Genomic DNA, 54,928 nt, shown 5'->3' with positions numbered 1-54,928 from the left:
CTTGTTGATGCAGCGCGATGGCCGCTGGGGCGACCGACAATTGGTGCCCAAAGACTGGATAGCATTCAATCGCGAGCCTTTCGCCGGATTCCAGGCGGGCCAGGACGAAGCCGTGCCTGGCGGGCATTGGTGGCTCAATCGCGGTGCCGACTCCACCCTCCGCCCATGGCCTGACGCACCGCCGGATACGTTCGCCGCGCTCGGCCACTGGGGCCAGGCGCTGTATATCATTCCCAGCGCCAGGCTGGTGATCGTGCGCTACGGCGATGACCGCGACGGCAGCTACCGCCACAACGAATTGCTCAAGCGCGCCATGGCGGCCTTCGCCGGGGCGGTACGACCATGAGACGCAACGTGTTGCTCAGCCTGGCGTCGGTGCTGCTCATTGCCCTGTTCGGTTGGGTCTGGCTGGAGCGGGTGGCCCTGCAGGCCTTCCCCGATATCATCAGCGCGTACACCGCCAAGGAGTATTGCTCGTGCCGCTATGTGATGCGGCAGCCAGCCGAGTATTGCCGGGGCTACGTGAAGCAGTCGGTTCCCGTCAGCGATTTTTTCGAGACCGTTGAAGCCAGGCGCGTCACCGTCAGCGGGTTGGGGCGCAGCCACAGTGCGCGCTGGATCGGCGAGCGGCAGGGGTGTCGGTTGGAACCCTGAATGCTGATTCAAGGATTGCCTTTGTGGCGAGCCAAGGCAGTTGTCGAAAACCGACAGTTTGCAATCGCCCCCGTCCCGGTTAAGGTTCGCCACAGGTTTCTCTGCCCTCCGAGTCTGTATGTTCAAGCGGTTTCTCCCCTACGCTGTCATCACGTTGCTGCTGGCCTGCGCCGCGTTGCCGGCCCAGGCCGACTGGTACCTGGACGGCGAATCGTCGCGGCTTTCGTTTATCAGCAGCAAAAACGGCAATGTGTCCGAGGTCCAGCGCTTTCTCGTGCTTCATGGCCAGGTCCAGCCCAAGGGCCTGGCGCGGCTGGAGGTCGAGCTGGAGTCCATCAACAGCGGCGTCCCGCTGCGAGACGAACGCATGCGCGCCGAGCTGTTCGAGATCAAGCAGTTTGCCGAAGCCACCATCACCGCGCAGCTTGACCTGATGCCGATCCAGGACCTGGCCAACGGCGCACAGTTGGAGCTGCGCCTGCCGGTAACGGTGGACCTGCATGGCAAGCAGCACGAATACAACGCCCAACTGCTGGCGACGCGCCTGGATGAGCGACGTTTCCAGGTCGTGACCCTGGAGCCGGTGGTGCTCAACGCGGCGGATTTCGGCCTGGCGCCGGGCCTGGAAAAGCTGCGCGCACTGGCCGGATTGTCGACCATCAGCCTATCGGTGCCGGTGAATGCGGTACTGATCTTCACGGCGCGCTGACATGAGCGGTCCGGTATTTCCCTGGCGCGAAGGCAATCGCTTCGAATTGTTGATCGACGGTCCGCAGTTCTTCCCGCGCATGCTGGTGGAAATCGCCCGCGCCCAGGAACAGGTGGAACTGGAGTTGTATCTGGTGGAGGCGGGCGCTTGCGCCGAGGCGATGGTCCAGGCGCTTGTCCAGGCCGCCGAGCGGGGTGTTCGCGTGCGCTGCCTGTTCGACGACTACGGCAGCCTGGCGTTTACCCTGGGCCTGCGCAATCGCCTGGTCGAGGCAGGTGTGGAGCTGCGGTTCTACAATCGCCTGAGCTGGCGTCGCTGGGTGCGCAATCTTTACCGCGACCATCGCAAGCTGCTGCTGGTCGATCAGCGCCTGGCGGTGGTCGGCGGCACCGGGGTCACCGACGAATTCTGGAACCCTTTGGAAGACCAAAGCGACTGGCACGAGGTGATGGTGGAAATTGTCGGCCCGCTGGTGCTCGACTGGCAGCTTCTGTTCGACCGCCAGTGGCTCGCCAACCGCCATCGTCGGGCCTGGAAACCGGCTTCCAATTTCGGCTTGCCGCGCTTGCCCCGTGTTCCGCCGGTGGGCGAGGGCATGGGCCGGGTGGCCTATGCCGACGCCCGCCAGCACCGCGACATACTGCAATCACTGTCCCGGGCGTTAAACAGCGGTCAGAAACGTATCTGGATGGCCACGCCGTATTTCCTGCCGACCTGGAACGTGCGCCGCTCCTTGCGCAAGGCCGCCGCCCGGGGCGTCGATGTGCGCCTGCTGCTGACCGGCCCGCGCACCGATCACCCCTCCGTGCGCTACGCCGGCCATCGTTATTACCCGCGCCTGCTCAAGGCCGGTGTGAAGATCTATGAATACCAGCCATGTTTCCTGCATTTGAAAATGGTGCTGGTGGACGATTGGGTCAGCATCGGCTCGTGCAATTTCGATCACTGGAACCTGCGCTTCAACCTGGAGGCCAATCTGGAAGCATTGGACTCAGGACTGAGCAAGGCCGTGGCGGCCAGTTTTGAGCGCGATTTCAACCAAAGCCTGCAAGTGAGCCTCGACGCCTGGCAGCGCCGGCCGCTGTGGAAGCGCGTCAAGCAACGGTTGTGGGGATGGGTGGACCGGCTGGTGGTGAATCTGCTGGATCGACGGGGGTAACCAGCCCACCGCAAAACCAATGTGGGAGCGAGCTTGCTCGCGATTGCGGCCTGACTGTCGATGATGCATTAACTGACAGGGCCTCATCGCGAGCAAGCTCGCTCCCACAGGGGGATTGCGGTGCGGCTGGCTCAGAGCAACTCGAAACTCTGCTGCTTCACGTCCTGGGAATCCAGGCCGATCTGCACGTTGAACTTGCCCGGTTCAGCGGCGTACTTGAGCTGGGCGTTGAAGAACTTCAGGTCGTCTTCGGTGATGGTGAAGTGGATGACTTTCTTCTCGCCGGCCTTGAGCATCACCTTGCGGAAGTTCTTCAGCTCTTTCACCGGACGGATGATCGACCCGGTCACATCCTGGATGTACAGCTGCACCACGGTTTCACCGTCACGCTCGCCGGTGTTTTCCAGGGTGATGCTGGCGTCGAGCTTGCCGGTCTTGTTCAGCGTGGTGGACGACAAGGCCATGTCCGACAGGTTGAACGTCGTGTAGCTCAAGCCATAGCCGAACGGGTAGAGCGGGCCGGTGGTGTCGTCGAAATATTGCGAGGTGTAGTTGCCCGGCTTGCCCGGCGTGAACGGCCGGCCGATGCTCAGGTGATTGTAGTAGGTAGGAATCTGCCCGACCGAGCGTGGGAAGGTGATCGGCAGCTTGCCCGACGGGTTGTAGTCGCCGAACAGCACGTCAGCAATGGCGTTGCCGCCTTCGGTGCCGCTGAACCAGGTTTCCAGGATCGCATCGGCTTGCTGTTGTTCTTCCAGCAGCGACAGCGGACGGCCGTTCATCAGCACCAGCACCAAGGGTTTGCCGGTGGCTTTCAGAGCTTTGATCAGCTCGCGCTGGCTGGCCGGGATGTTCAACTCGGTGCGGCTCGAGGACTCGTGGGACATGCCACGGGACTCGCCCACGGCGGCCACGACCACGTCGGCTTCCTTGGCGGCTTTCACCGCTTCATCGATCAGCACCTGGGCCGGGCGCGGGTCATCCACCACTTCCGGTGCGTCGAAATTGAGGAAGTTGAGGTAGTCGAGCACCTTCTTGTCGCCGGTGATATTGGCGCCACGGGCGTAGATCAGCTTCGACTCGCCGCCCAGCGCACGGGCCATGCCGTCGTACACGGTGACTGACATCGCCGGGCGACCGGCGGCGGCCCAGCTGCCCATCATGTCGATCGGCGCCTTGGCCAGCGGACCGACCAGGGCGACCTTCGCGGTCTTCTTCAGAGGCAGGGTCTGGTTGCGGTTTTCCAGCAGTACCAGGCTGCGGCGCGCCACGTCACGGGCATCGGCGCGATGCATGCGGCTGTCGGCATAGACGTCGGCCGGGTCATCCTCGGCCTTGCCGATGCGCAGGTACGGGTCCTTGAACAGGCCCATGTCGTACTTGGCGGCCAGCACTTCACGCACCGCGTTATCAAGGTCGCTCTGCTCGATTTCGCCAGCCTTGAGCAGTCCTGGCAGCTCTTTGCCGTAGAGCGAGTCGTTCATGCTCATGTCGATGCCGGCCTTGATCGCCAGTTTTGCCGCTTCGCGACCGTCCCGGGCGACGCCATGCTTGATCAACTCGAAAATCGCCCCGTGGTCGCTGACGGCCAGGCCCTTGAAGCCCCATTCCTTGCGCAACAGGTCGTGCATCAGCCAGGTGTTGGCGGTGGCCGGCACGCCGTTGATGGAGTTCAGCGCGACCATCACCCCGCCTGCACCGGCGTCGATGGCAGCGCGGTAGGGCGGCAGGTAGTCCTGGTACATTTTCACCGGGCTCATGTCCACGGTGTTGTAGTCCCGGCCGCCTTCCACCGCGCCATACAGGGCGAAGTGCTTGACACTGGCCATGATGCTGTCGGCGGCGTTGGCGCCGCTGCCCTGGAATGCCTTGACCATCACCCCGGCAATGCGCGACACCAGGTAAGTGTCCTCGCCGAAACCTTCGGAGGTGCGGCCCCAGCGCGGGTCGCGGGAAATATCCACCATCGGCGCGAAGGTGATGTCCAGGCTGTCGGCCGCCGCTTCCTTGGCCGCGATACGGCCGGAGCGGTAGATGGCGTCCATGTCCCAGCTCGAAGCCAGGGCCAGGGGAATCGGGAAAATGGTCCGGTGGCCATGGATCACGTCATAGGCGAAGAACATCGGGATCTTCAACCGGCTGCGCATGGCCGCGTCCTGCATCGGACGGTTTTCGTCGCGGGTGATGGAGTTGAACGTACCACCGATATTGCCCGCGGCAATTTCCTTGCGGATCATCTCCCGGGGCATTTCCGGGCCGATGCTGATCAGGCGCAGTTGGCCGATCTTTTCCTCGAGGGTCATCTGCTTCATCAGGTTGCTGATGAAAGCGTCCTTGTTCTCCATGGGGGCTGGCAGGTTGTCGGCTAATACGGATTGACTGGCCAGGGTGACAAACAGGCCCAGCAAACACAGCTTCTTCATGAATTGTTTTCTCGCAAGCCTAAAGGGCGGTGATCAGGACACGCCGGTCAGCCTAAATGTGAGGAGCGGCTATTGTTGTTCGGGTGTTTCCAGTTAAATGCAGCACACTTTCGAGCTTGTGCCGATGAACTTAGTTTCGCACCGGGCATCTTTTAGCCCATCAACCCGATTCGATCCAGTGCGGCGGCGATTATGCCCCAGACGCCGGTAAGATAGGTGGCGGTGTTTTTTTAATGCAATGCAAGGGAGCGCTTGACCTGATGAATCCACGACTGAACCACCTTCGCGGCCTGCAAATGCTGGCCCTGATGCTCTTCACAACATTGCTGGCCGGTTGTGGCATCAACAACATCCCGACGCTGGACGAGCAGGCCAAGGCGGCCTGGGGCCAGGTGCAGAACCAATACCAACGCCGCGCCGACCTCATCCCCAACCTGTTGGAAACCGTCAAGGGTTATGCCCGGCACGAGCAGGAAACCCTGACCGCAGTAATCGAAGCGCGGGCCAAGGCCACCTCGATCCAGGTCGATGCCAATACCTTGGACAATCCGGAAAAACTCAAGCAGTTCCAACAAGCCCAGGACCAGTTGAGCGGGGCGTTGAGCCGCTTGATGGTGGTGTCCGAGCGCTACCCGGACCTGAAGGCCAACCAGAACTTCCTGGCGTTGCAATCGCAACTCGAAGGCACCGAGAACCGCATTGCCGTGGCGCGTCGCGACTTCATCCTGGCGGTGCAGAAGTACAACACCGAAATCCGTACGTTCCCCGGCCGCCTGTGGCACAGCGTGATGTACAGCGACTTGCCGGTCCGCGAAACCTTCGAGGCGACCAGCCCGAATGCCGAAAAAGCGCCTGAAGTGAAGTTCTGAAAAAACTGTGGGAGCGAGCTTGCTCGCGATGGCGGCCAAACATCCAGCATTGATGCAAACTGATCCACCGCTATCGCGAGCAAGCTCGCTCCCACACAGGAGTTCTGATGCGAGTGTTGAAATTTGGCCTGGTGCTGTTGCTCTGGGTCTTTGCCATCACGGCCCAGGCCGAGTTGAAATTTCCGGCATTGACGGGGCGGGTGGTGGACTCCGCCCAACTACTCGACCCGTCGGTGCGCACGCAACTCGATGCGCAACTCAAGGCCCATGAGCAGGCGACCAGTGAGCAGGTGGTTGTCGTCACCCTGCCGGACCTGCAGGGCACCAGCATCGAAGACTTCGGTTACCAATTAGGCCGCCACTGGGGCATCGGGCAGAAGGATAAAAACAACGGCGCGCTGCTGATCGTCGCCCGCGATGACCGTAAACTGCGGATCGAAGTGGGGTATGGCCTGGAAGATCGGCTGACCGATGCCCAGAGCTCCGTCATCATCAATCAGGTCATCACTCCGGCATTCAAGACGGGAAATTTCAACAAGGGCATCAGCGACGGCGTCGCGGCGATGCTCGTGGTGTTGGGCGGCAGTCCGCTGGATGAGCCAGCCCCTGCGTATGACGCGGGAGCGCAGGGTGAGGGCGATTTCATCGACCGGCATGCGGGGCTGGTAATCTTCCTGGCGATGCTATTCATCCTGACGATAGGCGTTTGCCAGGTGCTTGGTATCCTGCCGAGCAGTGGCGGTTCCGGCGGTGGCGGCTCCAGAAGCGGCGGTGGTGGTTTCGGCGGCGGCGGTGGCGGAGGCTTCAGCGGTGGCGGAGGCAGTTTTGGTGGCGGCGGTTCGTCGGGCGGCTGGTGAGCATAATAATGAGCAGGCATTTTTGACATGGCATTACTGACTGAACACGAACAACGCAAGGTAGCCGAGGCCATTGCCCGGGTCGAGCGCGACACCGATGCCGAACTGGTAACGGTGCTTGCTGCTCGCGCCGACGACTATGCCTACATCCCGCTGCTCTGGGCCAGCTTGCTGGCCCTGGTAGCCCCCGGTGTGGTGCATTACCTGACGGGCTGGCTTACCACGCACAGCTTGCTGTTGGTGCAGTGGGGCAGTTTCATCGGGTTGTGCCTGCTGTTTCGCCTGCCTGCTATCACCACGTACCTGATCCCTCGCTCAGTACGTCACTGGCGAGCGTCGAACCTGGCGCGCCGGCAATTTCTCGAGCAGAACCTGCACCATACGGTGGACGGCACAGGCATGCTGATTTTCGTTTGCGAGGCGGAGCGGTATGTGGAAATCCTGGTGGACGAGGGCATTTCCAAGCGACTCGACAATAAGCATTGGGAGGCGATTGTCGCGGCATTTACCCAGCAGGTTCGCCAGGGCCAGACGTTGCAAGGCTTTGTGACGTGCATTGAAGCCTGCGGCGAACTGCTCAAGGCGCATGTGCCGGTGACCCATGCGCGCAATGAGTTGCCGAATCGGTTGGTGGTGCTCGGCTGACACTATTTTCTGTCGGACACCGTTGTGGCGGGAGCGCCTTTGTGGCGAGGGAGCTTGCTCCCGCTGGAGCGCGAAGCGCTTCCCATCGGTCTGAAGGGTTGAGTCAGGCCTCAAATCGGGCGACTGCTTCGCAGCCGAGCGGGAGCAAGCTCCCTCGCCACAGAAGCCTGTTGACCTATGAAGATGGACTATCACTTTTGCACCGTTGGGGAAATTCCCCGTGCCCTGGCTTCCCATCCCCCCTAAAATACCCGCCATTCCCGATCCGCCCGCCCCGAGGCCGCTTTTCCATGTCCGTCACTGCAACTTCCGCCCGTCCCGCGCCGGATCACCACGCCCAGTTCATCGAGCTGTTGCAGGCCAGCCTTGGGCAGAACGCCTTCATCAAGCTCGTGCTGGCCAAATACGTCGGTGACGAAGCCGATCTGCAGCGGCTGATCATCAAGCAACTGACGGTCAAGGATCAGCCGTGCCTGTCCTTTGTCTACCGCTACAAGACACGCGACATCACCAAGAACTTCCCGCTGGCCGAAGGCGTTGAGACGGTCGCCGCGCTGTTGCCGGCCTCGTTCAAGAACGCACATCTGCTGGCAATCACTGACGAGGCGCAGCTGGAATACAGCAAGAAGGGCAAGAGCTCGTTGTTCAAGAGCAAGCCCCAGCAACTGCGGGAAGTGCCGTCCGCGGGGCACAACCGTGAAAAAAACCGCTTCCTCGATCTGAGCCGGCCGTTCCTCGCCGACCTGGGCGTGACCAACCACAAGCACGAGCTGATTCCGGCGATGTCGCGCAAGTGGAAGCAGATCAACAAGTTCATCGAAGTCTTCAGCCACGCGTTGACGTCTTCGCCGCTGGCGCTGGACAAACCGGTGCGGGTCGCGGATTTCGGCTCGGGCAAGGGCTACCTGACGTTTGCCATCCATGATTACTTGCGCAACACCTTGCAGGCCGAGGGGCTGGTGACAGGCGTCGAATTGCGCGAGGACATGGTCAAGCTGTGCAACGAAGCCGCCGCGCGGCTTGAACATCCGGGCCTGGAGTTCCAGCACGGGGACGTGCGCAGCGTCGCGCCGCGTGAAGTGGACGTGATGATCGCCCTGCATGCCTGCGACATTGCCACCGACTACGCGATCCACATGGGCATCCGCTCGGGGGCCTCGATCATCATGTGTTCACCGTGCTGTCACAAGCAGATCCGCCTGCAGATCCAGAGCCCGGCGCTGCTCAAGCCGATGCTCCAATATGGCCTGCACCTGGGCCAACAGGCGGAAATGGTCACCGACAGTCTGCGGGCGCTGTACCTCGAAGCCTGTGGCTACGAGACCAAGGTATTCGAGTTCATCTCCCTGGACCACACCAACAAGAACAAGATGATCCTGGCGGTCAAGCGCCCGGAACCGGTGGATGCCATCGAACTCCTCGCCAGGATCGAAGAGCTGAAGGCGTTTTACCGCATCACCGAACATTGCCTGGAAACGCTGCTGCGGGCTGACGGCTACCTCGCCTGACAGTTCGCCTGCCCCGAACCCGTGGGAGCGAGCCTGCTCGCGAAAGCATTATTTCAGCCGGTAGTTACTGAGCTGACACACCGCCTTCGCGAGCAGGCTCGCTCCCACAGGTTCATTCGCCATTCCTGAAGGTGCAATCCGTCAGTTAATCTCGGGAGATCGCTACTGCGGACTACCTTTAATGCGTTCCCCCACGCATCCCAAAGGAGCCCATGCCATGGCCGCGAAGAAAATCCTCATGCTGGTCGGCGATTACGTCGAAGATTATGAAGTGATGGTGCCTTTTCAGGCCCTGCAGATGATCGGCCACACAGTGCATGCGGTGTGCCCGGACAAAACCACCGGACAGACGGTGCGCACCGCGATCCATGATTTCGAAGGCGACCAGACCTACAGCGAGAAGCCTGGGCATCTGTTTGCCCTCAACCATGATTTCGCCAGCGTCCAGGCCAGCGACTATGACGCGCTGCTGGTGCCGGGCGGTCGTGCGCCGGAATACTTGCGCCTGAATGAAAGCGTCCTGCAACTGGTGCGCGATTTCGATTTGGCGGGCAAGCCGATCGCCGCGGTGTGCCACGGTGCGCAATTGCTGGCGGCGGCAGGCATCCTGGAAGGGCGCGAATGCAGCGCCTATCCAGCATGTGCTCCGGAGGTGCGCCTGGCCGGCGGGACGTTCATCGATATTCCAGTGACCGAAGCCCATGTCCAAGGCAACCTGGCCACGGCACCGGCGTGGCCCGCCCATCCGAACTGGCTGGCGGGGTTCCTGACGCTGCTGGGCACGGCCATCACCTTGTAGAAGCCAGGGGCTACGCGCCGCACTCGTCCGATAGAGTGAGCTCTTGTGGCGAGGGAGCTTGCTCCCGCTGGAGCGCGAGCAAGCTCCCTCGCCACGGTTCTGCGCTGCCCGTCTGATCTAAACCTCCACCGGCACCGCCAGCTTCGGATCTCCCAGTGGGTGGGTCTTGGCATCGAAGAAGCGCAATTGCGTGTCCAGGCCCTCGAACAATTTGGCGTAATGCCGCTTCTGATGCTGGATGAACGCCTGGCTGCGCGGGTAAATCGAGATGGCCACGGTTCTCGGCGCCGCTTGGCGCAGGGCATGGACGATATGGCTGTCCTGCTCGCCCAAGGCGTGGCCGAACAGACACAGATTGTCGTCGTGGTGCAGTAACTGGTCGTAGCAGAACGACAGGTAATCGCTGCTGCGGATGGTCTTGAGTTTGTCCTGGCTCGGCCCTTCGCTGACAAAAAGCGGCACGTCGTCGAGGGTCTTGAGGGTGTTGTTGATGGCAAAACTGCCCAACAGCGTGCCTTCGGTGGAAGCGAGCTTGCGTGCCGTGCCGTCCTGGTTGCGCACCAAATGCAGGCCGCCGTGCAGATACAACAGGCGCGGCTTGTCTGTACTGGTCCGACTCGGATCGAAGCTGTGATCGGCACCCATGAACAGATCGGTCAGGGTCTCGGGCGTATGCTGGATCGCCCAATAGCTGAGCAGATCGTAGTTGGTGGTGAACACTGTGCGGTAGCGGCCCAGCTCCTGATTGAGACTTCCCAGGGTCGAGGGTTGCACCAGTCGCCAGGGGATATGCACCGCGTGCACGGTGTTGATCAAGGCTTCCTTGATCGCGTAATAGCGATTGCGCGGGGCGGCGGAGCTGACGGCCAGGGCCTTGTTGACCCGGCTGGTGGTTTTCAACGCGCCCAGTACCTGCTCGAAACTGCGGGTCTGCAGGGCGTCGAAGACGCTCAGTTCCGAAGGGCTCAGTGGTTTTTCCTCGACGGTGCGGGCGTTCTCGAACAACGAGTCATAGCCGAAATCGTCCCACACGGCGCGGCTCGCGCCATTGCCCACCAGCAGGCCGCTGAAAGCGGTGTCGGTGCGCAACGTCTCCCAATTTTCGAGCCGGGCGTCGTATTCCTGGAAATCGGTCATTGCGAAAGTCATCTCAAAACGTGGCAAAGGCAGGACGCGACTTTATCACGACCCGGTCCTGAGCCAGATCAAGATACGTCGTGACCGGCCGATAACCTTTCAGGCGTTCTGACCGAGCGGTTTACTGCGGCGGATCGGGCGCCTGGGCTATCCTCACCGGTATTCAGGGCGCGCGCTGGCCTGGCGATTTCCCGGTTCGTTCATTGCTGCATTCCCGGATGGCTTCTGTGCCATGGATATTCGAAACTCCACGCCGCTGGCCGGTTACCTTGATCTGCTGATGGATGCCGTGTGCGCCGTCGACGCCCTGGGGCGTTTCGTGTTTGTCAGTGCCGCCAGCGAGCGGATCTTCGGCTACACGCCGAAGGAGCTGATCGGCCGTTCGATGATCGATATGGTCCACCCTGCCGACCGCCAGCGGACCCTTGATGCGGCGCGCGAAGTCATGCGCGGAGAACCCAAGCTCAATTTCGAGAACCGCTATCTGCGCAAGGACGGTGGGGTCGTCCATATCCTCTGGTCGGCGCGCTGGTCCGAGCCTGACCAATTGCGGATCGCCGTGGCGCGGGACATCACCGAGCGCAAGCAGGCGGAGTCCCGGCAGGCCGCGTTGTACGCGATTTCCGAGGCCGCCCATGCTGCTGCCGACCTGCTGGCGTTGTTCAAACGTATCCATTCGATAATCGGCGAGTGGCTGCCGGCACTGAATTTTTCGGTGGCGTTGTATGACGAGCAATGTGCCCAGCTCAACTTTCCCTATCACGTCGACGACCGGGAGCGACAGCCGGAACTGCCGGGTACGACCATTGGGCGTTTGTGTGCCGAAGTCATACGCAGCGGTCAGCCGATCCTGCTGACGCCCGGCTCCAGCTCGTTGCCCGTGGAGCTGCACGACCTCGTGGCGAAACCGGACGCGCCGTGCTGGCTGGGTGTGCCACTGAATTCGCAGAGCGGCACGATTGGCGCGTTGATCGTCAAGAGCGCGGCGGATAACGAGCGCTACACCGAGCAGGACAAGGAATTGCTGCAGTATGTTTGCGCGCAGATTGCGATTGCCATCGAGCGCCAGCAACTGCATACCCGGTTGCAGCACATGGCCCAGTACGACCAGCTCACTCAGGTACCCAATCGTGAGTTGCTGCGTGACCGCTTCAAGGCCGCATTGACCACGGCCCGTGTTGCATCGGGGCGGATGGCATTGCTCTACATCGATCTGGATCGCTTCAAGCAGATCAACGACACCTACGGTCATGCCGTTGGCGACATGCTGCTGCAAGCGGTGGCCAGCCGACTCAAGGGTTGCATACGTGACACCGACACTGTCGCCCGCATCGGGGGCGATGAATTCGTGGTACTGCTCCATAGCATCCAGAGCGTGGCAGACGCCGACCGGGTGCAGGAGCAGATTCGTCACGCGCTGGCCCAGCCGCTGCGGCTGGACGGTCATTGCCTGAGCATCGAACCGAGCATTGGCGTGGCGTGTTTCCCCGAACACGGCACGGAAGATATCACCTTGTTCCGCCACGCCGACGAGGCGATGTACGCAGCCAAACGCCACAATCACCGGGCCTTCGGCATCTGACACCTCACCGTTCGTCGTCGCGCCAGCGCTTTTTCCAAACCTTGAATGCCGACTCATTTCAAATGAAATACGGGGCAGGCATGCCCATCATTCATGCAATACGGAGGGCTCGAGCATGCACGGGTCAAGCAACATTTATCCGGGAAACACTGCTCATGATCGAACGAAGGTGTCTGAAGCGGGTCGCAAAAGTGGGAGAACCACCACCGCGAGTGTCGATAAAAGTCCGCTGAAGGCTGAGATCGGCCGCAAGCCGGATCGCACGACTCGCTGAATATTCAACGGTGGTTCTGATTCAGCGGCGGGGGAAACCCTGTCGCAATTTTCTATCAGAGGAGGGCGTGACCATGAGCCGGATGGCCACCTTTTTACGCACCACCAGTGTTGTCGTGCTGATGGGCCTGGGTGCCAGCAGTGCCTGGGCCCAGTCACCTGCCGAATTCATCAACGATGCATCCGCCAAAGGCATGGCTGATATCGAAGCCAGCCGTGCCGCACATTCGAAGGCGGAATCAAGGGAGGTCAAGGACTACACCATCATGGTGATCAACGACCGCACCACCGCCAACCAACACCTGGCGAAAATCGCCAAGAAGCTCGACTTGCCCGTCGCGCCCCGGGAAGAAGTCGCGGACAAGGCCAAGACCTTGATGCCGCAAGTGGCCGAGGGCGAGTCGTTCGAGGCGGCATATGCCGCCAGCCAGGTCAAGGCCACTGAGGAAGCCATCGAGCAGATCCAGCAACAGGCCCAGACCACCAACGTGCCGGAGATCAAGGCGTTCGCCGACGAAACCCTGCCCAAATTGCAGACGCATCTTGAGATGGCCAGGGCGCTGCAGGCCAGTCGCTGATTTGCCGCACCTGTTTTTACCTCAGGACCGGGACGCCAGCGTCCCGGCTTGTTTTGCCCGCCGAAAAGGAGAACCTCGATGTCCACACGCCGAGAACCCAACCAATACGCGATGCAGAATCCACTGACCCAATACCCTCGTCCGGAATTCCCCGACCAGCCGCAATCACCCCCTGGCATTGACCAGGACATGGAACCACAGCCCGATCACGGCGAAAAAACCTATCAAGGCTTCGGGCGCCTGGAGGGGCGCAAGGCGCTGATCACGGGCGGCGATTCGGGGATCGGTCGCGCGGCGGCCATTGCCTATGCCCGCGAAGGCGCCGACGTAGCCATCAACTATCTGCCCAGCGAAGAACGCGACGCGCAGCAAGTCATCGAGCTGATCAAGGCCGAAGGCCGCAAGGCCATTGCGATTCCGGGAGATCTCAAGGACGAAGCGTTCTGCGTCCAGATGGTGAAGATGGCGCAGCAGGAGCTCGATGGCCTGGATATCCTGGTCAACGTCGCCGGTAAGCAGGAAGCGCAAAAGGACATTGCCGACATCACCACCGCGCAATTCGACGACACCATGAAAACCAACATCTACGCGATGTTCTGGATCTGCAAGGCCGCGGTACCGCTGATGCCGGCCGGGGCAACGATCATCAATACCGCGTCGATCCAATCCTACGATCCGTCCGCGACGCTGCTCGATTACGCCACCACCAAAGCGGCGATCGTGGCGTTTACCAAGGCGTTGGCCGGACAGGTCATCAGCAAGGGAATCCGGGTCAATGCCGTGGCCCCGGGGCCGATCTGGACGGTGCTGCAACCCAGCGGCGGACAGCCTAGGGAGAAGATCCCTACATTCGGCTCCCAGGTTCCGATGAAGCGTCCGGGGCAGCCAGCAGAATGTGCGCCGCTGTACGTGCTGCTGGCCTCGCAGGAGTCGAGTTATATCACCGGGGAAGTATTCGGCGTGACGGGAGGGAATCCGTTGCCCTGATGCGCGTCACTCGGATGCGCGAGCGTTGCAATAACGCTCGCGCATCGGCTTTCAGCACTGGTTCAGGTCGACTTTTTTCTCTTCTTCTACACCCTCAAGGCTCTTGGCCTCGTCTTTGCCCATGTCCTGGTAGCGCTTGCGCAACGCTTCCAGCTGCTTGAGGTCCAGCGACTCGAGACCGAGCATTGCATTCTGCGCGTCCTTGGTCGCGCGCAACAATTCATCGACTTTCAAGTGCAGGATATCGGTATCGCGGTTTTGCGTGTTCTGGATCAGGAAAACCATGAGGAAGGTGATGATCGTGGTCGAGGTATTGATGATCAGTTGCCAGGTGTCGTTGAAACCGAAGAACGGTCCGCTGGCGGCCCAGAGCGCCAACAACACAATAGCTCCGAGAAAGGTCTTGGGACTTCCTGCCCACAGGGCCAGTTTTTGAGCAATCTTTGCGAACGTCATTGCCGTGTTTCCTCAGTGGATGCACCTGTCTGGTGTGACACCAACGAAGCGGCGAAAATTCTACTTACATTTCAATCCGAACCTCCGTCGACGTTCATCGTCCGGGACGAAGACTGGCGCAACCATTTGCTCTGCCTGATGGTCACTCCTTAAAGCCTTCATCGACGGAGTACACCATGAACCTCACCCGCACCTTCTGCCTCGCCTGTTGCCTGTTCGCACTGCAGGGCTGCTTTGACAATTCGGATAACGAGACCAAGGACAACACCGACGGCACCAAGTCTTCGGTGCAGATGCAGGAATCCAAGTCAGAGAGCAAATAAATGACATAGCCCAGGCCGGGCTATGTACAAACCTGTGGGAGCGAGCCTGCTCGCTCCCACAGGTTCTTGTGTTTCGGCAGGTATTGCTCAGCGTCCTTGTTGCAAAACCTTGAGTGCCGCCGATGCCAGGAAGCCTGACCGGCTTTTTTCCTCCGGATGATGCAGCACATATTCATCGATACGGTTCAGCAGGTAGCCGGGCAGGGTGATGTTGAGTTTCTGCGCCTTGCCCAGATATCTGGTCACATCAATGTCCACCAATGCCCAAGCGCACCCGGCATATTTCGGATTGGCCGCGTGCAGCGTCACGGTGTTGGCCGGCGGAATGGGCGAACCATCTTCGGCAAGAATTTCAAAGTGCCCTTCGATGGCCTCGCGCGCCATGGCCATGGCATCGTCCAGATCATCGCCTGCGGAAAAACAACCAGGGATATCCGGCACTTCAACGCCCCAGGCGTGGTGCTCATCGCCCATGGAAATCGCAATCGGGTAAAGCATTCAATCGTCCTCCGGGGAAGCTGGGCAACTGGCCGTCTGGAGCAGGGCCTGTTGCAAGATACTGATGGCCGTTTTCTTGAGCAGGTCCTTCTTGGGATGGGGCACCGTGACCAGTCCCGGTTTGGTCGGGTGCTTGAAATGGTGGTGGCTGCCACGGATCCGTACCAGGTACCAACCATCCGCAACAATCTGGCTTATCAGGAATCGGCTGTTCACAACACCTCCGTGTGGTGCGTGTGGTAGGTACTATACCTACTGAAAATGGATTATCAACACTATAACCACCGTGAGCGACGACCGGGATCGAGTGGGATCTACGTCCGAAGTCTAGAAGCGGCGCCGGACAAGGGCGCGAGAGGAGCCGGGTGGGTTTATTTCTGGATGTGAAGCGGGAGGCAGACGCTCGCATGCGAGGGAGTTGCCCCGCAGCGCTGCGTCATTCGAGTGTTGTTTTGTATGGGTTGCCGGGAAAGAGGCAGAAAAAAACCGGTCACGTTGGGCCGGTCTTCTACTTCAAGTTATTGCTGCGGAGTCGCTATGTTAAGCAACGTCCGCTAAAAGGCTTTCGTAAGGAATTCGCAGTCCGTCGTGCAGGCGTTTAATCATTGCCAGGCTCAGTTTGCGTTTGCGGTTCAGCACTTCCGAGACGCGTCCGCTCGAACCAAGAAATGGTTCCAAATCGCGCGGGGTCAAGCCTTGTTGATCCATCCGGAATTTAATCGCCTCAATTGGATCGGAAGGCGGCATCGGGTAATGCTCCTCCTCATATTTTTCGATTAGCAGGGCAAGAATTTCCAACTCATCGCCTTCAGCCGAACCGACTTCCGCCCCCCACAGTTGTTCGATTCGCGCAAAGGCCGCATTCAGATCGTCCTGGTTGCGAATGGGTTTGATGTTCATCATACGGTCTCCGCATTGATTTGGTCATATTGGGCGTGGGTGCCGACGAACCTTACAAAGCCGAGCTGGCGCTGATAGTCGATTGCCAGAATTACTCGGTATTTGTTGCCGCCGATATTAAAAACGACCCTGGCGCTTTTGAGAATACTGGCTGTTCTGAGTTCAGCCTTAATCTCTTGAGGTGTTCGATAGGTCGCTTTCTCCATGTGTCGATACCTAGTGCGTCAGTCCTGGTAGCAATAGTCTACGACTGCTGCACAAACGTCAGCCGTACCGCAAACCCAATCAGCACGCTGCCAAACACCCACTGCTGCGCACGTTGGGCCGAGGGCGATCGCTGAAGCCAGCGTCCGAGCGCTACGCCCACCAGTGCGTAGGCGCTGTCAAACAGCAGGCCGACGCCGACCAGCACCAAACCGAGCATCGCGAATTGCCCCAGCACCGGCCCGCCCTGTGGGTCGATGAACTGCGGCAGCAACACTGAGCAAAACAGCAGCGCCTTGGGGTTGAGCAGGTTGGTCAGCAGACCGCGTTGTATCGCTTGGTACCACTGTCGCTTTCCGACTTCGGCGTCAGCTCCTCCAAAGCTTGGCAACAACGTGGTCCGCAAACACTGAAACCCGATCCACGCCAGATACGCAGCCCCGGCCAGGCGCACCACATCAAAGGTCCAGGGCGCTGCCTTGAACAACACCGATAGCCCCATTGCCGCCAGCGCGACATGACATGCCCGGGCAATCCCCAAGCCTACCGCCGTTGCCAGCGCCGCAGCCTTGCCCTGACGGGCACCGGTTTGCAGCACCAGGATCATGTCCGGCCCGGGCAACAGATACGCCACCGTCAACGCCATGAAAAACAACCAGAGCTCTGTCATTGCATGCCCTCCGCAATCAGTGGATTGGAGATGCCAGTCTATGGCCGAAGGGTAGGGCAGGTGCTTGCGTAATCAGCTTCTAAAGCTCTAAGAATTGGCATAACCTGCCAAGTGATCGATCCATTCAATCGAAAAGTGCCAAATCATGAAACTTGATGCCTTCGACCGCAAAATTCTCGCTGCACTGCAGCGGGACGGCCGGCTGAGCAACGTACAACTGGCCGAAGAAATCGGCCTGTCCCCCTCGCCATGCCTGCGCCGCGTGCGGATGCTCGAGGAAGCGGGAGTGATCCGCGGCTATCAAGCCATCCTGGATCGCGATGAAGTGGGCCTCGGTATGACGATCTTTGTCGGCATCAAGGTCGAACGGCACACCGATGAACGAGCCGAGGCATTTCGCCTGGCGGTGACCGCGCTACCCGAAGTGATCTCGGCATTCCTGGTGTCAGGCGAGTCGGATTTCCTGCTACAAGTGGTGGTGCCGGACTTGCGGGCCTATGACCGATTTGTCACGGGCAAGCTGTTGAAGCTGCCGGGGGTGAGTGACATTCGCAGTAATTTTGCGATCAACACGGTGAAGGCTCCGGGGCCGTTGCCCTTGGGGCATCTGGCGGGGGAGTGAGGCTGTTGCAGCAATGCCGAAAGCAGCCACTCTTGTGAGCGCTTCGCACTCAAGAGGGAGCAAGCTCCCTCGCCACGGGCATCACTCGTTCTTGAGATTATGACCTGTCTTTCTTGCAACGGTCCGGTGTCAAGGATGCGCAACGTCTCGCAACAGCCTTCGGATAAAGCCGCTGGCCTGTTCATTCCAGATCATCGCCAACCAAAAATCAGACCAAAAAAAACCGGCCACCAGGAGCCGGTTTTTTTGTCCCCCGTCAAAACCATCACGACGCGGGACCAGAATTCGATTGGAGCGGGTGAAGGGAATCGAACCCTCGTTATCAGCTTGGGAAGCTGGAGTAATGCCATTATACGACACCCGCTCAGAGCGGCTGACTTTGTACCAGATGTGGCCTGGGATTTGAAGTTTTTCTTTCCGGACGGCGAGGTCATCCGTCTACGCAAGCCTCAAACCAGAGCGGTCATTCGCGAGCAAGCGCCATTGCTGGAGGCTTGCCCGCGATGACTTTCTCAGATGGCCACTGCATGGTAGTCCTGTACATAGCTGTAGCGCGGTCGGCTGGTGTGGTGGGTTGGCTTGAGGAAACCCAGCAACGCCTCGCGGCTGTCGCGGCAGGCGGCCTTGTGTTCCATGTCGAGGAAGTGCCCGGTGGCTTGCAGCGTGGTGAAGCTGCTGTGCTGGACATGATTGGCGAAGAGCCTGGCGTCGGTGGCCGCGGTGTATTCGTCCCATTCGCCATTCAGGAACAGCACCGGCACGTTGATCTTTTTCGCCGCGTTGACATAGCACTGCTGGTCGCTGTGGAGCACATCGTTGATGTGAAAGTGCATCTGTCCGTATTCATGCTCGGCCAGGTTGCTGACGTGGCGATAGTTGAAGCGCTTGAACAGCGGTGGCAGGTGCTTGCCAATCGTACTGTTGACCAGGTGTCCGACACGATCGCCGTCCAGGCTGCTCAAGTAGTCCACGCCACGTTCCAGGTAGTCGCGCATCGGTGCGTTGAGCACCGGTGAGAAAGAACTGATCACGGCTTTTTCGATGCGCCGCGGGCGCTGGGCCAAGGCGGTCAGGGTGGCGGCTCCGCCCCAGGAAAACGACAACACGTGATCGGCGGCGAAGTGGTCGATCAGCTCCAGCAGGATCTGGCCTTCGATTTCCTTCGTCAGCATTTTCTCATGGCGGTTGTGAGCCTTGGACTTGCCCGCATAGGGCTGGTCGTACAGCACGACATTAAATTGCGGGTAGAGGTTTTTGGTGGTCTGTGCAAACGACGCGGTGGTGGCCATCGAGCCGTTGACCAGGATGATGGTCTTTTGCGCGGCGTCTGCGCGATAGAACTCCGTGTAAACCCGATACTGACCCTGTATATCCAGCACAGCGATTTCTGGCCTCATGTCATAAGACTCCTGGCAAGCGGGTATGCGCGCAATGAGATTGCACGGGCAATGTGACAGGTAGGCATACGCCTGGAAGATAAGGCCCATGTCGATCCGCGCAAACCGGTCGACGGGTATTGTTATGGCGGGCAATTTGCCGACGAACGAGGCGGAACCTGAGGGTTCCAGCCGGCAAAAAGTTTCTTAGAGGTATGGGGTGACTCGTCGGTCACATTTCGGCCGACGGTTTGATTCAAGCAGGGGGAAAGCCGTTGCGCAAGTGCTCTTTGAAAATTGTCCGACACTTCTGCCCAGCGGTCATTTGGCTCAGATCAGGCCAACTTCTTCAGGGCTCAAGGCGCGGTATTGGCCCTGTGCGAGATCAGCGTCCAGCTGCAGCGGACCCATGCTTTCACGGTGCAGGCGCAGCACCTTGTTATTGAAGTGACCAAACATGCGCTTGACCTGATGATAACGGCCTTCAACGATGCTCAAGCGCGCCGATGTCGGCCCCAGTTGGGTCAATTGCGCCGGTTGGGTGGTGAGGTCTTCGAACGCAAAGTACAGGCCTTGGGCAAACGTGAAGGCGTACTCGGCGGTAATGGTTTGCTCGGTCTCGACGTAGTAGACCTTCGGTAGTTTGGTCTGCGGCTGGGTCAGGCGCCGCGACCAGCTGCCGTCGTTGGTGATCAGCATCAGCCCGGTGGTGTTGAAGTCCAGGCGACCGGCGATGTGCAAGTCGTCCTTGTCCGGTTCGTCCAGCAGATCGAGGACGGTGCGGTGCTGCGGATCGCGGGTGGCACTCACGCAGCCGGGCGGCTTGTGCAGCATGAAGTAGCGCGCTGGTCGGCCCGCTTGCAAAACTTCGCCGTCGACTTCGACGCGGCTGAATTCACGCACCTGTGCCTGTGGATCGATGACGGTCTGGTCGTCGATCCGTACGCGCCGTTCCACCAGCAGCAGACGGACCTGTTGGCGGTTGAAACGCGGCAGGTTACTGAGGAAACGGTCAACGCGCATGGGCAGTTCGGGCAGGGGAGCTGGGGGCGGGCATCTTACGCGATCGGTTGGTGTTTGGCGCGCAACTGCTCATCGACCCGGGCGCATCGCGGGCACAGGCAGGATTGGTTGCGCAGCTCGGCCGGCAAATTTTCCAGCACCGCCGGGTCGATGCTCACGCCATAGCACCAGCAGGCACGATCAGCGGTTTTCGGATTGGCCAGGGTGCAGTCGTTGGTGGCGCCGCAGGCCGGGCAGAGGTCGGGTTTATTCATAACTGGAATGAGGCATTTCCACGCAGGTTCGGTTGCTTCCGGTCTGTCGGGCGCGTTGCAGCGCATGATCGGCCCGGGACAGCAGGCTGTGCAAGGTGTCTTTGTCCTGCAAGGTGGTCAGGCCGATGCTGATGGTGATCCGCAATTGCTTGCCGCTGCAAAAGTAACGCTGTTGCTCGATGCGCTGGCGAATTTTCTCGGCGATTTTCAGAGCGTTCTGTCCATCGGTGTCCTTGAGCAGCAGGACGAAGGCATCGGCGCTCCAGCGGCAGACAATGTCTGAATGGCGCAGTGTATCGGTCAGGTCGCGAGCGAAACCCGTCAGCAACTGATCACTGGCGATGTGGCCGTGGTTGGCGTCCAGTCGCTTGAAGTCATCCACCTCCAGCAACAGCGCGCTCAGTGGCCTGGGCTCGCGTTGGGCTTCGTGCAGGGCCTGTACCGCCAGGAGGTCGAAGCCCCGCCGATTGGGTAGCTCGGTGAGGCCGTCAAGAATCGCTTGGGCATCGATCCGCCGCTGGTAGCTGACCATCAGCCGATGCAGCACCACGAGCGCGGCCACCGTCACCAGCAGGCCGATCAGCAGATTGAAATACAGCGTCTTGAGCACGTTGTCCCGCAGCGATGTGTTGGCGGCGTAGTAACCCAGCAGCGAGGTCACCAGGAAGCCGGCGCCGAGCAAAATGGCCAGGATGAGCACCGGCGAGCGCTGGGAATACAACGGCGAACGAAGCGACATGGCGATTCCCTTGGAGTGATCCGATGGAATCAGTTTAGTGGCCCTGTAAGAAAAGACATTCGGATTTACAGCTTTGCAAGATCGTGGCGAGGGGATTTAGCGAAACGTCGCGCCGCCCAGCGGGGATAAATCCCCTCGCCACAGGGTGCTGTTTACTGACGGGTACTCAGATAAGCCCGCCATCCGCCCAGATGACTGATGTCCTGCGCGCCGTCCAGACCATACGGCTCGCAAATGAAGCCGCTTTCCCAGCGTCCGTCGGCCAGTTGCACCTTACCCAGCCCCAGCGGTGCGGGGATACCGGTGAGGAACGAACCCAGCTCGCTGCTTGGCAATTCCCAGACTTCCACTTCGATCGCCACGCCTCCCTCGCCGACCCGAAGCATGCCAGGGCGCAGTGGCGGGCCGCCGGCCAAGGCGTAGAGGCGATAATCCGCTGAGCTTCGGGTGGCCTCGATCAGGCGGGCGCCACGTTGCTTGAGCTGCCAGTTCAACGCCAGCCCATCCAGGTGCGCGCCGCACACGACCAACCGTGCCCGATCATGGCGCGCCGGGTTGGCAGGCACTGGCAGATCAGGCGCTTGCTGACGCTGCAAGGCGTCGGCCACGCTCAGCAGGTACTGATCGGTGAAGGCGCGGCCGAACAGCGTCACGCCCCAAGGCAAACCGTTGGCCATGAATGCGCTGGGAACGGCCACGGCGGCGTAGTCCAGCAGGTTCATGAAGTTGGTGTAGTAACCCAGTTGCGAATTGCGCAGGAGCGGTTCGGCGGCGAGTTCGGCGAGCGTCACCGGGCGCCCGATGGTCGGGGTGAGGACGCAATCGAGCGCTTCCATCGCGCGATCGCATTGGGCCTTGAGCGCCTGCAAACGGTACTGGGCACGGAAGGTTTCCACACCGGTCACCGTCGGCGCTTGCGCCAGCACGGCGCGGATCACCGGCAGTACCGCGTCGGGTTCGCGTTCCATCAGTTCCCCGGCCACGCTGTAGCGCTCGGCAACCCACGGCCCCTCATAGAGCAGGCGTGCCGCTTCGAGGAAGGGTGACAAGTCCAACTCGACAGCTTCGCCGCCCAGGTGTTCGAGGCGCTCGATGGCATCGGCGAACAGCCGTGGGCCTTCGTCGCAGTCGAAAAACTCCAGGTCTTGCCGGCGGGGCACGCCGAAGCGAAAACGTCGTGGCGCGCCGAACGCCGCGCCGTCGTTCCATTGCGGGTTGGGGCGGCTGTATTCGTCGCGCGGGTCGAGACGCGCAGTCAATGCCAACAGCTGGCTGGCTTCGCGTGCCGTCGCGGTGAATGTGGTCACGCAGTCCAGCGTACGGCAGGCCGGCACCACGCCAGCGGTGGAGATCAGGCCCTTGGTGGCTTTCAACCCCACCAGGTTGTTCAGCGCCGCAGGCACGCGGCCGGAGCCGGCGGTGTCGGTGCCCAGGGCAAAGCTGGCCACGCCCAGGGCCACCGCCAGCGGCGAGCCCGCGCTGGAGCCGCCCGCCGGGTAGTCGGCCAGCACGCTGTTGCGGCAAGCCCCGTAGGGCGTGCGCGTACCGTTGAGGCCAGTGGCGAACTGGTCGAGGTTGGTCTTGCCAACAGGAACCGCACCCAGCGCCAGCAATTGCTCGACGATGCTTGCCGAACGTTGCGGCACGTAGGCAAACGCCGGGCAGGCGGCGGTGGTGGGAATGCCAGCCAGGTCGATGTTGTCCTTGATCGCGAATGGCACGCCATACAACGGCAGGCTTTCCAGGTCGCGGTTTTCCAGTGCCGAAACGTAAGGTTCGAGTTCCTCGGGCGAGAGCAGGTGGATGAACAGGTGATAGTCCGGGTTGAGCGCAGCGGCTTTTTCCCGCAGGGCCAACAGCAGCTGACGCGGTGTGGTTTCACCCTTGCGGTAGGCGTCGCGCAGGTTGTCCAGGCGCAGAGAGAGGGTCATGGCGTTAATCCTTTGATTGAGTTCAGTCACGTTCCAGCACCACCACGCGTTGCCCGGCGCGCACCGCTGAACCGGGCTGGACGCGTACTTCTCGGACCACGCCGGCGATGGGCGCAAGCACCGGGATTTCCATTTTCATGGACTCCAGAATCACCAGCACGTCACCCGCGGCGACCCGGGCACCCACCTCCACCTGGACCTGCCAGAGGTTGCCGGCGATGTGGCTGTCGACGCTCAGTTGGCCCTCGTCCAGCACTGAATCTTCGCTCGGCGCGGTTGCCGGTTCCTCGCTGTCGAAATGCGCCTGGCCACTGGCGATCCAGCGCTCGCGCTCGGCACGGAAGGCGCCTTGTTGCTGCTCGCGGAACGCGTCGATGCTGTCCGCTTCCCGGGCCAGGAAGCGCTGGTAATCAGCGAGGTTGAGTTGGCTGTGTTCGATCGCCAGGTCGAAGCGGCCCAACGGGAAATCCCGACGGATGCGCAGCAGTTCATCGGCGCTGACCGGGTAGAAGCGGATCTGGTCGAAGAAGCGCAGCAGCCAGGGCTTGCCGTCAAATGCGGCGACGTCCCGATAACGATTCCACATCTGCAACGTGCGGCCGACGAACTGATAGCCGCCGGGGCCCTCCATGCCGTACACGCACAGATAGGCGCCGCCGATGCCCACCGAATTTTCCGCGGTCCAGGTGCGGGCCGGGTTGTATTTGGTGGTCACCAGCCGGTGCCGCGGATCCAACGGCGTGGCGACCGGTGCGCCGAGGTAGACATCGCCGAGGCCCATCACCAGATAGCTGGCATCGAACACCGTGCGTTGTACTTCGTCGAGGTTGGGCAGGTCGTTGATGCGCCGGATGAACTCCAGGTTGCTCGGGCACCAGGGCGCGTCCTTGCGCACGGTGGTCATGTACTTTTCGATCGCCAGCTGGCAGGCCGGATCGTCCCAGGACAGCGGCAGATGGACGATGCGCGACGGCACCTGCAAGTCTTGCGCGGCGCACACGGCGTCCCACTCGCCGGCGACGATGGCCAGCAGATCGGCCAGGGGTAATTGTTCGGGCTGGTAATGCACTTGCAGCGAGCGAATACCCGGCGTCAGGTCGATGACCCCTCGCAGGTGTTTTTGCTCCAGGGCCTGCATCAAGGCGTGGGCGCGAAAACGCAGCACCAGATCCAGTTCGGGAGCGCCGATTTCAAGCAGCAGATGGGTGTCGCCGGACAGCCGCGCGACCAGGCGGGTGTCGTCCTGGCCGATGTCCAAAACCACAGGCGACATCAATGTCTGTGTAATTCCCAAACCTGTGGCGAGCGAGCTTGCTCGCGCTGGGTCGCGCAGCGGCCCCAAATTTTCAGCACCAGGAATATTGTCTGGCGAGCGCTGCGCACTCGAGCGGGAGCAAGCTCCCTCGCCACGGGGGAAATCCATTGCCAATGCGCGGGCAGTCTTCAGGTCCACCGGCACAAACCGCACCTTGTCCCCCGCCTTGAGCTGTCCCAGTTGCCACAGGTCCGCCTCGATCACCGTCACGGGGCAGACGAAGCCCCCCAGGCTCGGGCCGTCGGGGCCGAGGATGACCGGCATGTCGCCGGTGAAGTCCACCGCGCCGATGGCGTACGGGTTGTCATGGATATTGGACGGATGCAGGCCCGCTTCGCCGCCGTCGGCACGTACCCATTCCGGCTTCGGCCCGATCAGCCGCACGCCGGTTCGGCTGGAGTTGAAATGCACTTCCCACGCGGTGTCGAAGAACGTCTGGATGTAACGCTCGGTGAAATATTCCGGCGCGCCGTGGGGACCGTAGATCACACGGATCTGCCGCACGGCTGGCAACACCAGGGGCGGCTCTTCGATCGACGGCATCACGACGTGCTCATCCAACGCAGCCAGGTGCAGCACGTCGCCGGTGCACAGTGCTCGCCCGCCGTGGCCGCCGAACTGGCCGAGGGTGAAGGTGCTTTTGCTGCCCAGGTAATCCGGTACCTGCAAGCCGCCATGTACACACAGATAACTCCGCGCCCCGGCGCCAGTAATCGTGCCGATGGCGAGGGTGGACCCTGCACCGATCGACAGCGGGGTGTCCATCGGCACCGTTTCGCCGTCCAGCGTCAGGGCGATTTCTGCGCCGGTCACCGCCACTCGCGCAGCGCAGTTGAAGCGCAGCAGCGGCCCGCTCATGGTGATTTCCAAGGCCGCCGCACCTTCCTCGTTGCCCAGCAGGCGATTGCCCAGGCGCAACGAACGGCTGTCCATCGGTCCCGACGGCGGCACGCCCACCGCCCAATAACCGAGGCGACCGGGGTAATCCTGAACGCTGGTCTGAGTGCCGGGGCTGAGCACTTCGACGGTGTTGGCGCGGTAGGCCAGGGTCTCCAGGCAGCGGGTCCAGGGCTGGCCATCGGCGAAGGGCGCGTCGAGCAGGATCTGTTGCAGGTAGACACGGTTGGTTTCCACGCCATAGAGCAGGCTTTCGTCCAGCGCTTGATGCAGGCCCAGGCGTGCCTGCTCGCGGGTCGGCGCCCAGCGAATGACTTTGGCGATCATCGGATCGAAGTACGGCGGGATCTGGCAACCGGCCTCGACCCAGGTGTCGATGCGCAGTTCCTTGCCGTTGGCTTGCGCAAATTCCACCGCAGTCAGCAGCCCTGGGCTCGGCTGGAAATCCCGGCCTGGGTCCTCGGCATACAGGCGCGCCTGGATCGCGTGGCCCTCGGCTTTCAGCCCTTGGCTCAGTTCGCTCAGTGGCGGCAGTTCGCCGGCGGCCAATTGCACCATCCAGCGCACCAGGTCCACGCCCCACACCTGCTCGGTGACGCCATGCTCCACTTGCAGGCGTGTGTTCACTTCCAGGAAATAGAAGCGTCCTGCCTCGCTGTCATAGACAAACTCCACGGTGCCGGCGCTGCGGTAGTCGACCGCCCGGGCCAGCTTGATCGCGGCAGCGCAAAGCGCGTCGGCCATGCCCTCGGGCAGGTTGGGCGCCGGGGTTTCTTCGATGACTTTCTGGTTGCGCCGCTGCACCGAGCAGTCGCGCACGCCCAAGGCGATCACCTGGCCCTGGCCGTCGCCGAACACCTGAACCTCAAGATGCCGCGCCCGTTCGATGTATTTCTCGATGAACACGCCGGCGTCGCTGAAATTGTTCTGCCCGAGGCGCTTGACCGCTTCGAAGGACTCGCTCAATTCAGCGGCGCTGCGGCATACGCGCATGCCGATTCCGCCGCCGCCCGCCGTGCTTTTCAGCATGACCGGGTAGCCGACCTGCGCCCCGGCCAGTAGCGCGGCATCCAGGCTGTCGAGCAGCTCCGTGCCTTCGAGCAGGGGCACGCCGTGCTGGCGAGCCAGGGCGCGTGCGGTGTGCTTTAGGCCGAACACTCGCAACTGCTCCGGTGTCGGGCCGATGAAGGCAATGTTGGCGACCTCGCAAGCTTGTGCGAAAGCGGCGTTTTCCGAGAGAAAACCGTAGCCGGGATGGATCGCGGTCGCGCCGCTGTCCTGGGCGATAGCCAAGAGCTTGTCCACGGCCAGGTAGGTGCCCGCCGCCGCGCCTTGGCCCAGGCAGTGGGCTTCGTCGGCCTGGAGGATGTGCAGGCTGGCTTCGTCGGCCTGGGAGTAAACCGCGACGCCTTTGACGTCCAGCTCGCGCAGGGTCCGCAGGATGCGGCAGGCGATGGCGCCACGGTTGGCAATCAGGATTTTTTCGAACATGGCATTTACCCCTCAGGCCGCAATGTCAGCCTGAATCGGGATGCGGGCCGTCCCGCAGTTTTCGATGGCCGACGGGGTCGTCCCCGTGGGCGGATACCTTCGAACACCACACAACCTCTGTGGGAGCGAGCCTGCTCGCGAAAACGGTACATCAGCTGCATGAAGGCTGACTGATCCGACTCCTTCGCGAGCAGGCTCGCTCCCACAGGGAATCAGGGCGTTATTTGATGCATTGCCCCGACCGGCTCTGGCACAGCGCGAACAGCCAGCGGCGCAGGCGCACGAGTTTCAGTTCCATATCAGCAGCTCCGCAGGGGTAGGGTTGTAGGCGTTGCACGGGTTGTTCAGTTGCGGGCAGTTGGAGATCAACACGATCACATCGATCTCGGCCCGCAGGTCGACGTATTTGCCCGGCGCCGAGATCCCGTCTTCGAAAGTCAGGCCGCCGTCGGCGGTCACCGGCACGTTCATGAAGAAATTGATGTTCGGTCCGATGTCGCCCTTGCCCAGTCGACCGTCGTGGGCGCAGGCCCGAAGGTAATTGTCGCGGCAGCTGTGCATGTAGCGTTTTTCCAGGGCGTAGCGCACGGTGTTGCTTTCCTGCGCGCAGGCGCCGCCGAGGGTGTCGTGGCGCCCGCAGGTGTCCTCGACGATGGTCAGCATCGGGCGGCCAAGGTTGGAATACAGCACGCTGCCGGTGCCCAGGTAGACGCTGTTCTGCCGGCGCAGTGTGCGTTGCACGTCGTAGCGTTCCTTGGGGTTGGCCAAGCTGTAGAACAACGTATCGACCGCCTGGTTGCCTTCCAGGTCGAGGATGCGCAGGGTCTGGCCGGCCTTGACCTCGGTCAGCCAGGGTTCGCCGGCGGGAATCGTGGAACGGTATACGGCGGTCTCGGGTTGCTTGTGTGCAGTGGCGATGGCGAGTGACATGGCGACGATCCTCAGGCGAACAGGCGGTCGGTGTTGATGAAGCCGCGCTGGTTTTCCGGGCGCGATTGGCGGCAGTGTTCGGCGACGCTGGGGTTGGCGTTCATCCAGCTGAGTTTGAGCGGCTGCGGCGCGTATAGCGGGTTCGGGTCCATCGGATGTTGCAGCGCGGTCAGCACCACCAGGGTGTCCATCGGTGCGTACAGCTCGATGTAGTCACCGGCCTTGGAGTTGCCCTCCACGAAGTGGAAGTGGCCGGCCTCGTCGACATCGACCCGGCTGAACAGGTTGAGGGTCATCAGCAGGTCGGACAGACCCAACCCCCATTTGCCCAGTTCTACCAACAGGTTGTCGGTGCCGTTGCGGAAGAAGCCGTTGCGCAGTTCCTGGTAACGGCCCTGACCATACTTTTCAGCGGCTTCCTCGGCGCAGAGCACGCCGCCAAAACTATCGCTCCAGCCACAGGTATCCGCAGTGATTGCCGCCAGTACCCGGCCCATGTCCGAGTACAGGCAATGACCGGCGGTGAGCTTGGCGGTGTGTTGGCATTTCAGACTGTCCGGCAGGTTCAGGCGCTCGGTTTTTTCGTTGGCATTAAGCAAGGTAAGGCTCACGTTGGCACCGCCACGCACATCGGTCAGGCGCAGCAACTGACCGCGCTTGAGGACGAACGAGCGATGGCCGCCACCGGGCAGCAACTCTTCGGCGAAGGGGGGGAACAGCTGGATCGAATCGGTCATGGAATTTCTCCTTTCAAGCGATACGCAACGTGCCGGCCAGTTCGGCAGGCAGGGCGTCGACGGCGGCACGGGCGGTGCGGCGGTCGCTGTTCAGTGGGATGTCGTAGGTGATGCGTGCGCCATAGGCGCCAGGGGCATGGGGATCGACACGAACCTTGTCGAACACCAGCAGGCGGGTGCCAAGGCTGAAGCCTTCGGACAGGTCATGGGTCACCATGAACACCGTCAGCCGGGTTTCCCGCCAGAGCTCCAGCAGCAGGGCATGCATGTCTTTGCGAATGCCGGGGTCGAGGGCGCCGAAGGGTTCGTCCAGCAACAACACCCGCGGCTTCATGATCAGCGCCTGGGCGATGGCCAGCCGTTGCTGCATGCCGCCGGAGAGCTGCGCGGGGTATTTGTCCAGCGCGTGGCCGAGGCCGACTTTGTCCAGCAGTTGTGCGGCGTCTTCGCGGGCCTGGCGTTTGGCGCCGCCGAACAGACGCCCCAGCAGCGGCGAGCGCGGCAATTCCAGGCCGAGGGCGACATTGTCCAGTACCGTCAGGTGCGGGAATACCGAGTAACGCTGGAACACCACTCCACGGCTGGCATCCGGCTCGCCCGCCAAAGGTTCGCCGTCCAGCAGGATCTGTCCGCGGCTGGCGCGTTCCTGGCCTAGCAGCAGCCGCAGGAAAGTCGACTTGCCGCAACCCGAGGCACCCACCAGGGTGCAGAACTCACCCTCGGCAACGCTCAGGTTCAAGCGCTCGAGCACCACTTGATCGGCATACTGCTGCCAGACGTTGTTCACGGTAATGAAGCTCATGCCTTCGCCCCCTCGTACCAGGGAAATGCTCGGCGGGTCAGGCGCTTGAGGCCCCAATCCATCAGCCAGGCGAGCAGGGTGATCCACACCACATAGGGCAGGATCACATCCATCGCCAAGTAACGACGCACGAGGAAAATCCGATAGCCCAGGCCATCGGTGGAAGCGATGGCTTCGGCAGCGATCAGGAACAGCCAGGCCGAACCCAGCATCAGCCGCAGGGAAATCAACAGGCGCGGCAGCAATTGCGGCAGCACCACGCGCAACATCAGGGTCCAGGTCGAGGCACCCAGCGTCTGGGCCTTGATCAATAGCTCAGGCGGAATTTCCCGGGCACGCTGCTCCAGGTCGCGGGCCAGGCACGGGGTGATGCCGATGACGATCAGCATCACCTTGGACAACTCCCCCAGGCCGAAGACGATGAACAGGATCGGCAGGATCGCCAATGGCGGCACCATCGACACCACGGTGAGTAGCGGCGACAACGGCGCGCCGAACAGCGGCAGCGTGCCGGCGGCGATGCCCAGGCACAGCCCGGCCAGGGCGCTGATGCCCAGGCCGATCGCCAACCGGCGCAGACTCGAAGCGGTGTCCTGCCAGAGCAGGTAATCGCCGCTGCGAGCGTCGGCGGTAAAGGCCAGGCGTTTGACTGCATCGACCATCTGCACAGCGCTGGGCAGCAGCTTGTCGTTGGGGTTGTCTGTCAGCCGTTCCGCCGAGCCCATGAAGTAGGCAAACAGCACCAGCGCAAATGGCAGGATCACCAGCAACAAGCGGCTGGGGCGATCGGGGTAGCGGTTGATCACGCGCATGCCAGTCCTCCGGTCCTACAACTTGGCGTCGGCGGCCAGTTGCACGTAGGTGGGGTCGAAGCGCAGCTTGAGGTTGGTTTTGTCGCCCAGGGTCACGCCATTGGCGAACGCCATGCCCACTGCGTCGGCATCCTTGGCGCCTTCACCCAGCAGACCGTGGCGGAACGAGAACTCGGCGACCTTGCGCAGGGTGGCGGGCAGTTGTTCGCTGGTGGCGAAGGCGAGGGCTTCCTTGGGGGTGGCGAACAGCTTGGTAGTGTCCAGTTGCGCCTGGAAACCTTTGAGATCAGTACCCGACGCCTTGGCCATGTGTTCCAGCGCGGCATTGGCGGCTGCGTTCCTGGCGTTCATCAGCGCCACCACTTCGAACCAGGCGCCGGTCAGTGCCTTGCCCAGGGCCGGGTTGTCTTTGAGGGTCTGAGTGTTGACCACCATCATGTCCATGATTTCGCCGGGAATCTGGCTGGAGTTGAATACTTCGCTGACACCCGGCTGGGCCTTGATGCCCGAGAGCATCGGGTTCCATGTCGTGACGGCCTTGACCTGGTCGGTGTTGAAGGCGGCAGAAATATCGGCGTCGGAGGTGTTGACGACTTTCAGGTCTTTCTCGGCGAGGCCGACCGAGTCCAGGGCCCGAGCCAAGAGGTAGTGGGACACCGACAATTCCACCAGATTGACGTCCATGCCCTTGAGGTCGGCGACTTTCTTGCCCTCGCCCTTGAGGACGATGCCGTCGTTGCCGTTGGAGAAGTCACTGACGATCAGTGCGGTGCTGTCCACGCCGCCGGCGGCGGGAATGGTCAGGGCGTCCATGTTGGTCATGGTGCAGCCATCGAACTGACCGGCGGTGTACTGGTTGATGGATTCGACGTAATCGTTGAGCTGCACGACATCGATGGTGATGCCGTATTTCTTCGCCCATTTGTCGACGATGCCCTGGCTGCCGGCGTATTCCCAGGGCATCCAGCCGGCATAGATGGTCCAGCAGACGCTGAAATTGTCCTTGGGCGCGGCGTGGGATGGGATGCTCGCGAAGGCCGCAAGCGCGGCGAGGAGCAGTGAGGACAGACGAAGCTTGAGCATGGTGGTTCTCCAGTTGATCAAGGGCGGACAGGAGCAACGCGGCACCGCGAACGGTGGCTTGTCTCCCGGGCTTTTGTCCCGCCGTGTAACCTCAACTGGAGGTCGCCAACTCTCGGACCAGCCACTCGCCAGAGGCGAGCCGGAACCCTAGTCAGCCATTGCAAATTGTGGTGCCGCGAACCTGTGATGACTCCTGCACAAGGTTCGTTAAAGCGAGAGCCGTGCCAAGTACGCGCAAGCCCCGGTCCAGAGCGACCGCATGCCAGGAAGGCGCGTACCTCAAGCGGATTCATGCGTTGTTGTGGTGCCGTGGCGCACCGCAATGAAGCAAAAGGCTACATGTTTCGAGTTATTGCAACGTCGCACCAGATTCCGATTTCGCTGTCAGATTAATCGTCAGTCACCCCAATAGATGACTGCCGCCCGTCAGCGTCGCTGATGTGGCCCATCCGCGGTCCAGGAGGCCGCCATGTATCGACGACTGCTGCTCATTGCGTTTCTCGGTTTGACTCTTTCGGCCTGCGTGCCTTACTCCGACGGAGGCTCCAGCTATTACCGTTCCGAGGTCTACACCTCACCGGCGCCGGTCTATTACAGCGGCGGTGGAAGTTACTACTCGGCACCGCGTGGCTATTACGCTCCACCACGGTACTACCAGCCGGCGCCGCGTTATTACTCGGCTCCACGCTACTACCAGCATGGCCCACGCTATTACTCGCCACCGCGAGCGGCGTATCGCCCCTATCCGCATCGGGGCGGTTGGGACGGCCGGGACCGGGGCGGCTGGAATGACGACCGTCGCGGCCGGGGCGGACGTGACCGTGGGCATGATCATCGGGGACGTGGCCATGATGGACGTGGTCATGACGGACGGGGCGGTCATCGCTGACGGATCGGCAGCAAAAAGCGGCGCATTGAGCGCCGCTTTTTTTTGTGCCTGCGTAAAGCTAACCCTCTAAACCCTGTGGGAGCGAGCCTGCTCGCGAAGGCGGTATCCCCGACACAGCATTACTGTCAGGGCCGACGCCATCGCGAGCAGGCTCGCTCCCACAAGGAGGCGGGTTTCACCAAAGGTATGCCCACCAAAAGCAGGTCCGTTACTCATTGGACAAATCCGCCAACGGATGCCGCCCCTCCCATACCTTATGGAAATGCGCCTCGACCGCCGCTTGCGGCACATGATTGATATCCGGCCAATGCCAGCGCGGCTTGTGGTCCTTGTCGATCAACCGCGCCCGCACGCCTTCGCTGAATTCCGGATGGCGGCAGCAGTTGAGGCTCAAGGTGTATTCCATGCGGAACACACCGGCCAATGACAAAGGGCGGGCGCGGCTGATCTGCTCCCAGACCAGGTGCGCCGTCAGCGGCGAGCCTTCGGTCATGGTCCTGGCTGCCCGGGCGATCAATGGGTCCGGATGATCCACCAGCAGGCTGAGGGCTTTCCAGGCGCAGCGCACGTCGCTGACATCCAGCCACTCATCGATTTGCTGCCGACGCGGCAACCATTGGGCTTCGGGTTGTTGCGGCAGTGCTTCTTGCTGTAGAGCCCTGAGCAGGCTGTTGAGCTGCATCTCGGTCTGTTCCTGCCAGTTAAGCTGCAACAAGCCTTCGATCAGGTCATCCTGCTGCTCATCGAGCAGAAAGCGATCGGCCAGGCCCAGATCGATGGCATCCCTGGCGTTCATGTGGGCGCCGGTAAGGCCGAGGAACAGGCCAAGCTTGCCCGGCAGGCGCGACAGGAACCAACTGGCGCCGACGTCCGGATACAAGCCGATGCTGATTTCCGGCATCGCCAGTCGACTGCTCGGCGTGACGATTCGCGTGCTGGCGCCTTGCAGCAGGCCCATGCCGCCGCCGAGTACATAGCCATGGCCCCAGCAGATCAACGGTTTCGGATACGTGTGCAGATTGAAGTCCAACCGGTATTCGGCAGCGAAAAACTGCGCCGCCAGCGGCGGCACTTCGCCGGGGTGGGCGCGACACGCTTCGACCAGGCTGCGCACCTCGCCACCGGCGCAGAAGGCCTTGGCACCATTGCCGCGCAACAGCACACAGACAATCTGCGATTCCCGGGCCCAGGCGTCGAGGCGATCGCGCAGGGCGTTGATCATCGGCAGGGAAAGGGCGTTCAAGGATTTTTCGGCATCCAGCGTGGCGACGCCCAGGCGCGCCCCGTTGATGCCGGTCAGTTCTTCGAAGTGCAGATTCATCGTGACCTCGATCGGAAAATTGAATGATCAGTATGACTGCTGTGGGGGAAAGTGCCGGATTGGCGTCAGATCAATTGACAAGCCCTGTAGGCTTTCCTAGGGTGCGCCCATTGTTTCTACCGGGTGCACCCATGACCGCTGACGACCGTATCAAACTCGAACCCAGCTGGAAGCAGGCACTGCGTGCCGAGTTCGACCAGCCGTACATGGCGGAGTTGCGCGAGTTCCTGCGCAGTGAATACGCCGCTGGCAAGGAAATCTATCCGCCGGCCCCGCTGATTTTTAATGCGCTCAATTCCACGCCGCTGGACAAGGTCAAGGTGGTGATCCTCGGCCAGGACCCGTACCACGGCCCGGGCCAGGCCCATGGCTTGTGCTTTTCGGTGCAGCCGGGCGTGCCGACGCCGCCGTCGCTGGTGAACATCTACAAGGAATTGAAGCGCGACCTGAACATCGATATCCCCAACCATGGCTATCTGCAGAGCTGGGCCGACCAGGGTGTGTTGTTGCTCAACACGACCTTGACCGTGGAGCGCGCCAATGCCAATGCCCACGCTAAAAAAGGCTGGCAGCACTTTACCGACAAAGTCATCGAAGTGGTCAGCGAACACCAGCCGCACCTGGTATTCCTGCTGTGGGGCGCTCATGCCCAGAGCAAGCAGAAGCTGATCGATGCGACCAAGCATCTGGTGTTGACCTCGGTCCACCCGTCACCGCTGTCAGCCCATCGGGGCTTTATCGGCTGCGGGCATTTCAGCCGGACCAACAAGTTTCTCCAGCAGCATGGCGAGCAGCCGATCGATTGGCGCTTGCCGCCGGTTTGATGCGCTAGCCGGGCGGGCCCCATCGCGAGCAAGCTCGCTCCCACAGGGTTCTAGGGCAACACAAATCCCTGTGGGAGCGAGCTTGCTCGCGATGAAGGCAACTCGGTCTACAAGTCCGGATCCGGTCTGCGAACCCAATACCTGAACAACGGCTCCGCCAGAAACAGCACGAACAACAGCCGCATCACCTGTAGCGCTGTCACCAACGGCACCGACAGTTGCAGCGTCTCCGCCGTCAGGCTCATTTCGGCGATGCCGCCGGGCATCATGCCCAGGGTCAGCGAGCGCAAGTCCAGGTGGGTCAAGGTGCTCAGGCCCAGGGCCGCAAGCGTGGCGATCAGCATGGTCAGCACCGTGCCAATCAAGGTACGACCCATGAACGACGGTGCGCGGCGGAAGAACTGCCGGTTGAAATGACAGCCCAGGCCGCTGCCGATCAGCCATTGGCCGATCTGGCTGCCGCCGTCGGGCAGGCCGATGTGCAGGTCCCAGCCGATGCTCACCGCCGCGCTGACCAACAAGGGCCCGAACAGCCATGGATTGGGTTGGCGCAAGCGCTCCCAGATCCAGGCGAGGAGGGCACCCGCCGGAAACAGAACCGCCAGCCACAACCAATCCACCGCCGTGGCGTGTTGCACCGGCGTGCCGTCACCGAGCAGATACTTGAAGGCAGCCGGCACGCACAACACCACCACCAGCACACGCAGGCTCTGGCCCGCGGCAACATGGCTGAGCATCGCGCCATTGCGGGCGCCGAGGTTGACCATCTCGCCGGAACCGCCCGGCATGCTGGAGAAAAAGGCCGTGGCGCGATCTTCGCCGGTGCGGCGCATAAGCCAGACACTTACGATGCTGGACACGCTGGTGATCAGCGCGCCGAAGAAGATCAGGCCGAAGTGGCTGAGGACCTGTTCCATCACCACTGGCGTGAAGTGCAGGCCGATACCGATGCCCACCACCCATTGGCCGCATTTGCGGCCGCCGGGGATTTCCATCAGTTGCCAGGGAGTGAGACAGCGCACCAGGATGATCGCCAACAGCGAGCCGACCATCCAGGGCAAGGGCCAGCCGATCAGGCTGGCCAGATAACCGCCGGCCAGACCGACCAGCGGTGTTCCCCACCATTGTCTGAAAGTTGTCGCCTCAGACATTGGCCAGGGCACGACGCTGGGCACTGCGACGACGCCAGATGCGCAGCAGCGGCAGGAACAACATGATTGCCGTCAGGACCCAGCAGCCGAAGGTGATCGGGCTGGACCAGAGGATTTCCAACGCGCCATTGGAAATCGACAATGCACGACGCAGGTTCTGCTCCATCAGACCGCCAAGGATGAAGCCCAGCAGCACGGGCGACAGCGGGAAATCCAGCTTGCGCAGGATGTAACCGAAGATGCCGATGCCGATCATCAGGAACAGGTCGAATGTGGTCGCGTGCACGGCGTAAACGCCGATCCCGGTGATGATCGCGATGACCGGCACCAGCGCCCAGTTCGGCACGGCCAGGATGCGGGTGAAGATACGAATCATCGGGATGTTGAGGATCACCAGCATGACGTTGGCGACGAACAACGAAGCGATCAGGCCCCAGACGATGTCCGGCTGTTGCTGGAACAGCAGGGGACCAGGCGTGATGTTATAGAGCGACAGCGCGCCGATCATCACCGCCGTGGTGCCTGAACCTGGGACGCCGAGGGTCAGCATCGGCACCAGCGCGCCGCAGGCCGCGCCGCCGATGGCGGTTTCCGGCGCCGCGAGGCCACGCTTGTCGCCCTGGCCGAAGGTCCCACTGGCTCCAGCCATGCGTTTTTCGGTCATGTAGGCCACGGCACTGGCCAGGGTCGCGCCCGCGCCAGGCAATACGCCCATGATGAAACCGAGCACGCCGCAGCGGATGTTCACCCAGAACACCGAGGCCGCTTCCTTGAAGTTGAACATCATCCGCCCGGTGGCTTTCACCGCTTCCTGGCCGCGATGGGTTTTTTCCAGCAGCAACAGAATCTCGCTGATGGAGAACAGGCCCAGCACCAGCACGACGAACTGGATGCCATCGGTCAAATGGATGTTGTCACCCGTAAAACGGTACACGCCGCTGTTCGCATCGATGCCGACGCAAGACAGGAACAGCCCGATCAGCGCAGCGATGAAGGTCTTGAGCGGCCGGTCACCGGCCATGCCGCCGAGGCAGACAATGGCAAACACCATCAGGACGAAATATTCCGCTGGTCCGAAGGCGATCGCCCATTTGGCCAGCAGTGGCGCAAACAACACCATGCCGCAGGTGGCAATGAACGCGCCGATGAACGAACTCCACGCCGACAGCGACAACGCCACCCCGGCCAGGCCTTGGCGGGCCATCGGGTAGCCGTCCAGGGTGGTCATCACGGTGGAGGCTTCACCGGGGATGTTAAGCAGGATCGAGCTGATACGTCCGCCGTATTCGCAGCCCAGGTACACCGCCGCCAACAGGATCAGCGCCGATTCCGGCGGCAGTCCCAGGGCGAAGGCAATCGGGATCAGCAGCGCCACGCCGTTGATCGGGCCCAGGCCCGGCAGCAGGCCGACCACGGTACCGATCAGCGTGCCGCTCAACGCGGTGACGAGGTTGTACGGCGTCAGCGCAACGCCAAAACCCTGGCCGAGATAATTCAGGGTATCCATATCAATTCTCCAGGACGCCGAGCAGGCCCAGGGGCAGCGGCACGTCCATCAGCTTGTCGAACAACAGATAAAGACCAATGGCCATGAGGCTGATGATCACCACGCTCGGCACCCAGCGGCCGCCGTACAGACGTGCCATCGGCACGCCGATCAGAATGCTGGCGAGGATGAATCCCAAGGGCTCGAAGGTCCCGGCGAATACCAGCAACAGCGCCACGCAGATACCGATCTTCTGCAGGGTTTCACGGTCCAGGTGCGGATCGTCTTCGCTGTGCACGACGGGCGTGGGACGAAACAGCATGTACAGCAGCGCCAGCCCCATCAGCCCGAGTATCAGCAGGGGAAAGGCACGCGGGCCAACCGGTTCATAGGAAAAGGCTGCCTGATAGGGCCAGGCCATCAGTGCCAGGCCGATGCAGGCCAGCAGCAGCACCGCGGCAATAATACGTTGGATGACGAGCATGACTAACTCCTGGGCGGCGCCGACTGTGCCGGTGCCGCCGCGAGAACAGAGGCGATTACTGAATCAGGCCGAATTCTTTGGCCAGCATCTTGTAGTCGGCCACTTGCTTCTTCACGTAGGCGTCCAGCTCCGGACCGGTCATGGCGAACGGGAACAGTTCCCGTTGGTCGCGCAGCTTGGCGAACTCTTCGGAGGCCAGCAGCTTGTCAAAGGCGTTTTTCCACCATTCGTATTCTGCATCGGTGACCTTCGGGCCCAGGTAGAAGCCACGTACTACCGGCCAACGGATGTCGTAGCCTTGTTCCACGGCGGTCGGGATGTCTTTCATCTCCGGCTCGTCCAGGCGTTTATCAGAGAACACCGCCAGCAAACGCATGTCGCCGCTCTGGATGTGTGGCATGGAGTCGGAGATGTCGGTACTGCCCACCTGGATATGGCCGCCGAGCAGGGCGGTCGCGATTTCACCGCCGCCTTCAAGGGCCACGTAGCGCAGTTTGCGCGGGTCGATACCGGCGGCCTTGGCAATCAAAGCGGTCTGCATCCAGTCCTGGCTGCCGACGGTACCGCCGGAACCGATCACCACCGAGCCCGGATCTTTCTTCAGGGCCTGTACCAGATCGTCGAGGTTTTTGTAGGGCGAATCGCTTTTCACGGCGATGGCGCCATAGCTGGTGCCGACGGCAGCGAGCCAGCGCACATTGGTTTCGTCAAAACGGCCAAATTTGCCTTGCGCCAGGTTCAGCAACGAACCGCTTGACCAGGCCACCAGCGTGCCGGCGTCGGCCGGGCGTTGTGCGACCACCGCGTTGTAGGCCACCGCGCCGACACCGCCGGGCATGTAAGTGACGCGCATCGGCTTGGTCAGCAGTTTTTCGTTGACCAGCGCGCTTTGCGCCAGTTTGCAGGTCAGGTCGAAACCGCCGCCAGGGGCAGCGGGTGCGATGCATTCCGGGCGCTTCGGCTCTTTGGATGGGTCCGCGGCGAGCAATTGCCCGGCGAACATCAGGCATCCGGCGGCCAAGGCTACTTTGCGCAGTGATAGGTTCATTTTTGTCTCCACAGGAGTTGTTGTTGTGTGTTTCAAGTCAGGCTTCGCAGAACATGTACGGTGCAGATCCGCAAACGCGTTTCAAAGACGCGGCAGTTCGGTCTGCGCAGCGGCACAGGCAAGGGTAGTCTGGTTGGGGCAGGAATGGCGGGTGGGCGTTGAAGCCAGAAGCTGTGTGGACAGCATGATGAATACTCCGCTTATTGTTTTTATTCGGCGAAAACGCTTCGAGGCGTTTTTCGTTTCGCGATGTGTTTCGCGACCGGCAGTCGAAACTGTCCGTGGAGCGACTCTAGCGGCCCAACCTTTCGCTAACCTTTCAAAAGCTGTCAGGATGATTTTGAGCTTCACAGTGGCGGATGCGGCTGTAAACTCCGCGCCAAAGAATGGCCCCGACCATCCCTGAATCGAGGAAAATCCCATGCGTGTCCTGCTCGTCGAAGACCATCTGCAGCTCGCCGAAAGTGTCGCCCAGGCCCTCAAGAGCACAGGGTTGACGGTGGATGTGCTGCACGACGGGGTGGCCGCCGATCTGGCCTTGAGCAGCGAGGAATACGCGGTGGCGGTCCTTGATGTCGGGTTGCCGCGCATGGACGGCTTCGAGGTGCTGGCGCGCTTGCGGGCGCGGGGCAAGACGCTGCCGGTGCTGATGCTGACCGCTCGCAGCGACGTCAAGGATCGGGTCCATGGCCTGAACCTCGGCGCCGACGATTACCTGGCCAAACCTTTCGAACTCACCGAGCTTGAGGCGCGGGTAAAGGCACTGCTGCGCCGTAGCGTATTGGGTGGCGAGCGGCAGCAGCGCTGTGGTGGACTGGTCTACGACCTGGACACTCGGCGCTTTACCCTCGACGAGGAACTGATGACCCTGACCTCTCGCGAGCAGGCTGTCCTGGAAGCGTTGATCGCCCGGCCCGGGCGGGTGATGAGCAAAGAACAACTGGCAGCCCAGGTGTTCGGCCTCGACGAAGAGGCCAGCCCCGACGCCATCGAAATCTATGTCCATCGCCTGCGCAAGAAGCTCGACGGCCATGCGGTGGCAATCGTGACATTCCGCGGGCTGGGCTATCTGTTGGAAAACCGCGATGCATAAGCCCGACAGCCTGCGCTGGCGGCTACTTCGCAACCTTGCTTCGTTGCTCGTGGTACTGATGCTCGCCAGTGGCCTGAGCGCCTACTGGAATGGTCGTGAAGCCGCCGATACGGCCTACGACCGGACGCTGCTGGCGTCGGCCCGAACCATCGCCGCCGGTCTTTCGCAGCGCGACGGTACCCTCAGCGCGGACGTACCTTATGTCGCTCTGGACACCTTCGCCTATGACAGTGCCGGACGTATCTATTATCAAGTCAACGACATCCACCAGAAGCTGATCTCCGGCTACGAGAATCTTCCCGGGCCGCCGCCCGGTACGCCGCGCACCGACGATTACCCGGCGCTGGCACGTTTCTACAACGCCAGTTACCAAGGGCAGAATGTGCGCGTGGTAAGCCTGCTCAAGGCCGTGAGCGAACCCGAAATGAACGGCATGGCGGAAATCCGCGTGGCGGAAACCGAAGAAGCTCGGGTCAGCATGGCCCGCGGCTTGATGGCCGATACCTTGTTGCGGCTGGGCATGCTGGCGGTGGGCGCGCTGTTGCTGGTGTGGTTCGCGGTCAGCGCGGCGTTGCGCCCGCTGGAACGCTTGCGCACGGCGGTGGAGGAACGCCAGCCGGACGATCTGCGGCCGTTGCCGCTGGTGGAAGTCCAGCACGAATTGTGGCCGTTGGTACGTGCCCTCAATCATTTCACCGAACGGCTGCGCGGCCAGTTCGAACGCCAGGCGCAATTCATTGCCGATGCCGCCCATGAGCTGCGCACGCCACTCGCGGCGCTCAAGGCTCGTCTGGAGCTGGGCTTGCGCGCCAGCGAACCGTCGACCTGGCGCGAAACCCTGGAAACCGCCGCCCAGGGCACTGATCGCTTGACCCATCTGGCGAATCAACTGCTGTCGCTGGCGCGGGTGGAGAACGGCGCGCGGGCAATTGCCGAAGGCGGTGCACAATTGCTCGACCTGAGCCAGCTCGCCCGAGAACTGGGCATGGCCATGGCGCCACTGGCCCATGCCCGTGGGGTTGCGTTGGCCCTGGAAGCCGATGAACCCGTCTGGTTACGGGGCGAACCGACTTTGCTCAACGAGCTGTTGAGCAACCTGGTGGACAATGCCCTGGCCCATACTCCTTCGGGCGGTAACGTGATCCTGCGGGTCACCGCGCCGGCGGTACTGGAAGTCGAGGATGACGGCCCGGGCATTCCCGAGACTGAGCGGGAACGGGTATTCGAGCGCTTCTATCGGCGCAACCAGCAAGTGGCCGGCTCGGGATTGGGGTTGGCAATTGTCGGAGAAATCTGCCGTGCGCATCTGGCGCAGATCACCCTGCATGATGGGCAGGAGGGCGGATTGAAGGTGCGGGTGAGTTTTGCTCCAGGCTCAGAATGAGCCCGAGCCGAATGCCACAGATTGTGACCAACACACATTCATTGCCCTGCCTGCTCAATAAAACATCGACCGCGCTTCTTCGATATCCGCGCAGCGGTCCTTGTTGTCCAGGTCGATGCCCAGCTTCCTGATCGCCGGAACCCCGAACGCGTCAATCCTGCTCAGCGGATGGTCGGCATCCTTGTAGCAGTACAGCGCGGCAACCTGCACCAGGTCGACATAATCGAGTTGCTTCGAGTCTCGGGTGAAATCCAGGTACAGCCCCGGCAACTTCACCAACCGTTCCGGAAACTCCCAGACACTGAGCAGCTTGTCCCCCAGCACGGGATGGATCGTCTCGATGACGTGATTGAGGCTGACCGGGTCCGACAGCAGTTCATTATTGTCCTCGGCGTACGTCAGGATCGGCAGCACGCCGATCTGATGGACCAGTCCACCCAGCGCCGCCTGATCGGGCTTGAGATGCGTGTAGCTGCGACATAACGCATAGCTGACGCCGGCGATCTCCAGGCTCTTGCGCCAGACTTCCCGCATCTTTTGCTCAACCACTTCGGAGCGAGCGTGGAATATCTGCTCCATGACCAGCCCGATCGCCAGGTTGCTACTGTAGTTGACCCCCAGCCGCGTGATGGCCGTGTGCAGGTCCGTTACTTCCTGGGTGGCACGCAGCAGGGGGCTGTTGACTACTTTTATCAGGCGCGCCGAGAGGGCGGTGTCACGACCAATCACTTTACTCAGGTTGCTGACGCTGATTTCCGGGTCTTCGGCGGCCCGGCGAATCTGCATGGCCACTTCCGGTAATGTTGGCAGGACCAGGTCATCATTATCGATGGCCGCCACCAAATCCCGCTGGACCTTATCCGCCAAATCGCTCATTTCGGTTCTCTAGGGTGTTGCGACAAAATGTTGCGATCAACGCTGGATTTCGCGGTCGCGGTCCAGTTCGTAAGGCAAGTCCAGCAATTGTAGCGCGGGTCCTTCCAAAGCTCCGAGGTGCAAATTGCCATCTTCCGCTGCTTCGGCCTGCAACACCGCCAGCAGTTCAATGTTTTGTTCGGCGCGGGCAGCAATGACCACTTCGCCGATGGAACTGCCGTGAGTGGGGGAGAACAGCGGAGTGCCCGGCTCTGGCAGCTCGCCTGCCTCCAGCTGTAGGCGATACAGCCGGCGCTTGAGCTTGCCGAGGTACTGCATGCGCGCGACGATTTCCTGGCCGGTGTAGCAGCCTTTCTTGAAACTCACGCCCCCTACGGCCTGCAGGTTGAGCATCTGCGGAATGAACAGCTCGCGAGTAGCCGGCATGACCTGGCCAATGCCCGCGCGAACCTGGCCCAGCAGCCAGCGGTTGAGATCGCCTTCGGCCAGTTTCGCGCTCAGGCGAGTGCGCAGCGTATCGGCCTGTTCAGCGCGAGCCCAGAGTTCGGCGCGGCCTGGAGAGACGCGGATGGCGATCAAGGATTCATGGCGAACCACGCTGTCAGTATCGACCGGCAGTTCCAGGCCCAGGTCGGTGAGCGTGGCATCGGCGCCTTCCAGTCCGAAACGAACCCATGCGGCGCTCTCATCGGTGAGCTTGGATTTGGAGAACACTGCGTATTTTTTCAGGTCCGCCAGTTGCGGTTCGAGCAATTCGCTGGCCATTGCCAGGAGCACGCCGTCGCCTTCAAGCAGGATCCTGAAGCTCGATTGCATCCGGCCCTTCTGGGTGCAACGGGCGCCGAGGCTGGCCCGGCTGTCGCTCAGGTAGTTGAGGTTGCAGGTCAATTGGCCTTGCAGGAATTTGCTTGCGTCCACGCCGCGGACCGCGAGAACGCCTTCGTGGGACAGGGTGCAGAAAAAAGCGGAATCAGCCATGGGTCATCGCAGGGTAAAAAGTCTGGCAGACATCATAAGGGGACGCCCTTGAAATGGGTAGTTCACAAAGGATCGGAGGCGCCCGACCAAAGCCGTCTGTTCCGCTACGGCCGGGCCTGTATACTTGCGCTCTATTTGAGGAGTGCTCCATGGTCGAAGATGTTGAACTGAATCGCCTCTACTGGCACAGCCGCCGCGGCATGCTTGAGCTTGACGTGCTGCTGGTGCCGTTCGTGAAGGAGGTCTACCCACACCTTGATGAAGTCGACCGTGCGTGTTACGTCCGTTTGCTCGAATGCGAGGATCAGGACATGTTCGGCTGGTTCATGGAACGCAGTGAATCCGAGGATCCGGAACTGCAGCGCATGGTCCGGATGATCCTGGACCGTGTCCAGCCCAAATAGCCGCTTCGAGTGCCGCTGGCGCGCCTCCCGGCAGCTGCTGGCGGCCTATCTCCTGGCCCAGGTGTTTGCCTTGGGCTCGTTGTTCCTGTGCTCGATTCCTCCCTGGCTCGCAGTCGTTGCTTCCATGTTGTGCCTGGGCCACGGCGCCTGGGTGCTACCGCGATATTTGTTGCTGAGCCATCGCCAGGCTTTTCGTGGTTTGCGTCGCGATGCCGACGGCTGGCAGCTCTGGAGCGAGGGCGGCGGCTGGCAGGCGGTGCAGTTGCGGCCGGACAGCCTGGCATTGCCGATGATCGTGGTGCTGCGCTTTCGCTTGCGGGGCGAGTGGTGGGTCCGCTCGTTGTGCGTGCCCCGCGACGCGCTGGCGCCGGATGTCCATCGGCGCCTGCGGGTCCGGCTCAGGTTCAGCCGGCGTAGGTGGGCGGCACCAGGATAGTGTCTAATGCCTCGGGCAGCAGGTCCGGGTAGTCGAGGGTGTAGTGCAGTCCTCGGCTTTCCTTGCGCTCCATGGCTGAGCGAATCATCAGTTCCGCCACCTGCGCCAGGTTGCGCAACTCGATCAGGTCGCGGCTGACTTTATAGTTGCTGTAGAACTCATCGATCTCATCGAGCAGCAAACGCACCCGATGCTGGGCCCGTTGCAGGCGCTTGTTGGTGCGTACGATGCCGACGTAGTCCCACATGAAGCGCCGCAGTTCGTCCCAGTTGTGGGCGATGATCACGTCTTCGTCCGAGTCGGTCACCTGGCTGGCATCCCAGGTGGGCAGGGTGGTCGGGATGGCAACCTGCGGCAACTGATCGAGGATGTCCGCCGCCGCCGAGCGGGCATAGACGAAACATTCCAGCAGCGAATTGCTGGCCATGCGATTGGCACCGTGCAATCCGGTGAAGCTGGTTTCGCCAATCGCATACAGGCCGGGTACATCGGTGCGGCCGTGCTGGTCGACCATCACCCCGCCGCAGGTGTAATGCGCCGCTGGCACCACCGGGATCGGCTGCTTGGTGATGTCGATGGAAAATTCCAGGCAGCGTTCATACACCGTGGGGAAATGACTTTTGATGAAGGCTTCGGGTTTGTGGCTGATGTCCAGGTACACGCAGTCGATGCCCAGGCGCTTCATTTCATGGTCGATGGCCCGCGCAACGATGTCCCGTGGGGCCAGTTCGGCGCGAGGATCGAAGCGCTGCATGAAGCGTTCGCCGTTGGGGAGCTTCAGATGAGCGCCTTCGCCGCGCAGTGCCTCGGTCACCAGGAAGCTCTTGGCCAAGGGGTGATACAGGCAAGTGGGGTGGAACTGGTTGAATTCCAGGTTCGCCACTCGGCAGCCTGAACGCCAGGCCATGGCAATGCCGTCACCGCAGGCACCGTCGGGGTTGCTGGTATAGAGATAGACCTTGGCCGCGCCGCCGGAAGCGAGGATCACGAAGCGCGCCCCGTAGGTGTCGACTTCGCCGGTGCCCCGATTGAGCACGTAGGCGCCCAGGCAGCGGTCACCTTCCAGGCCGAGGCGTTTCTCGGTGATCAGGTCGATCGCGACTCGCTGTTCCAGCAATTCGATGTTCGGCCGTTGCCGGGCCTGGGCCAGCAGGGTCTTGAAAATTGCCGCACCGGTCGCATCGGCTGCATGGATGATCCGCCGGTGGCTGTGGCCGCCTTCGCGTGTCAGATGGAATTCAAAGCCGCCATCTTCCGTGCCCGATTGCTCGTCACGGGTGAAAGGCACGCCCTGGTCGATCAGCCATTGGATGGCTTCCCTGCTGTGCTCGACGGTAAAACGCACGGCTTCGCGATTGCACAACCCGCCGCCGGCGTTAAGCGTGTCGTCGACATGGGATTGGATAGTGTCCGCGTCATCCAGCACGGCGGCGACGCCGCCCTGGGCCCAGAACGTCGAGCCGTTGGCCAGGTCGCCTTTGCTCAGCACTGCTATGCGCAGGTTCGCGGGCAATGTCAGCGCAAGGCTCAATCCGGCGGCGCCGCTGCCGATTACCAGAACATCATGTTGATACTGTTGGCTCATTCGAATGGTTTCCGCTCAAAGCGACCCGGGTCGGGGTGGGTGCCAGGCATCCGGTTCAATGGGGGCAGGCGACCGTGCAGCCCACTAGTATATAGAGGGGGGGATCGGCACAATAGCCGGGCGTTCATGGCAATATGGAACCAGTGCGACAGGGAAGCGACGCGCTTCGTCGGAACAAGGTTCTGCTGAAACGGCGACAACGCAGCCTTTTCGAGGACAGAACGCTGTTTATCTCGTCACGGTTGCTAAATTTTCGTTTCGAAGAGCTACAAATGGTGGGAACTTTTGCCAAGCGCCTAGGTTCAATAGACGGTTGTCTGCAAAAGGGAACAGCGTCGGGTTGGTGCAGGACTTCGATTCGAGTCCCATCCGACAGGCCCGACGACAGATTATTCGCGCGGCCGGGCAATCCCGTGCTGCGTTTTTCGTGCGTGCCGGATCAGAGCACGCCGGAAACTTGCTTGGAAGGGGGAGAACTTTTGCGAAAAGCCCGAGTCTATGGTTGCAAGCTTGGACGATTAGTAATGCAAGCCTCCTTCGAGCTTATCGAGGAGTGTTCATGCTAACCCAGGAAGAGGATCAGCAGCTGGTCGAGCGCGTTCAACGCGGCGACAAGCGAGCTTTCGATCTGCTAGTGCTGAAATACCAGCACAAAATTCTCGGGTTGATCGTGCGTTTTGTGCACGACACCCATGAAGCCCAGGATGTTGCCCAGGAAGCTTTCATCAAGGCGTACAGGGCACTTGGTAATTTTCGCGGGGATAGCGCGTTTTATACGTGGCTTTACCGCATCGCCATCAACACGGCGAAAAACTATCTGGTTTCACGCGGCCGCCGGCCGCCGGATAGCGATGTTAGCTCCGAGGATGCAGAGTTCTATGACGGCGATCACGGCCTCAAGGATCTCGAATCACCGGAACGTGCATTGCTGCGGGATGAGATCGAAGGCACTGTCCATCGAACCATTCAGCAACTGCCTGAAGATTTGCGTACGGCGTTAACTTTACGTGAATTCGACGGTCTGAGTTACGAGGACATTGCCAGCGTCATGCAATGTCCGGTGGGTACCGTGCGCTCCCGGATCTTCCGCGCTCGGGAGGCCATCGATAAAGCCCTGCAACCATTGTTGCAGGAAAACTGAGACAGCGGCGACAGCCAAGAGAGGAACGCCATGAGTCGTGAAGCCCTGCAGGAATCGCTGTCCGCAGTGATGGATAACGAAGCGGACGAATTGGAATTGCGTCGGGTATTAAATGCCTTTGACGATGTTGAAACCCGTGAGACCTGGGCTCGCTACCAGATTGCCCGGGCGGTGATGCACAAGGACTTGTTGCTTCCACGCCTGGATATCGCTGCGGCCGTTTCTGCTGCGCTGGCTGACGAAGCCGTGCCGGCAAAAGCCTCCCGCGGTCCATGGCGCAGCCTGGGTCGCCTGGCAGTTGCTGCCTCGGTTACCGTAGCTGTATTGGCAGGTGTGCGTCTGTACAACCAGGATGAGATTGCCGGCGTGCAAATGGCGCAGCAGTCCAATCAGCCTGGCCTGGCAGCACCACAGGTCAAGGGTCCGGCGGTACTGGCCGGCTACAGCGAAGGTTCGGAAGCTGCCGGTCCGATGACCAACGGCGTCCTGCAAGGCCAGCCAGGCTGGCATGATCAGCGTTTGCCTAACTACCTGCGTCAGCATGCCCAGCAGGCCGCGCTGAAAGGTACTGAAAGCGCGCTGCCATACGCTCGTGCGGCCAGTCTGGAAAACCGTTAAGGAGGACCATGCGCGCCATACCTCTTTTCTCGCTTCTGGTAGGTGGCTGGTGCGTTGTTCCAGCCTATGCCGGTGAAGCTCAGGACTGGCTCAATCGTCTGAGTCAAGCCGAGCAGCAGCAAAGCTTCCAGGGCACTTTCGTTTACGAGCGTAACGGTAGTTTTTCTACCCATAACATCTGGCATCGCGTCCAGGATGGCAAAGTCCGCGAGCGGCTGCTCCAGCTCGATGGTTCGGCACAGGAGGTCATGCGCATTGACGGAAAGACTCAATGCGTCAGCGGCACCTTGATCGCCGGGCTGGGCAATTCGCCAGATGGCACCGCACGTGCGCTCGATCCGCAGAAACTCAAGAATTGGTATGACCTTGCCGTTATTGGCAAGTCGCGTGTGGCTGGGCGTCAGGCTGTCATTGTCGCCCTGACCCCCAAGGATCAGCATCGCTATGGCTTTGAGCTGCATCTCGACAGAGAGACCGGCTTGCCGCTCAAGTCCCTGTTGCTCAGTGACAAAGGCCAGTTGCTCGAACGTTTCCAATTCACTCGCTTGAACATCGGTGAGCCTTCAGACGCTGATCTGCAGGCCAGTGTCGAATGCAAGGCTGTTGCGCAGGGGCCCGGTAAGGCCGCCACGGTGAAAACCGCCTGGCATTCCGACTGGCTTCCGCCCGGCTTTGAATTGACCAGTAGCGCTGCGCACAAGGACCCGGACACCAAGATCCAAGTCAGTAGCTTGATGTATGACGATGGCCTGGCCCGTTTCTCGGTGTTCCTGGAGCCGCTGAATGGTGCAACTGCCACCGACACCCGCACGCAGCTTGGCCCGACCGCAGCGGTATCGCGTCGGCTTACTACACCCCAGGGCGAGATGATGGTGACGGTAGTTGGCGAAATACCTATCGGTACGGCGGAACGGATCGCGTTGTCCATGCGTTCCGACGTCGCGGCAGCCCAATAACACGCTGCCCGGGTGGCTCGATTGCGCAAGAGGCCGGCAAGCGTGCTTGAGCAAAATGCTGAAACTTCCTGTCAGCATTTTCATTTGCAAAATAACCAGTTTTTTTCTATTAGGTCAGAGCCGCTCGGCTCTGGCCTTGTCTGTTTGCGGAACAAAAATACTGGCGTATCGTTCCCAGGTATTTCTGCTCCATATCGCTTAACCATGCTCGTCGTAACGGGAGCCGTATGTCGATACCACGCTTGAAAACCTATCTCTCCATTTTTGCCACCGTGCTGGTGCTCGGTCAGGCCGTTCCCGCTGTGGCGGTCGAGTTGCCGGACTTCACTCAACTGGTCGAACAGGCTTCGCCTGCCGTGGTGAACATCAGTACCACGCAGAAGCTGCCGGAGCGTCGGGTGATGGACCCGCAGATGCCGGACCTGGAAGGCTTGCCGCCCATGCTGCGCGAGTTCTTCGAGCGCGGGATGCCACAGCCGCGTTCGCCTGGCGGTGGTCGTCAGCGTGAAGCGCAGTCCCTGGGCTCGGGCTTCATTATCTCGCCAGACGGCTACATCCTGACCAACAACCATGTGATTGCCGACGCCGATGAGATCCTCGTGCGCCTGGCAGATCGCAGTGAACTGAAGGCCAAGCTGATCGGCACCGACCCGCGTTCGGACGTGGCCTTGCTGAAAATCGAAGGCAAGGACCTGCCGGTGCTCAAGCTCGGCAAATCGCAGAACCTGAAAGCCGGCCAGTGGGTGGTGGCAATCGGTTCGCCGTTCGGCTTCGACCATACCGTGACACAGGGCATCGTCAGCGCTATTGGGCGTAGCCTGCCAAACGAAAACTACGTGCCATTCATCCAGACCGACGTGCCGATCAACCCGGGCAACTCCGGTGGGCCGCTGTTCAACCTCGACGGCGAAGTGGTGGGTATCAACTCTCAGATTTACACCCGTTCGGGCGGTTTCATGGGGGTGTCCTTCGCTATCCCGATCGACGTGGCCCTGGATGTATCCAACCAGCTTAAAAGCGAGGGCAAGGTCAGCCGTGGCTGGCTGGGCGTGGTCATCCAGGAAGTGAACAAGGACCTGGCCGAGTCGTTTGGCCTGGAGAAACCTGCCGGCGCCCTGGTGGCGCAGATCCAGGAAAGTGGCCCGGCCGCCAAGGGCGGCTTGCAAGTGGGCGATGTGATTCTCAGCCTCAATGGGCAGCCGATCGTCATGTCCGCCGACTTGCCGCATCTGGTGGGCGCCCTCAAGGCCGGGGCCAAGGCCAGCCTGGAAGTGATTCGCGAAGGCAAGCGCAAGAATGTCGAGTTGACTGTCGGCGCGATCCCGGAAGAAGGCAAGGAACTGGATTCGCTGCCCAAGTCCGGCGTCGAGCGCAGCAGCAATCGCCTGGGTGTCGCGGTGGCCGAGCTGACCGATGAGCAGAAGCGAACCCTGGAATTGCAGGGTGGTGTGGTGATCAAGGAAGTACAGGACGGTCCCGCTGCGTTGATCGGCCTGCAACCTGGCGACATCATTACCCACCTGAACAACCAGGCCATCGGCTCGGCCAAGGAGTTCACCGACATCGCCAAGGCGTTGCCGAAGAATCGCTCGGTGTCGATGCGCGTCCTGCGCCAGGGGCGTGCAAGCTTCATTACCTTCAAGCTGGCTGAATAAGCCGGTATTCAGCTGAAAAAAAAACCGCCTCGATATCGAGGCGGTTTTTTTATGCCTGGTAAATGCTCAGCCCATCATGTCCTTGACCATGCGCTCCTGCTCCATGAGTTCACGCTGGCGGGCGTCGATGCGCGATGACAAAGGAAAATTGCTCCCGGCGCGTCGTTTGGCAAAGTCCAGTTGCTGGATCGCCTGGCGATAGTCGCCAACCAACGCGAAGTATTCGGCGCGTGCCTGGTGCAAGCCAATGATATTGCCTGACAGGCCACGCGTTTCGGCCACCATGTACCAGATGTCCGGGTCGTCCGGGCGGCTCTTGAGCAGGGTTTCCAGGGCCTTTTCCGCATCGGCGGGGCGATTCTGCTTGAGCAACAGATCGACGCGCACCTGATTGAGTGGGTAGTTGCCCGGATATTGGCTCAGCAGTCGATCCACGCGAGATTGAGCGTCCGCCAGCTTGTTGCTGGTGATGTCCAGGTCTACCTGGGCGAGGTTGTAGATGATCTCGTTGGGCGCTTTGGCCAGCAATGGCTTGAGGTTCTCCCGGGCTTCATTCAGTTGGCCACCCTTGATCTGGGCGATCGCCAGTCCGTAGCGGGCCACGTCACTCTTCGGGTTCTCGTCCAGCTGTGCGCGGAAGCGCTTGGCCCCCAGGCCAGGGGTTTCTTCATAGGTCAACTGGACCCGCGCGCGGATCAGTTGGTAACGCATGCTGTCCTCGATTCCGCCCGGCTTGGCCTGTTCGGCGCGGTTGCGGGTGTCGGCGATGCGCGATTCGGTGACCGGGTGAGTCAGCAGGAATTCCGGGGGCTTGGCGTCAAACCGATACTGGCGCATCAGGCGCTCGAACATCGTTGGCATCGACCGTGGATCGTAACCGGCCTTCTCCAGATTCTGGATGCCGATGCGGTCGGCTTCCTGTTCGTTTTGCCGCGAGAAACGCCGTTGCTCCTGGATGGCGGCGGCCTGGGTCCCGGCAATGGCGGCGATCCCGGCGTCACCGCCACCGGCGGCGGCAATCACGATGCCGGCCAGCAGCGCCGCCATCATCGGCACCTGCATGCGCTGTTGGGCTTCGACGCCGCGGGCAAAATGGCGTTGCGACAAGTGCGCCAGTTCGTGGGCCATGACCGAAGCATATTCGCCTTCGGTCTGGGCGTTGAGGAACAGGCCGCCGTTGACCCCGACGATCCCGCCGGGCGCGGCGAAAGCGTTGAGCTGGGGGCTGTTGATCAGGATGAATTCCAGGCGCCGGTCGTTGACCTGGCTGGTTTCCACCAGCTTGTAGACGCTGGTTTCGACATAGTCCTTGAGCTGCGGATCGTTGAGTTGCGAGACCTGGCTGCGCAACAAGGCCAGCCAGGCGCGGCCCAGCTGATGCTCCTGCTCCGGCGAGACGATGGCAGAACTGGCATCGCCAAGTGACGGCAGGTCGTCGGCGAAGCCCGGTGAGGCGAGCAGGCAAGCGAGCGTCAGCAGGGTGGGGCGCAGAAATGTCATGCACGAAGCCTTAGTCGACAAAGACCTTACTGTAGCCGGACAGCGGGTCCGGGACCAGATATTCTAGGCCGCTCGACGACCTGTTGCGGAGTGAAACAATGACCGATGCTGTAGCCCACGATGCCGAGCTGGACGCCAGTGGCCTGAACTGTCCGCTGCCGTTGCTCAAGGCCAAGCTGGAACTCAATCGCCTGGCCAGTGGCGCCGTGCTCAAGGTGACGGCCACGGATGCGGGCTCCCAGCGCGACTTTCGCACCTTTGCCCGCTTGGCTGGTCATACGCTGCTGCGCGAAGAAGACGATAACGGCGTCTACCGTTACTGGCTGAAAAAAGCCTGAAAACCGACAGCGTCTCCTAAGGATTTTTAATGTTCAAAGTGTTACGCGACTGGATTCAGCGCTACTTCTCCGATGAGGAAGCGGTGGTCCTGGCAGTGCTGCTGTTCCTGGCGTTTACGGCGGTCCTGACGCTGGGCGGGATGCTCGCGCCGGTGCTGGCGGGAATGGTGCTGGCGTACCTGATGCAGGGGCTGGTCACAGCCTTGGAACGCCTGCGTTTGCCTGGCTCCGTGGCGGTAGGGCTGGTGTTCGCGCTGTTCATGGGGCTGCTGGTGGTGTTCCTCGTGGTCATCGTGCCGTTGCTCTGGCACCAGTTGGTGACTCTGTTCAACGAGCTGCCGGGAATGCTCGCCAAATGGCAATCGCTGTTGTTGCTGCTGCCGGAACGCTACCCGCACCTGGTCTCGGACGAGCAAGTGCTGCAGACCATCGAAGTGGTGCGTGGCGAGATCGGCAAGTTCGGCCAGTGGGCGCTGACGTTTTCGCTGTCCAGCCTGCCGTTGCTGGTGAACATCATGATCTATCTGGTGCTGGTGCCGATCCTGGTGTTTTTCTTTCTCAAGGATCGGGAAATGATCGGACGCTGGGTCCGAGGCTACCTGCCGCGCGAGCGGGCATTGATCACCCGTGTGGCCCAGGAGATGAACCGGCAGATCGCCAACTACATCCGTGGGAAAGTCATCGAGATTTTCATCTGCGGCGGCGTCACGTACATCGGTTTTGTGGCGCTGGGGCTCAACTATGCCGCGTTGCTCGCGTTGCTGGTGGGCATTTCGGTGGTGGTGCCTTACGTCGGCACTGTGGTCGTGACCGTGCCGGTGGCGCTGATCGCACTGTTCCAGTGGGGTTGGAGCGACCAGTTCATCTATCTGATGGCGGTGTACGGGATCATCCAGACGCTGGACGGCAATGTGCTGGTGCCGCTGCTGTTCTCCGAGGCGGTGAACCTGCATCCAGTGGCGATTATCTGCGCGGTGTTGTTGTTTGGCGGGCTGTGGGGCTTCTGGGGGGTGTTCTTTGCGATTCCCCTGGCGACGTTGTTCAAGGCGGTGCTGGATGCGTGGCCGAGCAAGGAGCCGGTGGTGGCGCCGTTGTTGTAGCTGAATAATCGGGTGAGGCTTAAGGCCCCTTCGCGAGCAGGCTCGCTCCCACACTGGATTTTTGACGTTAATCAATCCCCTGTGGGAGCGAGCCTGCTCGCGAATGAGGCCAGTGCAGACAACAAAGATCTTCAGGCTTGGTTGAGCGCCTGAGCCGCCGCCAGCACCGCCTCCACATGCCCCGGCACTTTCACACCACGCCACTCCTGGCGCAGCACGCCATCCTTGCCGATCAAAAAGGTGCTGCGATCAACGCCCAGGTATTCCTTGCCGTACAGCTTCTTCAGCTTGATCACGTCGAACAGTTGGCAGACCGTTTCGTCCTTGTCGCTGATCAGCTCGAAGGGGAACTCCTGCTTGCACTTGAAGTTCTCGTGGGACTTGAGGCTGTCCCGCGATACACCGAATATTTCGGTGTTGGCGGCCTGGAATTGCGCGTATTGGTCGCGAAAACCCTGGCCTTCGGTGGTGCAACCGGGGGTGCTGTCTTTCGGATAGAAATAAATGACCACCTGTTTGCCTTTCAGGGCGGCGAGGCTGATGGTCTGCCCGCTGGTGGCGGGCGCCTGGAAATCGGTAACCGGCTGGTCGATGGCAACGGCCATGAACGCTTCCTTACATTGGGTTTTGTGGGCGCCACGGTTCGATCAGTGCGTCCAGGTTCATCGCGTCGGCGAAATCTAGGAACTGATCGCGCAGCCAACTGATCTGGGTGCCGGCCGGCAATGTCACGGTGAACGTGGCGTTGAGCATGGTGCCGCCAGTCTGCGGGGCCTGATAGGTATCGCAGGTCAGGTTCTCCAGCTCGACGTGATGGTCCATGAAGAACTGGCACAGTTCGTTGATGATGTCCGGGCGGTAGGCCGAACTCACATAAGCTACATACGGCAAGGCCTGGGGACGATTTTCCAGCGCGGCGCTGCGCACCACGTTGACGGTGAAGGCGTGCTTCTTGGCCAGCACCGGCAGGCTGCCCTCCAGGCGCGCCAGGGCGTCCCAGCTGCCGGAAATCTCCAGCACGAGGGCGCTGCATTCGCCATGACGGGTCAGGCGTGAGGTCACGACGGCGCAGCGATTTTCATGGCTGGCGCGGCACAGGACGTTAGTCAGCTCCATGGGGTTTGCGCCAAGGGCACTGATAACAAGGAATTGTTCGCGGACTGTGGGGGTGGACATGCAGCATTCCTAAAGCGATGAGCGGTCGGTACCTTTGTGCCGCGCGGCACGGTAGCAGCCCTGCGAAAGCGAACGGTTCAAGCCCTCTGCCCGGGTTTCTGCTGCATTGCGGGATCAGCAAATGCTTCAGGACAAACGCAGGATCGGGGCTTGTAGCGACGAAAACGGAGGCTGGGAACCGGCGTGTGAGCTTATCGGTACCGATCAAAGCCTGAAGGGTAGCGAAAACCATCGCCAAGGGGAATGGGAGTTCGCTTGTACAAGCATCTTGGCGCCAGTACCATTACCGCTCTCTTTTTCCGGCAGGAGCGGTTTCATGATTGCGGGCAGTATGGTGGCACTGGTCACACCCATGGATGCACAAGGGCGTCTTGACTGGGCCAGCCTCAGCAAACTCGTGGACTTCCACCTTGAGAACGGCACCCACGCCATCGTCGCCGTCGGTACCACCGGCGAGTCGGCCACCCTTGACGTCAACGAGCACATCGAAGTAATCCGCGCCGTGGTCAAGCAGGTCAATGGCCGTATTCCGGTAATCGCCGGCACCGGCGCCAACTCGACCCGTGAAGCCGTCGAGCTGACCCGCAACGCCAAGGAAGCCGGGGCCGATGCCTGCCTGCTGGTCGTTCCGTACTACAACAGGCCGACCCAGGAAGGCCTGTACCAGCACTTCAAGCACATTGCCGAAGCCGTCGACATCCCGCAGATCCTCTATAACGTTCCCGGCCGCACCTCCTGCGACATGCAGGCCGAGACCGTGATCCGCCTGTCCACCGTGCCGAACATCATCGGCATCAAGGAAGCCACTGGCGACCTGACGCGTGCCAAGGCCATCCTCGATGGCGTGAGCGAGGACTTCATCGTCATGTCCGGCGATGATCCGACCGCTGTCGAGCTGATCCTGATGGGCGGCAAGGGCAATATTTCCGTCACCGCCAACGTCGCGCCACGCGCCATGGCCGACCTGTGCGAGGCCGCGCTCAAGGGCGACGCCGAGACCGCACGGGCAATCAACGAAAAACTGATGCCGCTGCACAAGGACCTGTTCATCGAAGCCAACCCGATCCCGGTGAAATTCGCCCTGGTCGAAATGGGCCTGATGCACGAAGGCATCCGCCTGCCGCTCACCTGGTTGAGCACTACCTGTCACGAACAGCTGCGGCAGGCCATGCGCCAGTCCGGCGTCCTGGTTTAATTGAGGAACTACACCGCATGAAGCGAATGGCCGGCCTTTCCGCACTT

56 protein-coding genes, 1 tRNA gene, 2 pseudogenes and 1 riboswitch (2 of these 60 cut by a window edge) are annotated in these 54,928 nt (G+C 61.3%); of the genes and pseudogenes, 28 read left to right on the top strand and 31 right to left on the bottom strand.

The features are described 5' to 3' along the window. From J3P89_RS21755 to J3P89_RS21740, 4 genes are all read left to right on the top strand, one after another. Window positions 1-346, top strand: partial view of a serine hydrolase domain-containing protein gene (locus J3P89_RS21755; RefSeq protein ID WP_434695613.1) — the end only. The gene continues 749 nt to the left of window position 1, outside the view; only the last 346 of its 1,095 coding nucleotides appear in the window; the start codon falls outside the window, past its left edge; its stop codon occupies window positions 344-346. Then, a complete protein-coding gene (locus J3P89_RS21750; protein WP_434695612.1) occupies window positions 343-654 on the top strand; it encodes an amidase in 312 nt (103 codons plus the stop codon). Before J3P89_RS21755 ends, J3P89_RS21750 begins: the two co-directional genes overlap by 4 nt. Window positions 655-772: 118 nt before the next feature. Then, window positions 773-1,363 (top strand): YceI family protein, encoded by a 591-nt coding sequence (locus J3P89_RS21745; protein WP_434695611.1) that lies wholly within the window; start codon window positions 773-775, stop codon window positions 1,361-1,363. Between the two features lies 1 nt (window position 1,364). Beyond that, the gene (locus tag J3P89_RS21740) at window positions 1,365-2,522 is read left to right on the top strand and encodes a phospholipase D-like domain-containing protein (protein WP_434695610.1); all 1,158 of its coding nucleotides are present in this window, start codon (window positions 1,365-1,367) and stop codon (window positions 2,520-2,522) included. A gap of 131 nt (window positions 2,523-2,653) precedes the next feature. Here the strand turns inward: J3P89_RS21740 and bglX are convergent, their stop codons facing one another. Beyond that, window positions 2,654-4,945 (bottom strand): beta-glucosidase BglX, encoded by a 2,292-nt coding sequence (gene bglX, locus J3P89_RS21735; protein ID WP_434695608.1) that lies wholly within the window; start codon window positions 4,943-4,945, stop codon window positions 2,654-2,656. A gap of 260 nt (window positions 4,946-5,205) precedes the next feature. Here bglX and J3P89_RS21730 point away from each other — a divergent pair, with 260 nt between their 5' ends. The 5 genes from J3P89_RS21730 to J3P89_RS21710 all read left to right on the top strand — a co-directional run bounded on the left by J3P89_RS21730 (window position 5,206) and on the right by J3P89_RS21710 (window position 9,623). Further along, complete coding sequence (locus J3P89_RS21730) at window positions 5,206-5,814, top strand: LemA family protein (RefSeq protein ID WP_434695607.1); 609 nt, start codon at window positions 5,206-5,208, stop codon at window positions 5,812-5,814. 107 nt (window positions 5,815-5,921) lie between these two features. Further along, entirely contained in the window at window positions 5,922-6,671 is a 750-nt protein-coding gene (locus J3P89_RS21725; RefSeq protein WP_434625568.1) for a TPM domain-containing protein, read from the top strand. Between the two features lie 27 nt (window positions 6,672-6,698). Beyond that, window positions 6,699-7,316, top strand: a complete 618-nt coding sequence (locus J3P89_RS21720; RefSeq protein WP_434625566.1) for a TPM domain-containing protein — start codon at window positions 6,699-6,701, stop codon at window positions 7,314-7,316. A gap of 290 nt (window positions 7,317-7,606) precedes the next feature. Then, on the top strand, window positions 7,607-8,824 hold the full coding sequence (locus J3P89_RS21715; protein ID WP_434695606.1) for a class I SAM-dependent methyltransferase: 1,218 nt from the start codon (window positions 7,607-7,609) through the stop codon (window positions 8,822-8,824). A 217-nt stretch (window positions 8,825-9,041) separates the two neighbouring features. Then, complete coding sequence (locus J3P89_RS21710; RefSeq protein WP_434603030.1) at window positions 9,042-9,623, top strand: DJ-1/PfpI family protein; 582 nt, start codon at window positions 9,042-9,044, stop codon at window positions 9,621-9,623. Window positions 9,624-9,740: 117 nt separating this feature from the next. Here the strand turns inward: J3P89_RS21710 and J3P89_RS21705 are convergent, their stop codons facing one another. Next, window positions 9,741-10,760, bottom strand: a complete 1,020-nt coding sequence (locus tag J3P89_RS21705; RefSeq protein WP_434695605.1) for a DUF4917 family protein — start codon at window positions 10,758-10,760, stop codon at window positions 9,741-9,743. Between the two features lie 232 nt (window positions 10,761-10,992). On the opposite strand from J3P89_RS21705, the gene J3P89_RS21700 reads away from it, so the two are divergent. The 3 genes from J3P89_RS21700 to J3P89_RS21690 all read left to right on the top strand — a co-directional run bounded on the left by J3P89_RS21700 (window position 10,993) and on the right by J3P89_RS21690 (window position 14,180). Continuing rightward, a complete protein-coding gene (locus J3P89_RS21700) occupies window positions 10,993-12,342 on the top strand; it encodes a diguanylate cyclase domain-containing protein (protein WP_434695604.1) in 1,350 nt (449 codons plus the stop codon). Between the two features lie 347 nt (window positions 12,343-12,689). Then, window positions 12,690-13,193: a DUF4142 domain-containing protein gene (locus J3P89_RS21695; RefSeq protein ID WP_305496246.1), complete on the top strand. Its 504-nt coding sequence runs from the start codon at window positions 12,690-12,692 to the stop codon at window positions 13,191-13,193. Between the two features lie 78 nt (window positions 13,194-13,271). Then, on the top strand, window positions 13,272-14,180 hold the full coding sequence (locus J3P89_RS21690) for an SDR family oxidoreductase (protein WP_434625556.1): 909 nt from the start codon (window positions 13,272-13,274) through the stop codon (window positions 14,178-14,180). Between the two features lie 51 nt (window positions 14,181-14,231). Here the strand turns inward: J3P89_RS21690 and J3P89_RS21685 are convergent, their stop codons facing one another. Continuing rightward, a complete protein-coding gene (locus J3P89_RS21685; RefSeq protein WP_434569515.1) occupies window positions 14,232-14,636 on the bottom strand; it encodes a low affinity iron permease family protein in 405 nt (134 codons plus the stop codon). Window positions 14,637-14,812: 176 nt separating this feature from the next. Between J3P89_RS21685 and J3P89_RS21680 the strand changes: the two genes are divergently transcribed. Then, the gene (locus J3P89_RS21680; RefSeq protein WP_434569514.1) at window positions 14,813-14,959 is read left to right on the top strand and encodes a hypothetical protein; all 147 of its coding nucleotides are present in this window, start codon (window positions 14,813-14,815) and stop codon (window positions 14,957-14,959) included. Window positions 14,960-15,046: 87 nt separating this feature from the next. Here J3P89_RS21680 and J3P89_RS21675 read toward each other — a convergent pair whose 3' ends face one another. The 5 genes and pseudogenes from J3P89_RS21675 to J3P89_RS21655 form a co-directional block, all read right to left on the bottom strand. Next, on the bottom strand, window positions 15,047-15,457 hold the full coding sequence (locus J3P89_RS21675) for a type II toxin-antitoxin system HicB family antitoxin (protein ID WP_434569513.1): 411 nt from the start codon (window positions 15,455-15,457) through the stop codon (window positions 15,047-15,049). Beyond that, window positions 15,458-15,673: a type II toxin-antitoxin system HicA family toxin gene (locus tag J3P89_RS21670; protein WP_434569512.1), complete on the bottom strand. Its 216-nt coding sequence runs from the start codon at window positions 15,671-15,673 to the stop codon at window positions 15,458-15,460. A gap of 324 nt (window positions 15,674-15,997) precedes the next feature. Further along, window positions 15,998-16,357 carry a helix-turn-helix domain-containing protein gene (locus J3P89_RS21665; protein ID WP_434698040.1) on the bottom strand — a complete coding sequence of 120 codons (360 nt, stop codon included), beginning with the start codon at window positions 16,355-16,357 and terminating at the stop codon, window positions 15,998-16,000. Next, window positions 16,357-16,572, bottom strand: a pseudogene (locus tag J3P89_RS21660) (type II toxin-antitoxin system HigB family toxin); the annotation flags it as partial. The gene J3P89_RS21665 and the pseudogene J3P89_RS21660, both read right to left, overlap by 1 nt. A 29-nt stretch (window positions 16,573-16,601) precedes the next feature. Next, window positions 16,602-17,231, bottom strand: a complete 630-nt coding sequence (locus J3P89_RS21655; protein ID WP_434695603.1) for a LysE family translocator — start codon at window positions 17,229-17,231, stop codon at window positions 16,602-16,604. Window positions 17,232-17,376: 145 nt separating this feature from the next. Here J3P89_RS21655 and J3P89_RS21650 point away from each other — a divergent pair, with 145 nt between their 5' ends. Further along, window positions 17,377-17,853 carry an Lrp/AsnC family transcriptional regulator gene (locus tag J3P89_RS21650; RefSeq protein WP_434673697.1) on the top strand — a complete coding sequence of 159 codons (477 nt, stop codon included), beginning with the start codon at window positions 17,377-17,379 and terminating at the stop codon, window positions 17,851-17,853. A 290-nt stretch (window positions 17,854-18,143) separates the two neighbouring features. On the opposite strand, the gene J3P89_RS21645 is transcribed toward J3P89_RS21650, so the two are convergent. The 12 genes and pseudogenes from J3P89_RS21645 to J3P89_RS21590 form a co-directional block, all read right to left on the bottom strand. Beyond that, window positions 18,144-18,217 (bottom strand) — tRNA-Gly (locus J3P89_RS21645). A gap of 148 nt (window positions 18,218-18,365) precedes the next feature. Beyond that, on the bottom strand, window positions 18,366-19,250 hold the full coding sequence (locus tag J3P89_RS21640) for an alpha/beta fold hydrolase (protein ID WP_434695601.1): 885 nt from the start codon (window positions 19,248-19,250) through the stop codon (window positions 18,366-18,368). Between the two features lie 309 nt (window positions 19,251-19,559). Then, window positions 19,560-20,252, bottom strand: coding sequence for a pseudouridine synthase (locus J3P89_RS21635; RefSeq protein WP_434695600.1), 693 nt, complete (start codon window positions 20,250-20,252; stop codon window positions 19,560-19,562). A 35-nt stretch (window positions 20,253-20,287) separates the two neighbouring features. Beyond that, window positions 20,288-20,506: a cysteine-rich CWC family protein gene (locus tag J3P89_RS21630; RefSeq protein WP_434695599.1), complete on the bottom strand. Its 219-nt coding sequence runs from the start codon at window positions 20,504-20,506 to the stop codon at window positions 20,288-20,290. After that, window positions 20,499-21,116, bottom strand: a pseudogene (locus J3P89_RS21625) (GGDEF domain-containing protein); the annotation flags it as partial. The gene J3P89_RS21630 and the pseudogene J3P89_RS21625, both read right to left, overlap by 8 nt. Before the next feature lie 281 nt (window positions 21,117-21,397). Beyond that, entirely contained in the window at window positions 21,398-23,176 is a 1,779-nt protein-coding gene (gene atzF / locus J3P89_RS21620) for an allophanate hydrolase (protein ID WP_434695598.1), read from the bottom strand. A gap of 22 nt (window positions 23,177-23,198) precedes the next feature. Continuing rightward, window positions 23,199-26,879 carry an urea carboxylase gene (gene uca, locus J3P89_RS21615; RefSeq protein ID WP_434695597.1) on the bottom strand — a complete coding sequence of 1,227 codons (3,681 nt, stop codon included), beginning with the start codon at window positions 26,877-26,879 and terminating at the stop codon, window positions 23,199-23,201. A 288-nt stretch (window positions 26,880-27,167) separates the two neighbouring features. Next, window positions 27,168-27,809, bottom strand: coding sequence for an urea amidolyase associated protein UAAP2 (locus J3P89_RS21610; protein WP_434569505.1), 642 nt, complete (start codon window positions 27,807-27,809; stop codon window positions 27,168-27,170). An 11-nt stretch (window positions 27,810-27,820) separates the two neighbouring features. Continuing rightward, on the bottom strand, window positions 27,821-28,546 hold the full coding sequence (locus tag J3P89_RS21605) for an urea amidolyase associated protein UAAP1 (protein WP_434695596.1): 726 nt from the start codon (window positions 28,544-28,546) through the stop codon (window positions 27,821-27,823). 13 nt (window positions 28,547-28,559) lie between these two features. Further along, window positions 28,560-29,348 carry an ABC transporter ATP-binding protein gene (locus J3P89_RS21600; protein ID WP_434625452.1) on the bottom strand — a complete coding sequence of 263 codons (789 nt, stop codon included), beginning with the start codon at window positions 29,346-29,348 and terminating at the stop codon, window positions 28,560-28,562. Next, the gene (locus J3P89_RS21595; protein WP_434695595.1) at window positions 29,345-30,160 is read right to left on the bottom strand and encodes an ABC transporter permease; all 816 of its coding nucleotides are present in this window, start codon (window positions 30,158-30,160) and stop codon (window positions 29,345-29,347) included. The genes J3P89_RS21600 and J3P89_RS21595 overlap by 4 nt, the downstream gene beginning before the upstream one ends. A gap of 15 nt (window positions 30,161-30,175) precedes the next feature. Beyond that, complete coding sequence (locus J3P89_RS21590; protein WP_434695594.1) at window positions 30,176-31,243, bottom strand: putative urea ABC transporter substrate-binding protein; 1,068 nt, start codon at window positions 31,241-31,243, stop codon at window positions 30,176-30,178. Window positions 31,244-31,303: 60 nt separating this feature from the next. Then, window positions 31,304-31,405: riboswitch (guanidine-I (ykkC/yxkD leader) on the bottom strand. Window positions 31,406-31,712: 307 nt separating this feature from the next. On the opposite strand from J3P89_RS21590, the gene J3P89_RS21585 reads away from it, so the two are divergent. Further along, on the top strand, window positions 31,713-32,132 hold the full coding sequence (locus J3P89_RS21585; RefSeq protein ID WP_305496228.1) for a hypothetical protein: 420 nt from the start codon (window positions 31,713-31,715) through the stop codon (window positions 32,130-32,132). 208 nt (window positions 32,133-32,340) lie between these two features. Here J3P89_RS21585 and J3P89_RS21580 read toward each other — a convergent pair whose 3' ends face one another. Beyond that, the gene (locus J3P89_RS21580) at window positions 32,341-33,453 is read right to left on the bottom strand and encodes an enoyl-CoA hydratase/isomerase family protein (protein ID WP_434695593.1); all 1,113 of its coding nucleotides are present in this window, start codon (window positions 33,451-33,453) and stop codon (window positions 32,341-32,343) included. A 131-nt stretch (window positions 33,454-33,584) separates the two neighbouring features. Between J3P89_RS21580 and ung the strand changes: the two genes are divergently transcribed. Further along, window positions 33,585-34,277, top strand: coding sequence for a uracil-DNA glycosylase (ung, locus tag J3P89_RS21575; RefSeq protein WP_305496226.1), 693 nt, complete (start codon window positions 33,585-33,587; stop codon window positions 34,275-34,277). 107 nt (window positions 34,278-34,384) lie between these two features. Here ung and J3P89_RS21570 read toward each other — a convergent pair whose 3' ends face one another. Genes J3P89_RS21570 through J3P89_RS21555 form a run of 4 tightly spaced genes read right to left on the bottom strand, consistent with a single transcriptional unit; the run spans window position 34,385 to window position 38,446 of the window. After that, on the bottom strand, window positions 34,385-35,428 hold the full coding sequence (locus tag J3P89_RS21570; RefSeq protein ID WP_434569499.1) for an AbrB family transcriptional regulator: 1,044 nt from the start codon (window positions 35,426-35,428) through the stop codon (window positions 34,385-34,387). Then, window positions 35,421-36,935: a tripartite tricarboxylate transporter permease gene (locus J3P89_RS21565; protein ID WP_434603045.1), complete on the bottom strand. Its 1,515-nt coding sequence runs from the start codon at window positions 36,933-36,935 to the stop codon at window positions 35,421-35,423. The genes J3P89_RS21570 and J3P89_RS21565 overlap by 8 nt, the downstream gene beginning before the upstream one ends. 1 nt (window position 36,936) lies before the next feature. Beyond that, window positions 36,937-37,398 carry a tripartite tricarboxylate transporter TctB family protein gene (locus J3P89_RS21560; protein ID WP_305496223.1) on the bottom strand — a complete coding sequence of 154 codons (462 nt, stop codon included), beginning with the start codon at window positions 37,396-37,398 and terminating at the stop codon, window positions 36,937-36,939. A 55-nt stretch (window positions 37,399-37,453) separates the two neighbouring features. Then, window positions 37,454-38,446 carry a Bug family tripartite tricarboxylate transporter substrate binding protein gene (locus J3P89_RS21555; protein ID WP_434569497.1) on the bottom strand — a complete coding sequence of 331 codons (993 nt, stop codon included), beginning with the start codon at window positions 38,444-38,446 and terminating at the stop codon, window positions 37,454-37,456. 421 nt (window positions 38,447-38,867) lie between these two features. On the opposite strand from J3P89_RS21555, the gene J3P89_RS21550 reads away from it, so the two are divergent. Together J3P89_RS21550 and J3P89_RS21545 are read left to right on the top strand one after the other, a co-directional pair. Beyond that, a complete protein-coding gene (locus J3P89_RS21550) occupies window positions 38,868-39,539 on the top strand; it encodes a response regulator (protein ID WP_305496222.1) in 672 nt (223 codons plus the stop codon). Next, window positions 39,532-40,923: a sensor histidine kinase gene (locus J3P89_RS21545; protein ID WP_434625444.1), complete on the top strand. Its 1,392-nt coding sequence runs from the start codon at window positions 39,532-39,534 to the stop codon at window positions 40,921-40,923. Before J3P89_RS21550 ends, J3P89_RS21545 begins: the two co-directional genes overlap by 8 nt. A 54-nt stretch (window positions 40,924-40,977) precedes the next feature. Here the strand turns inward: J3P89_RS21545 and J3P89_RS21540 are convergent, their stop codons facing one another. Then, on the bottom strand, window positions 40,978-41,799 hold the full coding sequence (locus J3P89_RS21540; RefSeq protein WP_434569494.1) for an HDOD domain-containing protein: 822 nt from the start codon (window positions 41,797-41,799) through the stop codon (window positions 40,978-40,980). A gap of 36 nt (window positions 41,800-41,835) precedes the next feature. Continuing rightward, window positions 41,836-42,777 carry a YgfZ/GcvT domain-containing protein gene (locus J3P89_RS21535; protein ID WP_434695592.1) on the bottom strand — a complete coding sequence of 314 codons (942 nt, stop codon included), beginning with the start codon at window positions 42,775-42,777 and terminating at the stop codon, window positions 41,836-41,838. 149 nt (window positions 42,778-42,926) lie between these two features. On the opposite strand from J3P89_RS21535, the gene J3P89_RS21530 reads away from it, so the two are divergent. Both J3P89_RS21530 and J3P89_RS21525 read left to right on the top strand, forming a co-directional pair. Beyond that, the gene (locus J3P89_RS21530; protein ID WP_039593311.1) at window positions 42,927-43,181 is read left to right on the top strand and encodes a succinate dehydrogenase assembly factor 2; all 255 of its coding nucleotides are present in this window, start codon (window positions 42,927-42,929) and stop codon (window positions 43,179-43,181) included. Continuing rightward, window positions 43,165-43,617 carry a protein YgfX gene (locus J3P89_RS21525; RefSeq protein ID WP_434695591.1) on the top strand — a complete coding sequence of 151 codons (453 nt, stop codon included), beginning with the start codon at window positions 43,165-43,167 and terminating at the stop codon, window positions 43,615-43,617. Before J3P89_RS21530 ends, J3P89_RS21525 begins: the two co-directional genes overlap by 17 nt. Here the strand turns inward: J3P89_RS21525 and nadB are convergent. Next, a complete protein-coding gene (nadB, locus tag J3P89_RS21520) occupies window positions 43,586-45,202 on the bottom strand; it encodes an L-aspartate oxidase (RefSeq protein WP_434673752.1) in 1,617 nt (538 codons plus the stop codon). The genes J3P89_RS21525 and nadB overlap by 32 nt on opposite strands. A gap of 559 nt (window positions 45,203-45,761) precedes the next feature. Between nadB and rpoE the strand changes: the two genes are divergently transcribed. The 4 genes from rpoE to J3P89_RS21500 all read left to right on the top strand — a co-directional run bounded on the left by rpoE (window position 45,762) and on the right by J3P89_RS21500 (window position 49,572). After that, complete coding sequence (gene rpoE, locus J3P89_RS21515; RefSeq protein WP_003172477.1) at window positions 45,762-46,343, top strand: RNA polymerase sigma factor RpoE; 582 nt, start codon at window positions 45,762-45,764, stop codon at window positions 46,341-46,343. Between the two features lie 30 nt (window positions 46,344-46,373). After that, a complete protein-coding gene (locus tag J3P89_RS21510) occupies window positions 46,374-46,961 on the top strand; it encodes a sigma-E factor negative regulatory protein (protein ID WP_434673753.1) in 588 nt (195 codons plus the stop codon). An 8-nt stretch (window positions 46,962-46,969) separates the two neighbouring features. Then, window positions 46,970-47,917, top strand: coding sequence for a MucB/RseB C-terminal domain-containing protein (locus J3P89_RS21505; protein WP_434695590.1), 948 nt, complete (start codon window positions 46,970-46,972; stop codon window positions 47,915-47,917). A gap of 227 nt (window positions 47,918-48,144) precedes the next feature. Next, window positions 48,145-49,572, top strand: a complete 1,428-nt coding sequence (locus J3P89_RS21500) for a DegQ family serine endoprotease (RefSeq protein ID WP_434695589.1) — start codon at window positions 48,145-48,147, stop codon at window positions 49,570-49,572. Window positions 49,573-49,638: 66 nt separating this feature from the next. Here J3P89_RS21500 and J3P89_RS21495 read toward each other — a convergent pair whose 3' ends face one another. Further along, window positions 49,639-51,072: a M48 family metalloprotease gene (locus J3P89_RS21495; RefSeq protein WP_434569488.1), complete on the bottom strand. Its 1,434-nt coding sequence runs from the start codon at window positions 51,070-51,072 to the stop codon at window positions 49,639-49,641. A gap of 98 nt (window positions 51,073-51,170) precedes the next feature. On the opposite strand from J3P89_RS21495, the gene J3P89_RS21490 reads away from it, so the two are divergent. Both J3P89_RS21490 and J3P89_RS21485 read left to right on the top strand, forming a co-directional pair. Continuing rightward, on the top strand, window positions 51,171-51,410 hold the full coding sequence (locus tag J3P89_RS21490) for a sulfurtransferase TusA family protein (protein WP_025212368.1): 240 nt from the start codon (window positions 51,171-51,173) through the stop codon (window positions 51,408-51,410). A 29-nt stretch (window positions 51,411-51,439) separates the two neighbouring features. Next, on the top strand, window positions 51,440-52,510 hold the full coding sequence (locus J3P89_RS21485) for an AI-2E family transporter (RefSeq protein WP_305496211.1): 1,071 nt from the start codon (window positions 51,440-51,442) through the stop codon (window positions 52,508-52,510). Between the two features lie 131 nt (window positions 52,511-52,641). Here J3P89_RS21485 and J3P89_RS21480 read toward each other — a convergent pair whose 3' ends face one another. Further along, the gene (locus tag J3P89_RS21480) at window positions 52,642-53,115 is read right to left on the bottom strand and encodes a peroxiredoxin (RefSeq protein WP_434695588.1); all 474 of its coding nucleotides are present in this window, start codon (window positions 53,113-53,115) and stop codon (window positions 52,642-52,644) included. A gap of 10 nt (window positions 53,116-53,125) precedes the next feature. Then, entirely contained in the window at window positions 53,126-53,686 is a 561-nt protein-coding gene (locus J3P89_RS21475) for a glycine cleavage system protein R (RefSeq protein ID WP_003184325.1), read from the bottom strand. Window positions 53,687-54,002: 316 nt separating this feature from the next. On the opposite strand from J3P89_RS21475, the gene dapA reads away from it, so the two are divergent. After that, window positions 54,003-54,881: a 4-hydroxy-tetrahydrodipicolinate synthase gene (gene dapA / locus J3P89_RS21470; protein WP_434603051.1), complete on the top strand. Its 879-nt coding sequence runs from the start codon at window positions 54,003-54,005 to the stop codon at window positions 54,879-54,881. 17 nt (window positions 54,882-54,898) lie between these two features. Continuing rightward, window positions 54,899-54,928, top strand: the 5' portion of a protein-coding gene (bamC, locus tag J3P89_RS21465) for an outer membrane protein assembly factor BamC (protein ID WP_434653352.1). 1,086 nt of this gene lie beyond the right edge of the window; 30 of the gene's 1,116 nt are visible here — the first part of the coding sequence; the start codon lies at window positions 54,899-54,901; its stop codon lies beyond the right edge, outside the window.

The sequence above is a fragment of the Pseudomonas sp. Z1-14 genome, assembly GCF_051132005.1.
Classification (GTDB): domain Bacteria; phylum Pseudomonadota; class Gammaproteobacteria; order Pseudomonadales; family Pseudomonadaceae; genus Aquipseudomonas.
The sequence above is the reverse complement of the archived record's forward strand: the minus strand, read 5'-3'. Positions and strand labels throughout refer to the sequence as shown.

Coding starts and splice junctions, on each gene's coding strand:
- J3P89_RS21600 (WP_434625452.1), bottom strand. CDS start 29,348: ATGAGCTTCATTACCGTGAACAACGTCTGGCAGCAGTATGCCGATCAA.
- J3P89_RS21710 (WP_434603030.1), top strand. CDS start 9,042: ATGGCCGCGAAGAAAATCCTCATGCTGGTCGGCGATTACGTCGAAGAT.
- J3P89_RS21590 (WP_434695594.1), bottom strand. CDS start 31,243: ATGCTCAAGCTTCGTCTGTCCTCACTGCTCCTCGCCGCGCTTGCGGCC.
- J3P89_RS21705 (WP_434695605.1), bottom strand. CDS start 10,760: ATGACCGATTTCCAGGAATACGACGCCCGGCTCGAAAATTGGGAGACG.
- J3P89_RS21750 (WP_434695612.1), top strand. CDS start 343: ATGAGACGCAACGTGTTGCTCAGCCTGGCGTCGGTGCTGCTCATTGCC.
- J3P89_RS21650 (WP_434673697.1), top strand. CDS start 17,377: ATGAAACTTGATGCCTTCGACCGCAAAATTCTCGCTGCACTGCAGCGG.
- J3P89_RS21485 (WP_305496211.1), top strand. CDS start 51,440: ATGTTCAAAGTGTTACGCGACTGGATTCAGCGCTACTTCTCCGATGAG.
- J3P89_RS21635 (WP_434695600.1), bottom strand. CDS start 20,252: ATGCGCGTTGACCGTTTCCTCAGTAACCTGCCGCGTTTCAACCGCCAA.
- J3P89_RS21730 (WP_434695607.1), top strand. CDS start 5,206: ATGAATCCACGACTGAACCACCTTCGCGGCCTGCAAATGCTGGCCCTG.
- J3P89_RS21480 (WP_434695588.1), bottom strand. CDS start 53,115: ATGGCCGTTGCCATCGACCAGCCGGTTACCGATTTCCAGGCGCCCGCC.
- J3P89_RS21715 (WP_434695606.1), top strand. CDS start 7,607: ATGTCCGTCACTGCAACTTCCGCCCGTCCCGCGCCGGATCACCACGCC.
- bglX (WP_434695608.1), bottom strand. CDS start 4,945: ATGAAGAAGCTGTGTTTGCTGGGCCTGTTTGTCACCCTGGCCAGTCAA.
- J3P89_RS21545 (WP_434625444.1), top strand. CDS start 39,532: ATGCATAAGCCCGACAGCCTGCGCTGGCGGCTACTTCGCAACCTTGCT.
- ung (WP_305496226.1), top strand. CDS start 33,585: ATGACCGCTGACGACCGTATCAAACTCGAACCCAGCTGGAAGCAGGCA.
- J3P89_RS21555 (WP_434569497.1), bottom strand. CDS start 38,446: ATGAACCTATCACTGCGCAAAGTAGCCTTGGCCGCCGGATGCCTGATG.
- J3P89_RS21490 (WP_025212368.1), top strand. CDS start 51,171: ATGACCGATGCTGTAGCCCACGATGCCGAGCTGGACGCCAGTGGCCTG.
- J3P89_RS21720 (WP_434625566.1), top strand. CDS start 6,699: ATGGCATTACTGACTGAACACGAACAACGCAAGGTAGCCGAGGCCATT.
- J3P89_RS21630 (WP_434695599.1), bottom strand. CDS start 20,506: ATGAATAAACCCGACCTCTGCCCGGCCTGCGGCGCCACCAACGACTGC.
- J3P89_RS21540 (WP_434569494.1), bottom strand. CDS start 41,799: ATGAGCGATTTGGCGGATAAGGTCCAGCGGGATTTGGTGGCGGCCATC.
- J3P89_RS21560 (WP_305496223.1), bottom strand. CDS start 37,398: ATGCTCGTCATCCAACGTATTATTGCCGCGGTGCTGCTGCTGGCCTGC.
- J3P89_RS21745 (WP_434695611.1), top strand. CDS start 773: ATGTTCAAGCGGTTTCTCCCCTACGCTGTCATCACGTTGCTGCTGGCC.
- J3P89_RS21500 (WP_434695589.1), top strand. CDS start 48,145: ATGTCGATACCACGCTTGAAAACCTATCTCTCCATTTTTGCCACCGTG.
- J3P89_RS21690 (WP_434625556.1), top strand. CDS start 13,272: ATGTCCACACGCCGAGAACCCAACCAATACGCGATGCAGAATCCACTG.
- J3P89_RS21510 (WP_434673753.1), top strand. CDS start 46,374: ATGAGTCGTGAAGCCCTGCAGGAATCGCTGTCCGCAGTGATGGATAAC.
- J3P89_RS21665 (WP_434698040.1), bottom strand. CDS start 16,357: ATGAACATCAAACCCATTCGCAACCAGGACGATCTGAATGCGGCCTTT.
- J3P89_RS21675 (WP_434569513.1), bottom strand. CDS start 15,457: ATGCTTTACCCGATTGCGATTTCCATGGGCGATGAGCACCACGCCTGG.
- nadB (WP_434673752.1), bottom strand. CDS start 45,202: ATGAGCCAACAGTATCAACATGATGTTCTGGTAATCGGCAGCGGCGCC.
- J3P89_RS21725 (WP_434625568.1), top strand. CDS start 5,922: ATGCGAGTGTTGAAATTTGGCCTGGTGCTGTTGCTCTGGGTCTTTGCC.
- J3P89_RS21565 (WP_434603045.1), bottom strand. CDS start 36,935: ATGGATACCCTGAATTATCTCGGCCAGGGTTTTGGCGTTGCGCTGACG.
- J3P89_RS21680 (WP_434569514.1), top strand. CDS start 14,813: ATGAACCTCACCCGCACCTTCTGCCTCGCCTGTTGCCTGTTCGCACTG.
- J3P89_RS21585 (WP_305496228.1), top strand. CDS start 31,713: ATGTATCGACGACTGCTGCTCATTGCGTTTCTCGGTTTGACTCTTTCG.
- J3P89_RS21550 (WP_305496222.1), top strand. CDS start 38,868: ATGCGTGTCCTGCTCGTCGAAGACCATCTGCAGCTCGCCGAAAGTGTC.
- J3P89_RS21535 (WP_434695592.1), bottom strand. CDS start 42,777: ATGGCTGATTCCGCTTTTTTCTGCACCCTGTCCCACGAAGGCGTTCTC.
- J3P89_RS21700 (WP_434695604.1), top strand. CDS start 10,993: ATGGATATTCGAAACTCCACGCCGCTGGCCGGTTACCTTGATCTGCTG.
- J3P89_RS21610 (WP_434569505.1), bottom strand. CDS start 27,809: ATGTCACTCGCCATCGCCACTGCACACAAGCAACCCGAGACCGCCGTA.
- J3P89_RS21695 (WP_305496246.1), top strand. CDS start 12,690: ATGAGCCGGATGGCCACCTTTTTACGCACCACCAGTGTTGTCGTGCTG.
- J3P89_RS21605 (WP_434695596.1), bottom strand. CDS start 28,546: ATGACCGATTCGATCCAGCTGTTCCCCCCCTTCGCCGAAGAGTTGCTG.
- J3P89_RS21655 (WP_434695603.1), bottom strand. CDS start 17,231: ATGACAGAGCTCTGGTTGTTTTTCATGGCGTTGACGGTGGCGTATCTG.
- dapA (WP_434603051.1), top strand. CDS start 54,003: ATGATTGCGGGCAGTATGGTGGCACTGGTCACACCCATGGATGCACAA.
- rpoE (WP_003172477.1), top strand. CDS start 45,762: ATGCTAACCCAGGAAGAGGATCAGCAGCTGGTCGAGCGCGTTCAACGC.
- uca (WP_434695597.1), bottom strand. CDS start 26,879: ATGTTCGAAAAAATCCTGATTGCCAACCGTGGCGCCATCGCCTGCCGC.
- J3P89_RS21595 (WP_434695595.1), bottom strand. CDS start 30,160: ATGCGCGTGATCAACCGCTACCCCGATCGCCCCAGCCGCTTGTTGCTG.
- J3P89_RS21570 (WP_434569499.1), bottom strand. CDS start 35,428: ATGTCTGAGGCGACAACTTTCAGACAATGGTGGGGAACACCGCTGGTC.
- J3P89_RS21505 (WP_434695590.1), top strand. CDS start 46,970: ATGCGCGCCATACCTCTTTTCTCGCTTCTGGTAGGTGGCTGGTGCGTT.
- J3P89_RS21580 (WP_434695593.1), bottom strand. CDS start 33,453: ATGAATCTGCACTTCGAAGAACTGACCGGCATCAACGGGGCGCGCCTG.
- J3P89_RS21685 (WP_434569515.1), bottom strand. CDS start 14,636: ATGACGTTCGCAAAGATTGCTCAAAAACTGGCCCTGTGGGCAGGAAGT.
- J3P89_RS21640 (WP_434695601.1), bottom strand. CDS start 19,250: ATGAGGCCAGAAATCGCTGTGCTGGATATACAGGGTCAGTATCGGGTT.
- J3P89_RS21475 (WP_003184325.1), bottom strand. CDS start 53,686: ATGTCCACCCCCACAGTCCGCGAACAATTCCTTGTTATCAGTGCCCTT.
- J3P89_RS21740 (WP_434695610.1), top strand. CDS start 1,365: ATGAGCGGTCCGGTATTTCCCTGGCGCGAAGGCAATCGCTTCGAATTG.
- J3P89_RS21530 (WP_039593311.1), top strand. CDS start 42,927: ATGGTCGAAGATGTTGAACTGAATCGCCTCTACTGGCACAGCCGCCGC.
- J3P89_RS21495 (WP_434569488.1), bottom strand. CDS start 51,072: ATGACATTTCTGCGCCCCACCCTGCTGACGCTCGCTTGCCTGCTCGCC.
- atzF (WP_434695598.1), bottom strand. CDS start 23,176: ATGACCCTCTCTCTGCGCCTGGACAACCTGCGCGACGCCTACCGCAAG.